This window comes from Photobacterium marinum (assembly GCF_000331515.1).
GTDB classification, from domain to species: Bacteria; Pseudomonadota; Gammaproteobacteria; order Enterobacterales; family Vibrionaceae; genus Photobacterium; species Photobacterium marinum.
On the sequence record NZ_AMZO01000020.1, the window covers coordinates 1 to 57,671 of the forward strand.

The 57,671-nt window shown below is 43.6% G+C and carries 59 protein-coding genes (1 of these 59 running past the window's edge); 4 read left to right on the top strand and 55 right to left on the bottom strand.

The features are described 5' to 3' along the window. Positions 1-78: 78 nt before the first annotated feature. From cysN to C942_RS13140, 9 genes are all read right to left on the bottom strand, one after another. The gene (cysN, locus tag C942_RS13100; RefSeq protein WP_007466434.1) at positions 79-1,488 is read right to left on the bottom strand and encodes a sulfate adenylyltransferase subunit CysN; all 1,410 of its coding nucleotides are present in this window, start codon (positions 1,486-1,488) and stop codon (positions 79-81) included. A 26-nt stretch (positions 1,489-1,514) separates the two neighbouring features. Then, a complete protein-coding gene (locus C942_RS13105) occupies positions 1,515-2,471 on the bottom strand; it encodes a DHH family phosphoesterase (RefSeq protein ID WP_007466435.1) in 957 nt (318 codons plus the stop codon). Next, positions 2,471-3,067: an adenylyl-sulfate kinase gene (gene cysC / locus C942_RS13110; RefSeq protein ID WP_007466436.1), complete on the bottom strand. Its 597-nt coding sequence runs from the start codon at positions 3,065-3,067 to the stop codon at positions 2,471-2,473. The genes C942_RS13105 and cysC overlap by 1 nt, the downstream gene beginning before the upstream one ends. 12 nt (positions 3,068-3,079) lie before the next feature. Then, the gene (locus tag C942_RS13115; RefSeq protein ID WP_036800121.1) at positions 3,080-4,795 is read right to left on the bottom strand and encodes an SLC13 family permease; all 1,716 of its coding nucleotides are present in this window, start codon (positions 4,793-4,795) and stop codon (positions 3,080-3,082) included. 4 nt (positions 4,796-4,799) lie between these two features. After that, positions 4,800-5,714 carry a sulfate adenylyltransferase subunit CysD gene (gene cysD, locus C942_RS13120; protein ID WP_007466438.1) on the bottom strand — a complete coding sequence of 305 codons (915 nt, stop codon included), beginning with the start codon at positions 5,712-5,714 and terminating at the stop codon, positions 4,800-4,802. An 813-nt stretch (positions 5,715-6,527) separates the two neighbouring features. After that, positions 6,528-6,797 (bottom strand): YfcL family protein, encoded by a 270-nt coding sequence (locus tag C942_RS13125; RefSeq protein WP_007466440.1) that lies wholly within the window; start codon positions 6,795-6,797, stop codon positions 6,528-6,530. 79 nt (positions 6,798-6,876) lie between these two features. Continuing rightward, the gene (locus tag C942_RS13130) at positions 6,877-7,401 is read right to left on the bottom strand and encodes an elongation factor P hydroxylase (protein ID WP_036800124.1); all 525 of its coding nucleotides are present in this window, start codon (positions 7,399-7,401) and stop codon (positions 6,877-6,879) included. Positions 7,402-7,426: 25 nt separating this feature from the next. Further along, entirely contained in the window at positions 7,427-7,990 is a 564-nt protein-coding gene (locus tag C942_RS13135; RefSeq protein ID WP_007466442.1) for a sugar transferase, read from the bottom strand. 5 nt (positions 7,991-7,995) lie between these two features. Further along, the gene (locus C942_RS13140; RefSeq protein ID WP_007466443.1) at positions 7,996-8,937 is read right to left on the bottom strand and encodes a UDP-glucose 4-epimerase family protein; all 942 of its coding nucleotides are present in this window, start codon (positions 8,935-8,937) and stop codon (positions 7,996-7,998) included. Between the two features lie 141 nt (positions 8,938-9,078). Here C942_RS13140 and C942_RS13145 point away from each other — a divergent pair, with 141 nt between their 5' ends. After that, positions 9,079-10,950, top strand: coding sequence for a nucleoside-diphosphate sugar epimerase/dehydratase (locus tag C942_RS13145; RefSeq protein WP_036800127.1), 1,872 nt, complete (start codon positions 9,079-9,081; stop codon positions 10,948-10,950). 32 nt (positions 10,951-10,982) lie between these two features. After that, the gene (locus C942_RS13150; protein ID WP_051035821.1) at positions 10,983-11,768 is read left to right on the top strand and encodes a glycosyltransferase family protein; all 786 of its coding nucleotides are present in this window, start codon (positions 10,983-10,985) and stop codon (positions 11,766-11,768) included. On the opposite strand, the gene C942_RS13155 is transcribed toward C942_RS13150, so the two are convergent. The 22 genes from C942_RS13155 to ccmA all read right to left on the bottom strand — a co-directional run bounded on the left by C942_RS13155 (position 11,711) and on the right by ccmA (position 33,410). Beyond that, a complete protein-coding gene (locus C942_RS13155) occupies positions 11,711-12,628 on the bottom strand; it encodes a glycosyltransferase family 2 protein (protein WP_007466445.1) in 918 nt (305 codons plus the stop codon). The two genes, C942_RS13150 and C942_RS13155, sit on opposite strands and share 58 nt — an antisense overlap. 112 nt (positions 12,629-12,740) lie before the next feature. Further along, a complete protein-coding gene (locus C942_RS13160) occupies positions 12,741-13,778 on the bottom strand; it encodes an acyltransferase family protein (protein WP_007466446.1) in 1,038 nt (345 codons plus the stop codon). A gap of 167 nt (positions 13,779-13,945) precedes the next feature. Then, on the bottom strand, positions 13,946-14,758 hold the full coding sequence (locus C942_RS13165; RefSeq protein ID WP_007466447.1) for an NAD-dependent epimerase/dehydratase family protein: 813 nt from the start codon (positions 14,756-14,758) through the stop codon (positions 13,946-13,948). 1 nt (position 14,759) lies between these two features. After that, on the bottom strand, positions 14,760-16,703 hold the full coding sequence (locus C942_RS13170) for a rhamnan synthesis F family protein (protein ID WP_198287493.1): 1,944 nt from the start codon (positions 16,701-16,703) through the stop codon (positions 14,760-14,762). Next, entirely contained in the window at positions 16,637-18,499 is a 1,863-nt protein-coding gene (locus C942_RS13175; protein ID WP_007466449.1) for a rhamnan synthesis F family protein, read from the bottom strand. The genes C942_RS13170 and C942_RS13175 overlap by 67 nt, the downstream gene beginning before the upstream one ends. After that, on the bottom strand, positions 18,496-19,746 hold the full coding sequence (locus C942_RS13180; RefSeq protein ID WP_007466450.1) for a sulfotransferase family protein: 1,251 nt from the start codon (positions 19,744-19,746) through the stop codon (positions 18,496-18,498). The genes C942_RS13175 and C942_RS13180 overlap by 4 nt, the downstream gene beginning before the upstream one ends. Further along, a complete protein-coding gene (locus tag C942_RS13185) occupies positions 19,725-21,125 on the bottom strand; it encodes an ABC transporter ATP-binding protein (RefSeq protein WP_007466451.1) in 1,401 nt (466 codons plus the stop codon). The genes C942_RS13180 and C942_RS13185 overlap by 22 nt, the downstream gene beginning before the upstream one ends. After that, positions 21,115-21,939: an ABC transporter permease gene (locus C942_RS13190; protein ID WP_007466452.1), complete on the bottom strand. Its 825-nt coding sequence runs from the start codon at positions 21,937-21,939 to the stop codon at positions 21,115-21,117. Before C942_RS13190 ends, C942_RS13185 begins: the two co-directional genes overlap by 11 nt. Then, positions 21,939-22,487, bottom strand: coding sequence for a dTDP-4-dehydrorhamnose 3,5-epimerase (rfbC, locus tag C942_RS13195; protein ID WP_007466453.1), 549 nt, complete (start codon positions 22,485-22,487; stop codon positions 21,939-21,941). Before rfbC ends, C942_RS13190 begins: the two co-directional genes overlap by 1 nt. Before the next feature lies 1 nt (position 22,488). Then, positions 22,489-23,373, bottom strand: a complete 885-nt coding sequence (gene rfbD / locus C942_RS13200) for a dTDP-4-dehydrorhamnose reductase (protein WP_007466454.1) — start codon at positions 23,371-23,373, stop codon at positions 22,489-22,491. A gap of 26 nt (positions 23,374-23,399) precedes the next feature. After that, positions 23,400-24,263: a glucose-1-phosphate thymidylyltransferase RfbA gene (gene rfbA / locus C942_RS13205; RefSeq protein WP_036800131.1), complete on the bottom strand. Its 864-nt coding sequence runs from the start codon at positions 24,261-24,263 to the stop codon at positions 23,400-23,402. Further along, on the bottom strand, positions 24,263-25,330 hold the full coding sequence (gene rfbB / locus C942_RS13210; RefSeq protein WP_007466455.1) for a dTDP-glucose 4,6-dehydratase: 1,068 nt from the start codon (positions 25,328-25,330) through the stop codon (positions 24,263-24,265). Before rfbB ends, rfbA begins: the two co-directional genes overlap by 1 nt. Before the next feature lie 153 nt (positions 25,331-25,483). Beyond that, a complete protein-coding gene (locus C942_RS13215; RefSeq protein ID WP_007466456.1) occupies positions 25,484-26,299 on the bottom strand; it encodes an MlaA family lipoprotein in 816 nt (271 codons plus the stop codon). Between the two features lie 74 nt (positions 26,300-26,373). Then, the gene (gene ccmI, locus C942_RS13220) at positions 26,374-27,585 is read right to left on the bottom strand and encodes a c-type cytochrome biogenesis protein CcmI (protein ID WP_007466457.1); all 1,212 of its coding nucleotides are present in this window, start codon (positions 27,583-27,585) and stop codon (positions 26,374-26,376) included. Continuing rightward, positions 27,585-28,088 (bottom strand): cytochrome c-type biogenesis protein, encoded by a 504-nt coding sequence (locus C942_RS13225; protein WP_007466458.1) that lies wholly within the window; start codon positions 28,086-28,088, stop codon positions 27,585-27,587. The genes ccmI and C942_RS13225 overlap by 1 nt, the downstream gene beginning before the upstream one ends. Further along, on the bottom strand, positions 28,085-28,639 hold the full coding sequence (locus C942_RS13230) for a DsbE family thiol:disulfide interchange protein (RefSeq protein WP_007466459.1): 555 nt from the start codon (positions 28,637-28,639) through the stop codon (positions 28,085-28,087). Before C942_RS13230 ends, C942_RS13225 begins: the two co-directional genes overlap by 4 nt. Next, entirely contained in the window at positions 28,639-30,618 is a 1,980-nt protein-coding gene (locus C942_RS13235; RefSeq protein WP_007466460.1) for a heme lyase CcmF/NrfE family subunit, read from the bottom strand. Before C942_RS13235 ends, C942_RS13230 begins: the two co-directional genes overlap by 1 nt. Further along, complete coding sequence (ccmE, locus tag C942_RS13240) at positions 30,615-31,100, bottom strand: cytochrome c maturation protein CcmE (protein ID WP_007466461.1); 486 nt, start codon at positions 31,098-31,100, stop codon at positions 30,615-30,617. The genes C942_RS13235 and ccmE overlap by 4 nt, the downstream gene beginning before the upstream one ends. Then, positions 31,097-31,303: a heme exporter protein CcmD gene (ccmD, locus tag C942_RS13245; RefSeq protein ID WP_007466462.1), complete on the bottom strand. Its 207-nt coding sequence runs from the start codon at positions 31,301-31,303 to the stop codon at positions 31,097-31,099. The genes ccmE and ccmD overlap by 4 nt, the downstream gene beginning before the upstream one ends. Before the next feature lie 7 nt (positions 31,304-31,310). Continuing rightward, entirely contained in the window at positions 31,311-32,042 is a 732-nt protein-coding gene (locus C942_RS13250) for a heme ABC transporter permease (RefSeq protein ID WP_007466463.1), read from the bottom strand. A gap of 42 nt (positions 32,043-32,084) precedes the next feature. Further along, positions 32,085-32,753, bottom strand: coding sequence for a heme exporter protein CcmB (gene ccmB, locus C942_RS13255; RefSeq protein ID WP_007466464.1), 669 nt, complete (start codon positions 32,751-32,753; stop codon positions 32,085-32,087). A 6-nt stretch (positions 32,754-32,759) separates the two neighbouring features. After that, positions 32,760-33,410, bottom strand: coding sequence for a cytochrome c biogenesis heme-transporting ATPase CcmA (ccmA, locus tag C942_RS13260; RefSeq protein ID WP_007466465.1), 651 nt, complete (start codon positions 33,408-33,410; stop codon positions 32,760-32,762). A 117-nt stretch (positions 33,411-33,527) separates the two neighbouring features. Here ccmA and C942_RS13265 point away from each other — a divergent pair, with 117 nt between their 5' ends. After that, positions 33,528-34,379: a hypothetical protein gene (locus C942_RS13265; protein WP_036800136.1), complete on the top strand. Its 852-nt coding sequence runs from the start codon at positions 33,528-33,530 to the stop codon at positions 34,377-34,379. Between the two features lie 12 nt (positions 34,380-34,391). Next, the gene (locus tag C942_RS13270; protein ID WP_007466467.1) at positions 34,392-34,685 is read left to right on the top strand and encodes an EscU/YscU/HrcU family type III secretion system export apparatus switch protein; all 294 of its coding nucleotides are present in this window, start codon (positions 34,392-34,394) and stop codon (positions 34,683-34,685) included. Positions 34,686-34,720: 35 nt separating this feature from the next. Here the strand turns inward: C942_RS13270 and C942_RS13275 are convergent, their stop codons facing one another. The 24 genes from C942_RS13275 to fliH form a co-directional block, all read right to left on the bottom strand. Beyond that, positions 34,721-35,155 carry a DUF2802 domain-containing protein gene (locus C942_RS13275; protein ID WP_007466468.1) on the bottom strand — a complete coding sequence of 145 codons (435 nt, stop codon included), beginning with the start codon at positions 35,153-35,155 and terminating at the stop codon, positions 34,721-34,723. After that, on the bottom strand, positions 35,155-35,649 hold the full coding sequence (locus C942_RS13280; protein ID WP_007466469.1) for a chemotaxis protein CheW: 495 nt from the start codon (positions 35,647-35,649) through the stop codon (positions 35,155-35,157). Before C942_RS13280 ends, C942_RS13275 begins: the two co-directional genes overlap by 1 nt. A 19-nt stretch (positions 35,650-35,668) precedes the next feature. Then, a complete protein-coding gene (locus C942_RS13285) occupies positions 35,669-36,988 on the bottom strand; it encodes a chemotaxis protein CheW (RefSeq protein WP_007466470.1) in 1,320 nt (439 codons plus the stop codon). Next, positions 36,978-37,757, bottom strand: a complete 780-nt coding sequence (locus C942_RS13290) for a ParA family protein (protein WP_007466471.1) — start codon at positions 37,755-37,757, stop codon at positions 36,978-36,980. The genes C942_RS13285 and C942_RS13290 overlap by 11 nt, the downstream gene beginning before the upstream one ends. 10 nt (positions 37,758-37,767) lie before the next feature. Next, positions 37,768-38,898 carry a protein-glutamate methylesterase/protein-glutamine glutaminase gene (locus C942_RS13295; protein ID WP_007466472.1) on the bottom strand — a complete coding sequence of 377 codons (1,131 nt, stop codon included), beginning with the start codon at positions 38,896-38,898 and terminating at the stop codon, positions 37,768-37,770. A 144-nt stretch (positions 38,899-39,042) separates the two neighbouring features. Next, the gene (locus C942_RS13300; protein WP_007466473.1) at positions 39,043-41,334 is read right to left on the bottom strand and encodes a chemotaxis protein CheA; all 2,292 of its coding nucleotides are present in this window, start codon (positions 41,332-41,334) and stop codon (positions 39,043-39,045) included. A 9-nt stretch (positions 41,335-41,343) separates the two neighbouring features. Next, the gene (locus tag C942_RS13305; RefSeq protein ID WP_007466474.1) at positions 41,344-42,057 is read right to left on the bottom strand and encodes a protein phosphatase CheZ; all 714 of its coding nucleotides are present in this window, start codon (positions 42,055-42,057) and stop codon (positions 41,344-41,346) included. 36 nt (positions 42,058-42,093) lie between these two features. Continuing rightward, positions 42,094-42,465 (bottom strand): chemotaxis response regulator CheY, encoded by a 372-nt coding sequence (gene cheY, locus C942_RS13310; RefSeq protein WP_036800231.1) that lies wholly within the window; start codon positions 42,463-42,465, stop codon positions 42,094-42,096. 60 nt (positions 42,466-42,525) lie between these two features. Next, positions 42,526-43,248 (bottom strand): RNA polymerase sigma factor FliA, encoded by a 723-nt coding sequence (locus tag C942_RS13315; RefSeq protein ID WP_007466476.1) that lies wholly within the window; start codon positions 43,246-43,248, stop codon positions 42,526-42,528. Then, positions 43,241-44,131 (bottom strand): MinD/ParA family protein, encoded by an 891-nt coding sequence (locus tag C942_RS13320; RefSeq protein ID WP_007466477.1) that lies wholly within the window; start codon positions 44,129-44,131, stop codon positions 43,241-43,243. The genes C942_RS13315 and C942_RS13320 overlap by 8 nt, the downstream gene beginning before the upstream one ends. Beyond that, a complete protein-coding gene (flhF, locus tag C942_RS13325) occupies positions 44,124-45,767 on the bottom strand; it encodes a flagellar biosynthesis protein FlhF (RefSeq protein ID WP_007466478.1) in 1,644 nt (547 codons plus the stop codon). The genes C942_RS13320 and flhF overlap by 8 nt, the downstream gene beginning before the upstream one ends. Positions 45,768-45,860: 93 nt before the next feature. Further along, a complete protein-coding gene (gene flhA / locus C942_RS13330) occupies positions 45,861-47,957 on the bottom strand; it encodes a flagellar biosynthesis protein FlhA (RefSeq protein WP_036800140.1) in 2,097 nt (698 codons plus the stop codon). 170 nt (positions 47,958-48,127) lie between these two features. After that, the gene (gene flhB / locus C942_RS13335; RefSeq protein WP_007466481.1) at positions 48,128-49,258 is read right to left on the bottom strand and encodes a flagellar biosynthesis protein FlhB; all 1,131 of its coding nucleotides are present in this window, start codon (positions 49,256-49,258) and stop codon (positions 48,128-48,130) included. Between the two features lies 1 nt (position 49,259). Continuing rightward, on the bottom strand, positions 49,260-50,042 hold the full coding sequence (gene fliR / locus C942_RS13340) for a flagellar biosynthetic protein FliR (RefSeq protein ID WP_007466482.1): 783 nt from the start codon (positions 50,040-50,042) through the stop codon (positions 49,260-49,262). A 30-nt stretch (positions 50,043-50,072) separates the two neighbouring features. After that, a complete protein-coding gene (gene fliQ, locus C942_RS13345) occupies positions 50,073-50,342 on the bottom strand; it encodes a flagellar biosynthesis protein FliQ (protein ID WP_007466483.1) in 270 nt (89 codons plus the stop codon). Positions 50,343-50,360: 18 nt separating this feature from the next. Further along, complete coding sequence (gene fliP, locus C942_RS13350; RefSeq protein ID WP_007466484.1) at positions 50,361-51,212, bottom strand: flagellar type III secretion system pore protein FliP; 852 nt, start codon at positions 51,210-51,212, stop codon at positions 50,361-50,363. Continuing rightward, complete coding sequence (fliO, locus tag C942_RS13355) at positions 51,199-51,609, bottom strand: flagellar biosynthetic protein FliO (RefSeq protein ID WP_007466485.1); 411 nt, start codon at positions 51,607-51,609, stop codon at positions 51,199-51,201. Before fliO ends, fliP begins: the two co-directional genes overlap by 14 nt. An 8-nt stretch (positions 51,610-51,617) precedes the next feature. Next, positions 51,618-52,010: a flagellar motor switch protein FliN gene (fliN, locus tag C942_RS13360; protein ID WP_007466486.1), complete on the bottom strand. Its 393-nt coding sequence runs from the start codon at positions 52,008-52,010 to the stop codon at positions 51,618-51,620. A 16-nt stretch (positions 52,011-52,026) separates the two neighbouring features. Next, positions 52,027-53,079: a flagellar motor switch protein FliM gene (gene fliM, locus C942_RS13365; RefSeq protein WP_007466487.1), complete on the bottom strand. Its 1,053-nt coding sequence runs from the start codon at positions 53,077-53,079 to the stop codon at positions 52,027-52,029. Between the two features lie 7 nt (positions 53,080-53,086). Further along, positions 53,087-53,581, bottom strand: a complete 495-nt coding sequence (gene fliL, locus C942_RS13370) for a flagellar basal body-associated protein FliL (protein ID WP_007466488.1) — start codon at positions 53,579-53,581, stop codon at positions 53,087-53,089. Between the two features lie 54 nt (positions 53,582-53,635). Then, positions 53,636-55,531, bottom strand: coding sequence for a flagellar hook-length control protein FliK (locus C942_RS13375; RefSeq protein WP_007466489.1), 1,896 nt, complete (start codon positions 55,529-55,531; stop codon positions 53,636-53,638). Positions 55,532-55,605: 74 nt separating this feature from the next. After that, entirely contained in the window at positions 55,606-56,049 is a 444-nt protein-coding gene (fliJ, locus tag C942_RS13380) for a flagellar export protein FliJ (protein WP_007466490.1), read from the bottom strand. 2 nt (positions 56,050-56,051) lie between these two features. Beyond that, a complete protein-coding gene (gene fliI / locus C942_RS13385) occupies positions 56,052-57,377 on the bottom strand; it encodes a flagellar protein export ATPase FliI (protein ID WP_007466491.1) in 1,326 nt (441 codons plus the stop codon). Beyond that, positions 57,377-57,671 carry the final stretch of a flagellar assembly protein FliH gene (gene fliH, locus C942_RS13390; RefSeq protein ID WP_007466492.1) on the bottom strand. 509 nt of this gene lie beyond the right edge of the window, so only the last 295 of its 804 coding nucleotides appear in the window; its start codon lies beyond the right edge, outside the window — the gene reads right to left on this strand; the stop codon is at positions 57,377-57,379. The genes fliI and fliH overlap by 1 nt, the downstream gene beginning before the upstream one ends.

The following is a 57,671-nucleotide window of genomic DNA, read 5'->3' on the forward strand; positions in this document are numbered from 1 at the left end:
TTATCTCAGGACGGGACATACTGACAATAAAAAGCGAGGGACATCTGCCCCTCGCTTTTTATAAGGTATAAACGTCAATTAGATCTCTATACATCCCCACTCAGGGTAATTCTTACGAATAAATGCATTTAACTCTATTTCAGCGTCTGTATAAACCCTGGCCGTTTTTGAACTATTGCTTGCTAACTCGGTGATCATACCTGCACCAACTGTCACGTTAGTCATCCTGTCGATAATCACAAACGCTCCAGTTTGAGGAAGATCACCGTACTCATCAACAATAACTTTCTCTGAAAGAGATATATCAGCAGCTGCAATTTCATTCAGTCGCAATAAACTACTATCACGATCGTGATGCTCCAAAGTATTAACATCTACTTTGTAGTTAATATGCGATACTTTTCCACTACAGCTTTTTGTCGCAAACTTTAACCCATACTCACGGTTAATCTTTAAAGCATCCTCATCCATCCAGACAATGTTTGCTCTAAATCCGTTTACGCAATCAGGTTGGCTTTCCGGATGAACAATCATATCACCACGAGAGATATCAATTTCATCCTCAAGAGTTAAAGTAACCGCCATTCCCGGGAATGCTTGCTTCAATTCACCATCAAAAGTGTAAATACTCTTTACAACAGACGATTTACCGGAGGGCAGTACAATGATTTCATCACCAACGTTTATAACTCCCGATGCAATTGTTCCGCAATAACCTCTGAAATTTAAATTTGGTCGATTAACATACTGCACAGGGAAACGCATATGCTCAGTATCCTGATCTCTGTCAACCTTTACAGTCTCTAACAGCTTCATCAATGTTGAGCCCGGATACCAATCCATATTTTCACTTGGCGAAACAACGTTATCACCTTTTAATGCGGAAATAGGAACAAAGCGAATGTCATCAATATCAAGGTGCTTTGCCATTTCACGATAATCTGACTTTATGGCCTGATAAACATCCTGCCTATAGTTAACCAAATCCATTTTATTGACAGCCACAATGACGTGCTTGATGCCAAGCAAACTACAAATATAACTGTGTCGACGGGTTTGAGTCTGGATTCCATGACGTGCGTCCACCATCACAATAGCAAGGTCACAAGTAGACGCTCCGGTTACCATGTTACGCGTGTATTGTTCATGTCCAGGCGTATCTGCGATGATAAACTTACGCTTATCGGTCGAGAAATATCTATAAGCTACATCAATCGTAATCCCCTGCTCTCGCTCTGATTGAAGCCCGTCGACTAACAACGCTAAATCAAACGCTTCATTTGTTGTATTGAATTTTTGCGAATCTTTTTCAATGGCCGCCATCTGATCTTCATAAATCAACTTACTATCAAACAATAAACGACCAATCAAAGTTGATTTACCATCATCAACGCTTCCACAAGTCAAAAAACGAAGTAGATCTTTGTTTTCATGCACTTTTAAGTACGCTTCAATATCAGTTGCAATAAGTTTAGAGGAGTGAGACATGGAGATTCCTTTTATTATCAATAAGATTATTGATAAAATTCATTCAATTTTTCAACAAACCTGTCAAGCTGGTTCAACGGCAGCTGGTTGATACCGGCCGCAGCTTTGCGTCCACCACCGGTTGGAAATTGACAGCAAATTTCGTCAGCCCCCGAGCGAGTCAAAAGCGGCGCACGAACACTCACGGTATAACTTTTTCCTGACGGATTACATGTGACGATCGCATGAGCTTTATGATGATACTGATTTGCTAATTCATTGCCAAACACACCACTCATTCGCCTTGCCCAAATTTTGTCTGGAAGAACATAAACAGTACAGATTTCTGAATCAAAAAACGGTTCTAGCTGACCTACATATTTTTTGTCGGCCTTATAGCCTTCCTTGAGGCGATAATATGGTGACGATAAATCATCTAGTAAACTGAAAGGATTCGGATATGACTGAAGCTCTTTAAAAAGCTCTACTGGGGAGATGTGTAAATCATCAATGGACGCACCATAGCTATTGTAGTTAATCAATGTGCCCAACTCACACAAAAAGGCAACTTGTTCATCCTTGAGATTTAGTGATTTGGCCATCTCAGCTGCAACTGCTCGTACATTATCACCGAATGCAGCAGCAATAGCCCACAATTCATATTTACCGGACAAGTGGTGGTTAACTAACAAGCTGGTACATGTATCAGGAGATAAATCCACTATAACTTCGAAATTCTCATCCTCAGGGATTTCTCCGGTACGATGGTGATCACAGTACATGACCGGAATTTTCCCCGATAACAGCTCGATAAGAGCATCTGCATTTTTCTCCATAGAAATATCCAGAACTGTTACCGAAGATGCGCCCATAGGCACTCGACTAAGGAGGCTAATATCACGCTTGACGCCTGTAATTAATTTATTTTGTAACGGCTGTACCCAACGTAATTGAAGCAAAGCAATAATGCCGTCGGCATCACCATTAAAAACATCATAATGCATTACAGTATGTACCCTTTTTCATTAAGGTGGCTAACAATCAACTCAGCACATTGCATTACAGTTTTATTCGCTGTTTTTACATGGATATCAGGCGCCATTGGAGCCTCATATAGAGAGTCTATACCGGTAAAATTCTTAATTTGTCCAGCTCTTGCCTTTTTATACAACCCTTTAGGATCTCTTTCTTCGCACAACTCTAAAGGCGTATCAATGAAGACCTCTATAAATTGCCCCTCTTCAAGTAGCTCTCGGACCTGTTTTCGGTCCTCATTAAACGGAGAAATAAAAGCTGTTAATACAAAATTTCCGGCATCCACAAATAGCTTTGCAACTTCACCGATTCGACGAATGTTTTCGACACGATCTTCATCACTAAAGCCTAAGTCCTTATTTAAGCCATGACGAATATTGTCACCATCTAACAAATAGCTATGTTTGCCCTCCTCAAACAATAAGCGCTCAACAGCGTTTGCAATTGTTGACTTCCCCGAACCACTCAAACCAGTGAACCACAAAACGGCTGGGCGCTGTTGTTTCAGTGTCAGGCGCTCTTGATGGCCAACAGCATGCTCATGCCATACAACATTGTCATTCATCACTCTACTTCCTCAAAATGGAAAAAAAACAGGGATAGAAAGCAAACCAACAAAACAGTACATAACTGTTACTGGCCATCCTGTTTTAACATAATCTGAAAATTTATAATTACCGGCATTCATGACCATCAAGTTGGTCTGATAACCAAATGGGCTAATAAACGAAGCGCTTGCCGCGTAGGCAACGGCCATAACGAAAGGCAAATAATGCACACCATATGTTTTTGCAAAGGATAAACCTATTGGCAACATTATTGCGGCTGCCGCACTATTAGTCATTGTTTCTGTCAATAATACAGTTACGAGAAAAACACCAGCAAATGCAATAAAAACAGAACTCCCACCTAAAATAGAAAACAACTGACTAGAAATAGCATCGGCTAAGCCACTATGAGTAAATGCATAAGCTATCGTCAATGCACTAACCAAAATCCCCCAAAGCTCAAAAGGGAAACGACGCCTTAACGTTGTAGCATCAAAAACTTTCACGCCTAAACACATAATCAAATAGGCAGACAACGTTTCAATAAGATCAAATGACGTACAGGCCGCTATAAAAACCGCCGAAAAAAAGCCGACTATAGCCACAATATTCTGAGCAAATGTGAGAGGTTCTCGAAGTTTTAGTCCCGTCAGAATAAAAAAGTTTCGGGTAATATTCTGGCGTTTACTGAAATCCTCTCCGATAGCTAAAACTAATTTATCCCCGGCTTCAATAACCTGCTCCCCAAGCTTACCAGACAGACTTTGCCCATGACGGTTAATAGCAACAACAGCGGCATCAAATCGAGAGCGGAAATCCGTTTGTTTGAGGGTCTTATTTATCAAAATAGATTCAGGACTGACAATAACTTCAGTAAGATTCCGATTGAGTAGCTCGTTACTATCAGCAAAAATTTCTATGCCATCAAGAGTATTTAGTTGCTTTACTTCACTAACATTACCAGTAAAAATAAGCTTATCGTTTGCCTCTATCACCATTTCTGGTGTAACGGGGGAAAGTAAACGACCATCACGGACTATTTCTGCTAAAAACAGACTGTCTAATGCTCTCAACCTATTTTGACGAACCGTTTTCCCAACTAGCTTACTTCCTGCTTTTACTTCTGCGTCAAGAAAGTACTTCTCAACTATGGCTTCCTTACCTTTGCTATCAGGTAAGTAGTAAGCCAATAAAAAAATAACAACACTACAGAAGATGAAAAGCACTGCACCAACCGGTACAAAGCTGAAAAAATGCAATTCTGGAAGGCCCTGCTCTTGAATCAAGCCATTGACCACTAAATTTGTAGACGTTCCAATAAGGGTTAATGTCCCCCCTAAGATTGAAAAGTAAGACAATGGTATCAGTAGCTTAGAAGGTGAGTGATCTTGGTTTTTCAAAACACTGCTCATTAATGTCGCCACAACAGCTGTATTATTTATAACAGCAGAACTTAGAGCAGATATTATAGCTAATCTCACTAACGTCCAACGATAGCTATAACGAAGCAACTTACTTGATATCCAGGAAAGAAGAAATGTTCTTTCCAGCGCCAAAGAAGAAAGCATAAGTAACAACAATGTAATTACAGATGGGTTAATGATATTTCCCAATATCACACTTTGATCCACGACCCCATATGTATACAAAATAGTTACAGCCAACAAAAAATGAAGACTTGCTTTCTGGGAGCTGAAAACCAATAACAGTATCAGCCCCATAATGACAATGGCAGTGACCAGCATGGAATCAGAAATACCCTTCGCGTTTTTTCTTTTCCATAGAGCCCGAGCTATCATGGTCTATCGCACGACCTTGCCGTTCGGATGTTGTCGTAAGTAGCATCTCTTGAATAATCTCAGGTAATGTTGTTGCCTGAGATTCAATTGCACCAGTCAATGGATAACAACCCAGAGTACGGAAACGAACCATTTTCTCTTCAACTTTTTCGCCTTCAGCAATTTTCATCCTGTCATCATCAACCATGATCAACATTCCGTCTCTTTCAACGACAGGGCGAGGCTTAGCAAAATACAATGATGGTATTTCTATATTTTCCAGGTAAATATATTGCCAAATATCTAGCTCAGTCCAATTTGATAATGGAAAAACTCGAATACTCTCGCCTTTGTTTATCTTTCCATTATAAATATTCCACAGCTCCGGGCGCTGATTCTTAGGATCCCAACGATGATGCTCATCACGAAAGGAATATACACGCTCTTTTGCGCGGGATTTTTCCTCGTCACGACGCGCGCCACCAAAAGCCGCATCAAAGCCATACTTATCTAAGGCCTGCTTCAGACCTTGAGTCTTCATAATATCTGTATGTGCTGAGCTGCCATGAACAAATGGATTTATTCCCATTTTCAGGCCTTCTGGGTTTTGGTGTACAATAAGTTTCATTCCAACTATATTGGCCATCTTATCACGAAACTTAATCATTTCTTTGAACTTCCATGTTGTATCAACATGCATCAAAGGAAATGGCGGAACACCTGGCGCGAAGGCTTTTTGCGCTAAATGAAGCATTACTGATGAATCTTTCCCCACCGAATACAACATTACAGGGTTATCAAACTCAGCAGCAACTTCCCGGATAATATGTATAGATTCAGCTTCTAACTGCTGCAAATGGGTCATTTTCTCTAATGTTAGTTTCATTGCTCTCTCTAATATCATTGATGGCGTTCACTTCATTGACTACGCTGAGCAAAAAGCCATCATCATCAGCACTCAATTATGAATACGAGCCACCTCATTAAGATGAGTGATAATCCGCTATCATAATTCAGCACTCCAATAGCAAACAGCGACCTAGCCAAAGCCATTGTACCATACCCTAAACACGCCATTCAGCTCTATTTATACGCACTTAGTACCCACAATAAAACAGTAAGTTACCTATGGACTCGTGCTTACAATAATGATCTCTAATAGAGCTAATTCACCAAATTGTTTAGGAACAAAATACATATCAAATCTAGCTTAAACTTGAAATTATGCATCCAGTTTGTACAACAAATAAGAATGAGCGTGAGCACAAAAAACCAAAAAAAGCAGAAGACATACCCTAGAAAAATACTAAAATACCTAATAACAACTTTGTCACTCCAGTGACCCATAACAACAATTAAATAACACCGCAAATTATTCTGCAGAAGAGGTTATGAATCGTGTTCAAGTCGTATGCTCACTTCTCGGTGAACCACCCCTTAGCTCACAAAACCAACCTATTGTTATTAATGATTTTTTTTCTAACTTGCAGCTACCAATTACTTGCTAATGAAAAAATTGAATATGCACTAGGTTTTATTATTGTTATTTTTTCAATTGTTATTTTCGCTAAGGCTTCAGATTACAAAAGAAAATATTTAAGTGCAGGAAAATAATATATATTACAAATAAAAAGCGCCTTTATTATGGCGCTTCTTATTAAACCAATTTAATAAGCATCATTACTTAAAATCAATTCACTTAATCCTGTGCATCTTGCTGTAACTTGTCCCACATTGCTTTCACGATCAACTGATCGGCAGGGTTTAGCTCTGACTGAGCTTCTTTCAAACTTTCTTCAACGGCTTGCTTCATCGCTTCTACTGATGTTACGCCATTCACCTCACAGTTAGCAGCAGATAGCGAAATATGTCCCCGTAAATAACCTCCGGCAAATAACTCATCATCAGATGCAGTTTCAACCGTCAGGTCAATAAGGGATAATAGCTTCTCTTCGTATTGCTGAATCATTAACTTTCTCTTTAATTAGTATTCGGGTTAAGAAGGAAAAGCCGACTCACTCAACGCCTCCTCTTTTACACTTGTTCACTTATTGGAAATTTTCTGGCTGTAGCAATGGTACATCGTAGTATTTACGCAACACATCAGAAAAAACCTGTGCACGTGGAGGCATTCCCAGCTCAAGATAAGCGATTACCTGATTCCTTACTTTGTTAGTAAAACCTGGCCAGTCTGAGTCACTGTCACCGCTGAGATTATCACAGCTGACCTGAAACCGAAAACCGCAACTTGCGGACAAAATCCACTCGACAGCCTGCGGTTTTATCTCAACCACTTCAAACTCTGCCTGCCTTTTTGCATTACGGCCATCCGGTTCATACCAATAACCATAATCTTCCATTAATCGCCGCTCTTCTCCAGCTATGCACCAATGTGATATTTCATGAAGCGCTGAAGCAAAATAGCCCCGGGCGAAAACAATACGATGTTGCCTGTGCCCATCATCAGCAGGCAGGTACACAGGCTCATCTCCTCCCAAAATTAGCTCGGTGTTATAGCTATCAAGAAAGGTACAATTAAACAATTCTATAAGATTTGTATAATCGTGTTGCATCTATCTAATGCTCCAGGAACCAAAATTAACGTCGGACCCTGTCACCGGCACCTTTTCCGGTTGCAGTTTGAATAATCAATTGAAAGTAGAGTGCCAAAGAAAATGATGAAATCATCTCTGCATCAAGCTTCGCCAGCTTTTCCGGCTCAGACATATCGACACCATTAACTTGGGCTAATCCAGTAATGCCCGGTAAAACATCCAACACACCACGCTTTTGGCGTGCTTCAATTAGCTCTTCCTGATTAAACAGGCATGGCCGTGGGCCTACAAAGCTCATTTCACCACGTAACACGTTGATAAGCTGAGGAAGCTCATCCAATTTTGTTTTACGGAGAAATGCCCCCAGCTTAGTGACTGAACTTGAATCAACCATATGCGTTGCAACAGATTCTGTTGCTTTCGCCATGGTGCGAAACTTAATCAGTGTAAATGGGCGACATTGCTTACCAACTCGCTGTTGGCAAAAAACAGGTGAACCGGTATCAAATAAACCAATTAGATAAATCAATAAGAAAATGGGGGCCGACAAAATCAAGCCAAACAGAGCCAGGCTAAAATCTAGAACGCGGATCAGGGGTGAGGTCATAGTTACTACTTCTTATTCGTTACAGTCAATTTAAGTGCATCATCCAAACAGTAAGGTGGTTTCCAGTTTAGACATGATTTTGTCTCGGATATGTCAACCTGTAGAGAGCTGCAAAGGCGCTCACCAACAAAGGCCTTACCAAGTGCCTTAGTCAGCCACAAAATCAACGTTCCGGGTATCGGGAGCAAATAGCTATTTTTACCCATTGCTGTTGCAATTTTACGTAATAACTGGCTCGTCGATACGTCTTCATCATCTGAGACTAAAAAAACCCGATTTGATGCCCCCGGGTGTTCTAAGCAAACCGTAACTAAATCAACCAAATTTCCGACATAAACTAAACTGCGCTTATTATCGATAGCTCCCAGCGGTAAAGGAAGTCTCTTTTTGACAATATTCACCATTGTATTGAAGTTGGCCTTTACTCCTTTGCCGTAAACCAACGGTGGGCGAATGATGACCACTTCCATACCGGTTTCATGAGCCAAGGCCAACAACCCTTTCTCGGCCTCATACTTACTAAGTCCATAAGGATCATGAGGTGCTTTTTTCACATGAGGAACAAATGGTTGGTTTGTAGCCGAGGACTCACCATTTACCTTAATGGTACTAATAAAAATAAAGCGCTTTACACCGGCTTCAGCCGCCTGCCGAGCCAATCTTAATGTACCTTCTGTATTGATTTGACGATATTCCGTCAACGGATCTTTTGCGCTATCAGACATAAGGTGAACACGGGCGGCACAATGAACAATTACATCCACCCCTCTTATCGAGTTTAGTAAATCAAAATCATTACTGAAATCAACCTTCAGACATTCGTCTTTACCACCATCACATAAACCTTTTCTCGTTCCCTGAACAATCGTGTACGGAAAATTGGCATGTAAATAGTCAACCAAATGACGTCCAACAAAACCATTGCTTCCGGTTATTAAAACTTTCAAGCAAAGCGCTCACAAATCAATCAAATAATGGCGTAAATAATAACACAACGAGGATAAATGCACATGATCGACACAGATGTAATTACAAGTGGTAATTATTAGATTAAAATACGACTGTTTTTTTTATTTAGCTCATTTCCTATGCTCAAACCAATCAAAGCTCTGTTAAGCACAAAAAGAACGAATAAAAGAATAATCACAATAACTTATGATATTATTGCGGTTATTTTTTCACTATATCTAGCTATGAGTCTCCGCTTAAGTGATTGGATGTTTGAGATCACTGTTAAGGAAATAGCCAGTTTTGCATTAACAGTAATTGTAACGATCTTCTCATTTGTCAGATTAGGCATGTACAGAGCAGTGTTACGGTATCTAATGCTTCCGGCTCTGGGCTACATATTCCTTGCTGTGATTCTGTCAGCAGTCACACTCGCTGTGAGCGAGTTCTTCTTTCAATCATTTATCCCAAGAAGTGTTCCTTTAATCTACACAGGAATCGCAATTCTCACATTGGGTGGACCACGAATTCTTATTCGTACTTTTTACTACCATTACTACAAACGAAAAAAACCCAATGTGTTTATCTATGGTGCAGGTTCCACCGGGCGCGAACTTGCTTATGCGTTGATCAGCGGTGAAGAGTACCACCCTGTCGTCATACTAGATGATGACTATAGTAAAGTTGGGCAAATTATTTTTGGTTTACGTGTTCATCACAGCAGTGAATTTGAATCGCTGCAATCTTTGTATGACCCTAAGAAGTTACTTTTAGCAATTAACAACATTAACAAAGGAGCTCGTTTACGCCTTCTAGATAAAATATCGCAGTGGCCAATCGCAGTACAATCAGTACCATCAGTAGAAGACATCGCAGCAGGTAAGGCACAGTCAACCGAAATCAGAGATCTGGAAATCAGTGATCTTCTTGGACGAGAACCAGTTGAGCCTAATCAAAACCTACTGGAAAAAAATATTAAAGACAAAGTCGTGATGGTCACAGGTGCCGGAGGCTCTATTGGTTCTGAATTATGTCGACAAATTTTGAAGCAGGCTCCTAAACGCCTTGTTCTGTTTGAGCTAAATGAATACAACCTTTATGCAATAGATAGAGAACTAAGAAAGGTTATCGAAAAGACAAAGAGTCAGGCTGAACTTATATCTGCTCTAGGTAGTGTACAACGACAAAACCGTGTCGAAAAACTGATGTTCAATCACCAGGTAGAAACCGTATTTCACGCTGCCGCCTATAAGCATGTTCCTATAGTTGAAGACAATATCGTTGAAGGCATACGGAATAATGTTTTTGGTACACTAGCTGCTGCAGAAGCAGCTATCAATGCGAATGTAAAAAACTTCACTTTGATTTCAACAGATAAAGCAGTACGCCCAACTAATATTATGGGTGCAAGTAAACGAATGGCAGAACTTGTCTTACAAGCATTAGCTGACAGAGAATCAAACACAACCTTTACCATGGTTAGATTCGGTAATGTTCTTGGTTCTTCTGGATCTGTGGTGCCCTTATTTAAAGAACAAATTCGCAAAGGTGGACCGGTAACAGTAACGCACCCTGATATCATCCGCTATTTCATGCTTATACCAGAAGCAGCTCAACTTGTAATACAGGCAGGAGCTATGAAGCACAATGGCCAAGTATTTGTCTTGGATATGGGGGAGCCAGTAAAAATTCTTGATTTGGCTAAACGAATGATCCAATTGATGGGTATGAGCGAGAAAATAGCTGATTTATCAGAAGAAAGTGAAGGTGATATTGAGATTCAATTTACAGGACTAAGACCAGGAGAAAAGCTATACGAAGAATTGTTGATAGGTAATAACGTTGAAGGAACAAGACACCCTAAAATAATGACAGCAAGTGAAGAAAAATTAGACTGGAGCGAAATGTCAAAACTAATTGAGCAACTCGATAAGCATTGCCATGATTTTGATATCGAATGTATTAAACAAGTTCTCCTTAATGCACCAACTGGATATTTAACAAAAAAATAAAATAATTGCAAGAGATTTAGTGAGGTAAACCTATGATACACATATGCATCATCAACCATAATCATGATGAGCTAATAACAAAAAAATCGATGCTTTCGGATTTATCAGAACGTTACAACATAGTAATTAAGTCAAATACACCTGCGACTGAAAGCCTGAAAAGATATTGCTGTGATAGTAACATCGTTCTATTAGATAAAAGTTATGGCTATGGCTTTTCAAAAAACAATAATTATGTATTTAATTACCTTAATAGTAAAAATTTAATTAGTACTAACGACCATTTCATAGTCATGAATCCTGATGTCGAAATTGAATCGGATTCTATCGAAAAATTAGTAACACTATTCAATAAAAACAATACAGATATTGGTACTATTAATTTATTTAGAGATAAAGAGTACAGCCTTTATGATAATTCAATTAAGCAATTCCCTAGTGTGTTGACACCTTGGTTGGCTCTAGTCAAAACTTCACGCAATGATACTTACGACAAAAAAGCGATAAATAAACCTTGTGAAATAGACTGGGCAGCTGGTTCCTTTCTTATTTTTAAAGCAGCAATATTTGAGAAGCTAGGAGGTTTTGATGAGGACTTTTTTATGTACTTTGAAGATGTCGATATCTGCAAAAGAGCTGCAGAGGAAGGCTACAAAATAACATATTTCCCTTCAATAAGAGCGATCCATTATGCAGCCTTTGCTAATAGAAATATTTTTTCAAAAGCATTTAAGTGGTATTTAACAAGCTATTCAAGATATCACATTAAATGTTTTAATCGCCAATTAGAAAAACGAATCAAAAAAATCTTCAGATAACCACAATATTTAAAACTTAACTCATTTTTGTTTTTACCATTTAACGAGCAAGAAAAACCTTCAATCAATGGGGTGTGTTCAAAGTTAGAGCAAAACTCAACAAAAGTCATATGCTGAACTTGTACTTTCTTATAGCGCTCCCAATATAACAACGGGTTGGTAAATAATTTTAATATATTTATGAGTTTACTCGAAGCTCCAACCTCATTTGTAGAGTGCTGTCTATATTTAACTAAAGGCTTATCGATAAAAACACTTTCGCCAAAATATTTAGCAAGCAAAGCAATCCACCAGTCATGCATCAGAATGTTATCCAAAGGTACAGTTTCTAAAGTTTTAGATATTAACTTACACATACTTAGGTTAATACAACAAGTAGCACCTTGAACACAGTTTTTGTAAATAATTGAGTCATCAAGAAAAACATTTGAATTTAGCCCCTGATACTTGAAAAAACTATCAGAAAACTGTCTACCATACTCATCAATCAAATACGAATCTGAATACCAAACAATTGGTTTATCTGACGACTTTAAACATTTGATAAACTCATCAATTTTGTTACAACACCATAGGTCATCCTGGTCAGCCAAAAATAAAAACTGGGATTTATTATCAATAATTGATGTCAAGAAATTTTGAGAGGGCCCACGTTTAGGTCCGTTTAATATCACATAATTAGAGACATGATACCTCTTAAATAATTCAATAACCTTATTAATAGTTAAATCACTCGAACCATCATCAGATATATAGTAAAAATCAGGCTTGATTTTTTGATTAATAATGCTTTCAATCTGCTGCTCGATATATTTCTCACCATTATACGTACAAATCAAAACACTATATGAAAAATTCATTTAAAAAATACCATGAAAACTTGAATAACTTGAATAAAAACACTGACAGTGAACATTTTCAGGCGTTCTTTCATAAAATCGTCTCAAAATTCTAAGGTAAAAATCGAAGCTATTATGAACTGAACAATTTATGCGAAAAGCGTATCAATGGTTTTTCAATGAAAATATAACTCAACTTACCAACAGCTAATGCAATAATTAACCAAAAACAGAGCATTAATACTAACAATGGTCTTGTATCTGGAATTAAAGATAGTTTTTCAAAAATGTAAAATAGTGAAGCGAAAACTAACTGATGCCAAATATATAAAGAGTAAGAATAATCACCTATTGATTGAATCATATTGGGGAATTTTTTATTTTCAACAACCTCTAAACTGACAAGCGCATAAATAATTAAAGAGGCTGAAAACCCAAATAGCAAACGCCACTCAACTGCCCATGCCTGTTGTGCAAATTTAGCATGGGCATAAATCGATAGTGCTAAGAGCCCGCCCCCTAAAGTCAACATCATTTGGGGTTTATACAAACGTTCTGTTTTATATAAGAACGCTATTACCCCACCAAACGTAAACTCAACTAAAATTCCATTTGACAAGATTAATTCTTGATAGCCAGTAAAGAGTGAAAACTTTGTACCTAAAAAAACTACAATCTGAATAAGAGATATAAAAAGAGCTGAATGCCAAAAATTCTTAGTTGAAAGAAAAAGAATAAAAGCAAGTACTAGATAGAAATATAATTCATAATGTAAAGTCCATGCTGACATTACAAGATAATTAGTACCTTTAAGCAAAAGAAATAAATCTAAAACAGGCTCCTTAGGTAACCACTCTGGAGATAGGTATAAATTAGCTCCAAAACAATATGCAAGGATAAAAACCACCCAATACAGAGGATAGATCCTCATAACCCTTTTAGCCATGAAGTTAAAAGTGCTCTTAAAGCCATTGGAACTGGATGCTTTGTAAGCACACAATGTAACAACAAACCCAGAAATAACAAAAAAAATATCTACCCCAATAGGTCCAATCCACCCAAATAAATGATGGACTTTTCCTATACTTAAAGATGGATGTGTTGACATTAAATGAATAAAAAGAACCAAAAAGGCCGCTATTCCACGCAGTGCTTGGATATTATAAATCATTACAAAACCTGAAAAGCTAGACCATAACTACCATGGAAAGGATAATTATGGTTTAGCTAATAAACCTATATTACAGAGTCAAAATTAAACTGAAAGTAAAAATTACAACTATAACAGGACACAAAACAATCTCACAAAATTTTAAAAAGAATAATCAAATAATAAATTTAATAATCCTTTCCCCATATAGCCATCGAATCATACTCTCTTGCGGGAAAAACATTATACTCTGGTTTTATAGTTAACTTATGTTTTTCAATAAACTGTTCGACTGCTGTTCGTAAACTCTTAGGCTTACCACTTGAGCAATTAAAAATACCACTAACTCCTGACTCAATTCGTATTTTTATTTTTTCAGACAGTTCATTTATATCAATAAAATCATATAGCATTTCACCACTATTTAAAGGGAATGTTGATTTTCCGTCTTCTGCAGCTCTAAGTATTTTTCCAAATATAGAGTTACTATGCTTATCATCTCCAGTAATATAATAGAAGCGTAACCACTGTAAGTTAAAATGTTTTTTCTCAGAGTGAGTGATAAGAGCCTGACGCAAGAAATTTTTTGCTATACCATAAGGGTTAGATGGATTACATGGAGTATTTGCATCTATTTCCCCAACATAGTAACCAATCTCATGCATTGTCCCTGCAACAGAAATATTTTTAACACCTGAATTCGTAACATGATCAATAAAATTAAAGTGCTTAACGACATTTTGAATATGAGATGGATCATGGTGATTAAAACCAGCTTGCCAGGCCAAATGTAATAAACAATCAACATCTGAAAAAATATCTATGCAATCCTGAGCTGCAAGTGAAAAAATATCAGTTTTAATCACTCTTGAACCATCAAGGAAACGATGAATCTCATCATTGGGATGAACAAGAGATATCACATTGTGGCCGGACTCAACAAGGTTCCTGACAACATTTCGACCAATATAGCCATTGGCTCCCGTTATTGCTATGTTCATTTCAAACTGTCCTCATTTTTTTATAGATTTTTAGTAACCATCTATACGGTCTTTTCAAATAGCCAGATAGCCACGGTGCATGATTTAGTATTAAACTCTTAGCCAAATTGACAGTAACACGCAACCATGAGTTAAAAGATATGCCTTTTGAATTAAAAGCTTGAAGGTTATGAATCTGTTCTTGAACATCTCCATTAAAACAGTTTTTCAATAACCTCTGTGATTTATATTCCAGTTTGCAATAATTTTTTTCTGCCATCTCAGATGACATTACATTATATGCCAAGAATCCTGATTCATGAACAGCGTAGATCATCAACCTTTCGACTATATGAGATAATGAGCTGTCTTTATGATTAGGCTCAGCATTAAAATCTGCCCAATGCCAACTATTTGTGAATAAACGAATTAAGGACTTTGGTCGAAACCAAAACATTGTTCCATATGCGGCAAATGGTGATATTTCATCAAAAGGAACATGAATATCTAATTCATCAGCTAATTTCTTTGAACCTTCATAATTCGTAAACCATGCATGACCTAGGGTAGGATACCCAATATGTACCATCGAAGGAGCTAGAAAACCAACTCTTGGGTTACAATCTAAGAAATTAATTAACTTAGATGTATATGCTCTATTCAAAACCAGATTATCGAACATTTGCTTTTTGAAATGCTCTGACTGATTAATATTATTTTGAGGGGATTTCTTTGAATGTAAGCGACAGATATAATCATAATCATTATTTAGAACAACGTCGTTGCATGTAATAAATAACGAACTTATATCACGCCCTCTGTTCTCTTCGACTACACGCACATCAAGATTTAAAAAGTGCGATGTTATTGAGTTCAGCTGATTTTCTATTTTAGCCTTTGCTTCATAAGTTGCCGTAGTTATAAACAAGTCATAGTTACATGGTATATTCTCAATATAAGCCATCATCTCCATAATCATGTCTGGATAATACACATGTGCAATTACAGCAACTTTCAAATCAGCTCTAAGGTCAACTTCACCGTTGGAGTCAAATATTTTTAACAGATCAAGGTTCGTAGCAAGATCTTTTGGCTTTGCTGTCCTTAGTAAGTTACTTAAAATCAGATCAACATTATAATCTGTATTTGAACTTATATATTCAAGAGTATATCTTAAGTCAATTGCATTTTTATCAATCCAAATTGGATCATGGAAGAAAGGTCTTCTTTTAACAATCGGACACCTTCTTTTTATTGTCTCATTAATTTCAATAAACAACGGATAATCGGATGTGTAGGTTTCTGAGTTACAGTACACATCAAATGTATAACCTTTATTTGAGAAATAACTAGTAAATCTCGATTCATGATTCAAAATTGAATCTATGTACGAACTTATCATTGGCATCTCTTGCCAATAATTCAAAAAGTCCGCACTAGTAAACATTTTTCGTCTAATAGCAATAAAATGAGATTGAATGTGACGCTCAAGAGTACCAGCCCCTGTAAAAGGGTTGGGGGTCATTTCTTTATGATCACTAACCCCCCAAAAATCCACATCATTTTTTTCTGACCAATTAAACATTTCAGAAAAAGGATAAATCGGCCCAAAAAAAGTATAGTTAAGTAAGATAACCTCATCGAATTCATCTAACTGTTTTTGTCCAATTTGATCTAATGCATCTTTATAAGCCCATACATCGAAGCCTACATTTTTCCGCTCGAAATAAAAGTCAGAAAAAGCTTTGAGCTTATTTTTCTCTTCTGAATTCAAAGTGGAATTAGAAACAACAAAGATTGTATCTACATGTTCCTTGAGAGCTTTCAGCTTAACTGGAATATAATCATCAACAATACACTTTGAATCATAAAAGAGATAAATTGCTAATCGTTTCATGTTTAAAAATGACTCTTTATAGACTGTAATACTTGTTTCAGCTTTCTGACCGGTAATGTTAACTTCCACGAAGTTGAGTCTCTTATTTCATTAATTTGACTCTCTAAATCTTGGGTCCTAGCTTTAAGCAATTTTAGGTGATTTAATTGCCCATAAGCATCACAATCAGACAGTTCCGACATAACGAGTTGGTATTTATATAACAATCGAACATAAGCTCGCTCGATAGACCGCTCTGTTGATACGGCATAGGCTATATAACCATCGTTATGAGAACAATAGTGTACTAACACTTCAATAGCCTTACTTAGAGTACAATCTTTTTCAAAATCATCAGATTCAAAGTCTTCCCACTTCCAGTCATACTCGAAAATTCTCTTCAGAGCTTGAGGTTTAAACCAAAACATTGCTCCATTAGCAGCATAAGGCGTTTTTTCGTCAAAAGGTACTTTGATTCCCAAAGCTTTAGCGTAATGCTTTATCGCCTCAATGTCTTTTTTCCAAGTATGACCGATATTCAAATCACCACTATGAAGCATTATCGGTGCAGCAACACCAACACATGGATCCATTGTAATAAAGTTTATAATATTAGTTACATAACCTTTTGTAGCCAATAAGTTATCAAGCATGTGTTCTTTAAATTGTCGATTGACATTAAAGTCTTTTGTTTCAATAGAATCAGTATGAATTCGACATATGAGATCATAACCTCCATCTAAGACAACATCCTTGCAAGCCACAACTAATGAAGACATCGAACTGTCTTGAATATATGGAACAACTCTTATTTCAAGATTTGCGGCCAAACCACTTATTTTATCTAAAATTAGTTCTTTATTTTTATTGTCAAATGTTGTGATAAATAAATCAAAAGCAGTCGGTATATTATTCAAATATCTATTTAAAGTTTCAATCTCTTCCAAATCAGACAAATGAGCAATTACAGCCAATTTTGATTTGATTTGTAATTCTTTATCGCTTTCATCTGGAAAAACTTTTATTAATTCAGCGTTTGTTAAAAGATTTCTAGGTTGAGTTGTTCTTGAGATATTATTCCATATTAAATTAACATCATAGTTACTTTGTTGTTTGACAATTTCTACAGCTTTATGTAAATCAACACAAAATCTATCCAAACACAAAGGATCGTGGAAAAACAGTCGCCTCTTTAAAATAGGAGATTTATGTTCTAGTGTTTTATCGATATTAAAAAAAGTTGGATACTGAGAATCGTAATCATCTGAATTACAATAAACTCCATATGTATAACCTCTAGAACTGAAGTATTCAGTAAATCGAGACTCATGATTTAATACAGAATCATTATAGGATTTGATCATCGGCATACTTGACCAATATTCGTCAAAATCTAGTGATGAAAACAATTCCTTTCTTATCGCAATAAAATGTGACTGTATATGCCGAGGTAGCACACCTTTACCAGTAAAAGGATTAGGATTAACTTCCTTATGATCACTTATTCCCCAAAAATCAAAATCATTTGATTCAGACCAACTAAACATTTCCTCAAAAGGAAAAATTGGACCAAAAAAAGTGTAATTTAAGAGTATTATTTCATCGTAATCTAAAAGCTTTTCTTTACCAAATTTGCTTAATGCTTCTTTATAACCCCATACATCAAAGCCAACATTTTCCCGACAATATATAGTATCAACTACACTTTTTAACTTTTCTCTTCCTAAGGTCGACAATTCTGAGTTGGAAATAAAGAAGATAGTCTCGACAGATTTTTTTAATTCAGTCAGTTTATATATAATATAATCATCAACGACTCCATCTTTATCGTAAAACAAGTAAAATGCAGCTCGTTTTATATCACTGTGATTATAATTATTTTTCATCCAAACATTCTCTTTATAAACTGTTTTGCAACTCGAAACGGCAATGTTATTTTCATTGAAACCGAGTTGTTAATAGTGCTGATATAACTTTCAGCTTCATGTAATTTCCTTGAAAGTTCTCCGTTCAATTTAACGTCTTCTAATAATTTCCCATTCTCTTCTTCTAATGACGTTATTTTTTCATTCATTTCTTCTAGTGAAGTTAATTTTTTATTTAACTCATTTAACGAAGCTATATTTTCTTCCTGAGCTGCAATCTTTGAGTCTTTTTCTATATTTATTTTAGCTAAGGCGTTAAGTTTATATATATTTTCATTAAGAATATCCCGATAAACATCAACAAGTTCAACAGCAGGGCTTAATAAATTAAATCGCTCTCTAATATCGCGAAGTTTACTAATATAATCGGAAAACTCCTTATCGTTATTTGATTCTGATAAAGTTAATAATTTGTCATATAAGTCTTGAGTTATTTTAACTGTTTCAACGTCACCATCTAATTTTTTAATACAATTCTCTGAGTGGTTTAATGTTTTGGAGAGAAAAGTATCTACATATTCATTCAATTCAGAGTTATCAACCTCTAAATTAAGTAAATCAGCTATTCTCAACACGTTGTCTCTTGGATTCTGCAATAGAGAATCATAATTAACAACAACTGTTCTATCATTGCTATCAAAAAGTTGAATTGCCGATGATAAATATGATATCCATAATAAATAAATATTCTGCGGAATAAGATCGCAAGAGCGTACCATCACATTTTCTTGACGCTGAAAAGAGTTTAAAACATCTGACGGATGCCTTAACGTTAAAATATAGCTTACTCTCAAATCTAGCTCATCAAAAACTAGTTTCCAAAAACAAAGTAGTTTGGTTATACGAGGTTCCTTTAACGCAAATAAAGAAAAAGACTCCATCTTACTAGCGATAAGTGATTTCGCTTCATTTTTAAAGCTATCAAGTTCATCACTGTTAAAATCAGATAAATTAACAGGTTTTATATCACTCCATGATATTCTTAAGCTCTTTAAAATTCGTTCATTTAAGTCTAATACAGACTTATCTTCCCAGAACCCTTTTGCATTAACATCTTTATGAGCTTCAAGTAAGTTATTGCCAAATTCGGCACCTAATGCTTTCAAGGAGCGAGATATGGCACTTGTACCACTTCTTGGCACACCAACAACTACAACAATTCTTTTATTAGTCACACTGATACCTACTAATTCACTTCCGATGTACATTGAAAGTCAATAATACCCGTTGACAAAATTTCGACTTCAGGTATTACTCTGAACATTGCAATGTCAATTAAACGATGTAAATAAGTCTCTGCACGATCGACATGACCCATTACGCCAGCATTAAGAAAATACACGCCAGGATTCAATTGGCAATCAAATGAAAATTTGATTTCTTTTGTTTCGCATATATCAATATGTTCAATACAATTGTTTGGTGTTGAAGAAGCCGCTCCACCTAACTCGACACCCGATAAGGTTTTAATCAGCATACCAAACCTAACATTTTCAATACTTGAATCAAAGGTTACATTATACTGAAAATTATAACGTCTACCCCTTACCAAGTTATTAACTTCTTTACCTTCGATAGTGGTTATTCTTGGGTTTGTTATCTTTGCTCCATTACTTTCATATGCAATAGTACTTGTAGGTTTAAGATTTGGATCAAAATACTCTTTGCAATAATCTTCTTTTAACTTCTCATTTTTTCCTTTAACTTTCCCACCGGTCTCTTGTTCCTGATGTTCAACGTCAGTCGAAAGTTTCAGGTCAGAGTCATTTTTTTCAGACTTTATACTTTCAACAATACTACTTCTAACATATTGCTTCTTCTCATCTGCAGCATAAAGTAACTTCTGATAACAACTAATTATTCTTTTAGGAGTAGCGGCCCCAAGACATTCACCGGAATCCATCAGAATAGCTCTATCACAGAGCTCAATTATTGTTGACGCTGAGTGAGTAACAAATAGTATTGTCGCACCATTTTTTTTAATTTCTTCGATTCTTGAATAACATTTTCGTTGAAATAGCTCATCGCCAACAGCCAGAGCTTCATCAACAATTAATATCTCAGGTTCAACATTAATGGAAACGGCAAACGCCAACCTTACCATCATACCACTTGAATAGGTTTTTACTGGTTGATCAATGAAATCACCGATATCTGCAAAAGCTTCTATATCTGAAAATCGACCATCTATTTCTTGTCGAGATAACCCAAGAATCGCTGCATTCATATAGACATTTTCACGGCCTGTAAACTCGGGATTAAATCCTGATCCCAACTCAAGAAGTGCGGCTATACGACCATTTGTTGTCACTGTTCCTGAAGTTTGGGATAGCGTTCCACAAATTATTTGCAATATAGTTGATTTACCGGAACCATTTCGCCCAACAATTCCAACAGTTTCCCCCTTCTTAATAGTAAAGCTAACATTGTTAAGAGCAGGAAAGTCTTGATAATATGCTCGAGACTCCAGTCCTAATAATGTACAAAATCTTGGGTAAATTGCCTGTTTTAACCTATTTTGAGGACGGTCGTAAACCTGAAACTTTTTGATTACATTCTTAACTTCAATGGCAATTTTAGAGGACATCAGCAAAAGCCTTACGTGTTTTCTGGAAGAAATAAAAACCAACAATAGATACAAGTATTGATATGCTTAAATAATTTGCTAGAAGTTCCCACTCAGGTAGTTCACCAAAATAGATTACATTTCGAATCTGTTCAATTGGTATTGTTAACGGGTTTAAATGTACTACCTGCTGGTATGCATCAGGTAATGAACTTATTGGAAAGAATATCGGAGATAAAAACATCAGTGCCGTACATACCAAACCAACAACTTGGCTTATATCTCTTACAAACACACCAAATGCAGCCAGAAAATATACTAAACCAAGCATTAATAATATAAATGGAGTTATAACAACAGGTAATAGTAGTAAGGTACTCTGAGGAACGCCAAATAGAATCACATATACAGCAAGCCATACAATAAAGCTAATCATTGTATGAAATAGTGTAGATAAAATTAAAACTATTGGCATTATTTCCAATGGAAATACAATTTTTTTCACATAACTAACATTTGATAAAATTAAAGTAGGAGCTCTATTAACGCAATCGGCAAAAAGATTGAATACTATTAAGCCAGCAAATAACAGCATAGCAAATTGGCCAGGTACATCTCCGCTACTTCCATCAGTCCACCTAACTTTTAATATTTCACCGAATACAAAAGTATAAACAGAAAGCATGAATAACGGCGTTAAAAAAGACCATAAAAGGCCCATAAATGAGCCTTTATATCTACCTAAAATATCTCTTTTCGTTAATGTTTTAATTAGCTGAAAATTTTTTTTTAGACTTCTCACTAAATACATTGGTGATAAACTAAAATTTAACATTATTCGAAGACCTCAGCATCTTCAAAAGCTTTTCCACTTCTATCTTTATCTGATAAAATTGGTTGTTCATCTGCTGGAATAGGCCAATCAATATTAACTGTTTCATCATTCCAAATTAGAGAGTGTTCTGCATTTGGATTGTAATAATCCGTACACTTGTATACAAACTCTGCAGAATCAGACATAACATAAAAACCATGGGCAAAACCTTCTGGGATCCATAGTTGTCTTTTATTCTCCGAAGAAAGAACTACACCTACCCATTGCCCAAATGTTTTTGATTTTTTCCGCATATCAACAGCGACATCAAAAACTTCACCTGATATAACTCTAACAAGTTTCCCTTGCGCATTTTCAGTTTGATAATGCAGCCCTCTTAGGATCCCTTTAGATGACTTAGAATGATTATCTTGAACAAAAAAACGCTCTGCAACTAAATCTTCAAACGTTTTCTGCTGCCATGTTTCCATAAAATAACCTCGCTCATCGCCAAATACACGAGGTTCAATAATTTTCACTTCTGGAATATTAGTTTCAATTACGTTCATATCATTCCTCAATATGGATGAAGTCCTTAATATTTTTTAATGCTTTTTTCCAATCACTCGGTTTAATTCCAAAATTTTTCTCAGCCTTAGAACAATCTAGTTTTGAATTTAGAGGCCTTTTAGCTAAGCATTGATATTTGGAGCTAGTGACTGGAATTAATTTAGGCTTAACTGTTATGATTTTATTTGAAAATGCTTCTTCAAAAATATATTCAGCGAACTCATGCCAATTTGTATATGGTGAACCTGAATAATTATAAATTCCCCAATCAATTTTTCTATTCTGAACAATTAATTCCAATATTCTTTCAATTAGAACGGCAAGATCTTTACAATAAGTTGGAGCCCCAAACTGATCATTAACAATTTCTAAAGTCTTTCTTTCTCTTGCAATTCTCATCATGGTTTTTACAAAATTATTACCATATTCGTCAAATAGCCATGATGTACGAATAATTAGGTGTTTTTTACAGTTGATTTGAGCCTGCTCTTCTCCTGCTAATTTACTTTTACCGTAAATAGAGCTCGGTTTTGTAATACTGCTTTCACTATGTATACCCTTCTTGTTCCCATCATATACATAGTCGGTCGATAGTTGAATTAATGCAGCATCAATATTTTCAGCAGCAATTGCAAGATTTTTAACACCAGATTCGTTGATTTCGTAGACGATTTTTTTTTCAACTTCAGCCTTATCCACAGCAGTATAAGCTGCACAATTGATTATAATCTGAGGTTTGAATGTACTAACTAAATTTTCTACAGCCTTCTTATCTATAATATTTAAATTATCACGATCGACAGCTAATAACTCAAACTTACTATTTAGTTTTTTAACAAGACAATGGCCTAGCTGGCCATTGCTTCCTGTTATTAATACCCTCATATAATATCCTTATATGGACGATATAATTAATTTATCAACGTCATTAAATACTGACCATAATCATTCTTCATCATTGGCTGCGCTAATTTTTTAAGTTGCTCATCACTTAACCAACCATTACGCCATGCAATCTCTTCGAGACACGCAACTTTTAAACCTTGAACATTCTCGATTGTTTGTACGAATGATGACGCTTCATGAAGGCTTTCATGTGTACCAGTATCAAGCCAAGCAAAGCCACGTCCAAGTAACTCTACATTCAGAGAGCCGTCTTCCAAGTACATTTGGTTAATACTGGTAATTTCCAATTCACCACGAGCTGACGGTTCAACACGTTTAGCAAAATCAACAACTCGGTTATCATAAAAATACAAACCAGTTACAGCATAATTCGATTTCGGATATTGCGGCTTTTCTTCGATAGAAACAGCCTTCATATTTTCATCAAATTCAACAACGCCAAAACGCTCAGGATCTTTTACCTGATAACCAAAGACGGTTGCACCTGATTCTCTGTTAGCAGCACTACGGAGTGTTTTGCTAAATGACTGACCATAAAAAATGTTATCACCCAATACTAGACAACAATCATCTTCACCAATGAAGTCTTCACCAATCAAAAAAGCCTGAGCCAATCCATCCGGACTTTCCTGGATTGCATACTCAAGATTAATACCAAAATCGGAACCATCACCAAGTAGACGTGTGAAGCTTTCGTTATCTTCTGGCGTTGTAATAATCAGAATGTCGCGAATTCCAGCTAACATTAGTGTTGAGATCGGATAATAAACCATTGGTTTATCATAAATCGGTAGTAACTGTTTAGATACGCCACGCGTAATTGGGTAAAGACGAGTGCCTGATCCACCAGCTAAGATAATCCCTTTCATTACTTTTCCTCACTACCAAGACGCTCGCGACTATAAGAGCCATCAAGAACACGACTCCACCACTTCTTATTATTCAAGTACCACTCCACAGTTTTACGAATACCAGACTCGAACGTTTCTGCAGGCTTCCAACCCAATTCACGATCAATCTTACTTGCATCAATAGCATAACGAACATCGTGGCCAGGGCGATCTTTTACATAAGTGATCAAATCTTGGTATTGCTCAACACCAGAAGGCTTATTAGGTACCAATTCTTCAAGTAGTGAACAAATAGTTTTCACTACATCAATATTGGCTTTTTCATTGTGACCACCAATGTTGTAAGTCTCACCAACTACACCTTCAGTTACAACTTTGTACAAAGCAGAAGCATGATCTTCAACAAATAACCAATCGCGAATCTGCATACCATCACCGTAAACTGGCAATGCTTTTCCTTCCAGAGCATTAAGAATCATTAACGGGATCAGCTTTTCAGGGAAATGATATGGACCATAGTTATTCGAACAGTTAGTCACAATTGTTGGTAAACCAAACGTACGTAGCCAAGCTCTAACCAAATGATCACTTGATGCTTTAGAAGCAGAATAAGGACTAGATGGCGCATAAGATGTTTGCTCAGTAAACAGGTCATCGGTACCTTCCAAATCACCATAAACTTCATCTGTTGAAATATGGTGGAATCGAAAGACCCGCTTCTTGTCTTCACTTAGTTGACTCCAGTAGCTACGAGCAACTTCCAACATTGTATAAGTACCAACAATGTTAGTGTGAATGAACTCAGCAGGACCATCAATAGAACGGTCAACATGGCTCTCCGCAGCCAAGTGCATCACAAGATCTGGTTGGTGTTGCTCAAAAACGCGCTCAAGTTCATTACGTTCGCAGATATCGACTTGTTCGAATGCATAACGCGGATTGTCCTGAACAAACTCCAGGGATTCAAGATTTCCGGCATAAGTCAGCTTATCAACATTGATAACGGAGTCTTGTGTATTGTTGATGATATGACGAACAACTGCAGAGCCGATAAAACCAGCACCACCAGTAACCAATATTTTCATTTCAGTCCTTTAAGCACGCTACCGCCCTAGGGTTTACCGCTTCCCTAACGCGTAGATTAGTAAATTTATTCAAAGACAAAGCTAAATCATGTGTCAGCTTTGGTACGAATATTACCAAAACTACGATTCTCATGCTATATGGAAAGGTGTTCATCAATAATCATCCACCTCATCCAGGAACTCATCCAGATACTCTTCGTCGGCCGGTTCTTCCTCAATGGATTTGCCCCCGGTAGCACGGAAGTTCTTGTTTTGAATGTAAGCATCACGAGTAAATACGTATGGGTCAGGAGAGTCTTTCAGCAGTGGTTCCTGAGATACCAGTGCAGCGCGATCTTCCATACCTTCAAAAGCCCATTTACCCAGGCTTTGCCAAAAAGTCAGCAGGTTAAGCGGGAAGTACAAACCATCGACTGTATCACCAACACCTTCACGCAGTGTTACCGGGCCATACATTGGAACCATAAAGTACGGGCCGTTGCCGACGCCGTGATAACCCATAGAATCACCAAATGCACGATCACCAGGTTTACGGATGTCAGCTGCTGTTGCGATATCAATCAAACCGAACAAACCAAAAGTACTGTTAATCCAGAAACGGTTAAAATGGGTTACGGCCTGCTCGCCATCAAGCATGATAAGGCTGTTAATGATGCTGGCTGGTTCATCTAGATTGGAAAGGAAATTGCGGATACCGCTTCGTACAGGGGACGGTACATAATCTACGTATGCCAGTGAAACCGGACGGGCAATATAGGGGTCAAGATAATCGTAGTTTACGGTCCACATTGCGCGGTTAAAGCCCTCAAATGGGTCATAAACACCCTCCGCGTTATAATCATCTTCCGTATTCTGATAGTCGGTATTAGTCTCAACTGTTGTTTGATTCAGGTTTTCATCATTCGGCGTCTCGGCACAGCCAGTCAGCCCTAAAATTAACAGCAGAGAAAAAATGGTTATTCTTTTCAACGGGTTATTCCATACATAGAAAAAGCAGACCGGACAATGATATCCGGCCTGCTTTGTTTGTACCAGCCTTGAGATTAGTATTGGGCGTTGATCACAATTTTCGTTGAACCGCCTAACGTAACGACGTCGCTTTGACCATACCAATCGCCTTTCTTAGTCATAACGTTACCGTCAGTATCAATACGAGCCTTAACGACCATCTCCGGCAAGGATGACATTAGACGTTCCGGGATCATGCTGTCATTGTCCGTCATCGTCAGGCTGATTGGAAACTGTGACAGCGGAATACGTCTTGCAGCAACAGGCATAGGCGCACCGTCCGCAGAATGTACAGACACTATCACCAACCCTTCTGAAGGCAACTTCACTGTCGGGTCCAGTGCCACTTCAACAGAAACTGTGGTTGCGATATTGGACTCTTGAGCTACCTGAGAGCGAGCGCGTTCAATACTACGCTCCAACATTTCAGCGCGAGGATCGTCTTCGCCAACCATCTGCTTCATCATGGTCCAGTAAGACACGGCCTTTGAGTATTCACCATTTTCAAAAGCATCAAACGCCAGCAGTGACATTGCGCGAAGATTGGTGTGATCCTGACGGATAACACTACGCAGAAGCTGACGAGCAAAATCGATTTGTTGCGGATTACCCATCATCATCAGCGACTGAGCATAGCTCAATTGTACTTCCGGATTCTCCGGGTCTAGCGCATAAGCGCGTCGCATTGCACCGTCAGCCGTGCTTGCATCACGATTAGCCATACCGATACGGCCCAGCAACAACCAACCTGTCGCATCATCCGGTGTCTCATGAAGACGGGTACGAAGCGCCAAAGTCAGATCGGTCATCTCTGCATCACTAAGCGGCTCAGCCCCCTGCTCGTCCATCAAACGCTGGGTCAGCTCAGGCAGCTGCGCGACGGTCTGATGCCATGACTCAACTTTACCGATATTACCAACGCTGAAGTACATGCCGTAACAAACCGCCACCAGCAGAACCACACCCGGCAACAACATCAGTGGGCTGACCTCGGATTTATGCTCCTCACTGTTAGCCGGTACGTCATCAAGCAAAGATTGCTGAAGCTCAGTAACCAACTCATCACGATTATTCACCAAACCTTCACTGGACTCATTTTCCAGCTCAGTGATGCGATCTTTAAAGAACGCCTTATTCAGCTCATCACGACTGGCAATATCATCTTGTGGTTTACCAAAGATTGGCACCACAAAAATAGCCGCTGCAATTAAAATCAGAACAACGGTTACAATCCAAAACAACGTCATTATTTCACCTTCCCGTCATTCGGTTTTTGTTGTTCCATTTCTTCCATCAGCGCTTTCAGACGTTGCTCTTCACCTGCGTCAAGCTTTGGCTCTGACTGCTTTTCCCCACTCTTACGCGAACGGGCAACTAACACAGTAAAGCCCACCAGAATAAACAGCACCGGGGCAATCCACAGAATCATGGTCGATAGCATCAGTGGCGGATCATAGGTTACAAAGTTACCGTAACGGGCAATCATGTAATCAATAACATCATCCTTGCTCTTACCTTCGCTCAGCATGTCATACGCTTTCTGACGCATGTCCTTAGCAAGTTCGGCATTAGAATCTGCAATGTTATTGTTCTGACATTTCGGGCAGCGCAAAGTCGCAGTCAGTTCATGGAAAACCTGCTCCTGCTCTGCTGTTTCAAATTCATAAACATCAATTGCGGCTGTCGCAGGCAATGCTGCAGCTAAAGCCAGCCCGATGCCCAGAAGCATGGCTGTGATTCGTTTGATCATCCCTTCGCTTCCTCCTGCAGAGCCTTGTACATAGGCTCCAGTGTATCAGCCCAATTACGTGGATTTACATCACCGACATGGCGGTAACGAATAATGCCTTTAGCATCAATCAGGAAAGTCTCCGGTGCGCCATAAACGCCCAGGTCCATACCTAGCATGCCATTACCATCAAACAGGCTGTGAATATATGGATTACCCAACTTATTTAACCAGTTGACCGCTTTCAGACGCTCATCTTTGTAGTTAAGGCCAATGATTTTTACGCCCTTTCCTGCCAACTCATTTAGGTATTGGTGTTCGGCATAACAAGTCGGACACCAAGTTGCCCAGACATTCAGCAGCAATGGTTCGCCTTTGAAAATGTCCTGTTCATACAATTTGCCGGCTTCAACCAAATCTTCCAGCTTGAATTCAGGAACAGGCTTACCGACCAGTACGGATTCCAATTTAGTTGGGTCATCACCACCCGCATTACGGGTCAGCTGAACCATAAAAATCAGTACCAGGGTAAGAAACAGTCCCAGTGGTACAAACAATAATTTCTTATTCATCAGTTAGCCTCAACCTGTTTGGCCACTTTTACATTTGCCTGCGCTTTTTTACGGAAACGGTAGCGCTTATCACTAATCGCAAAGGCTCCACCCAGCGCCATCAAAACAGCGCCGAACCAAATCCAGTTCACAAATGGCTTGTAGTAAATACGGACAGCCCATGCGCCGTCACCCAGTTTCTCACCCATGGCAACATAAAGGTCGCGGGTAACACCGCTGTCGATCGCCGCTTCAGTCATCATCGAACCGGCTACACTGTAAAAGCGCTTCTCAGCGTGAAGCATTGTGACAAACTTACCGTTACTGGTAATGTGGAAGTCTGCTATATAACCGTCGTAGTTCGGACCGTCAGCATCACGCAGGCCTACAAAGTTAAAGTCATAACCTTCAACCTGTACTGTCTCACCCGGAGCCAGACGCACATCGCGCTCCAGATCGTAGTTAGACACCAGGGTAATACCGATCAGCGACACGGCAAGACCGATGTGGCCCAGCACCATCGCCCAGTGACTGCGACCAAGCTTGCGAAGACCTGTCATCAGGCTGTGACGGTGCGTCGCACGCCCGTACAGCTCAAAGCCGTGCATGATAACAATCCACACCGCCATCAGCAGGCCAAGAATTGCCAGCGGCTCTATAGTGTCAGCAAACAGGACAATAGACAGCACCGACACAGGAATGGTAACCGCAGCAGAGACAATCAGCTGCTTACGAATATTTGAAACTTTGTCACGCTTCCAGCGAACCAGCGGACCGATACCCAGAATGAAAGCAAACGGGATCATCAGCCAAGTGAACAGGGTGTTGAAGAAAGGTACACCGATAGACACTGAACCAAGACCAATCTGCTTGTGGATCAACGGCAGCAAGGTACCAATAAGGACAACGACCAGTCCAGCGATCAACAGCAGGTTGTTTGCAAGCAGCAGGTTCTCACGCGAGAACAAACTGTAGTTGCCGCGTGCGCGGATCTGACTGCCACGCAGCGCATACAGCAGCAGCGAGCCACCGATGACGACAACCAGGAAGCCAAGAATGAACATACCACGAGCCGGATCAGACGCAAACGCGTGAACCGATACCAGCACACCGGAACGGACCAGGAAGGTACCTAGCAGGCTCAGAGAGAACGCAGAGATCGCCAGCAGTACAGTCCATGCTTTGAAGGTGCCGCGTTTTTCCGTCACTGCCAGTGAGTGCATCAGTGCAGTACCGGCAAGCCATGGCATGAAGGATGCGTTTTCTACCGGATCCCAGAACCACCAGCCACCCCAGCCAAGCTCGTAGTAAGCCCACCATGAGCCCAGCGCGATACCCAGAGTCAGGAATGACCATGCAGCAATAGTCCATGGACGAGACCAGCGCGCCCATGCGGTATCAAGGCGTCCGGTCATCAGTGATGCAATTGCAAAGGCAAAAGCCACCGAGAAACCTACATACCCCATATACAGCATTGGCGGGTGAATGATCAGCCCCGGATCCTGAAGAAGCGGGTTCAGGTCGCGACCATCGACAGGGAAGAAAGGCAGAGTGCGAAGGAACGGGTTAGATGTCATGATGATAAATAGCAGGAAGCCAACTGAAATCATCCCCATAACTGCCAGTACGCGAGACACCGACTCCAGCGGCATACCACGGCTGAACATAGCAACCGCAGCTGCCCACGTCGCCTGGATCAACACCCATAGCAACAAAGAGCCTTCGTGTGCGCCCCATACTGCAGTAATACGGTAATACCACGGCAGCATACTGTTAGAGTTGCTGGCTACATACGCAACAGTAAAATCATTGCTATAGAAAGCCCAGCACAATACGGCAAACGAGAGCGACAACATACCAAATACACCGTATGTTAGCGGTCGTGCCATTCTCATCATTGCCTGGTTACCGACTGTGGCACCATACAATGGATAGATACTTGCGAGGATCGACAGACCCAACGCAACAATCAGGCTGAAATGCCCTAATTCTGCAATCATTGAACACTACCCTGCAGCTGAGCCTCAGAATACTGAAGCGGTTCATGGGTTTTCTTCATAGCTTCTGCCACCTCAGGTGGCATATATTCTTCATCGTGCTTCGCCAGCACTTCATGGGCTTCAATCGTGGTTGCATTAACCAATACGCCCTGTGCCACAATACCCTGACCTTCACGGAACAAGTCAGGCAGGATACCGTCATACTTGATCGTTACAGCCGGACCTACATCCGCAACATCAAACTGTACCTCCAGTGACTGAGGATCACGCTGTACCGAACCTTTCACAACCATACCGCCGATGCGCAAACGCTGGCCGACTTCCGGTTTGGTGCCGTCAGGCTTACCCTGCACCAGTTCTGTCGGGGTATAGAACAGGTCCATATTCTGGTTTAACGCATACAGAATCAAACCGACGGTTGCGCCGAGGCCCACCACCAGCGCCAGCAACAGCGTCAGGCGTTTTTTACGTCTCGGGTTCATAGTGTGTTCTCCAGTTTTTTCGCTTCTTTAATACGATGCTCACGAGCGATTTTATTTTTGATTTCCGCCGCTAAACGGCGTTTTTTATTAAGGCTAGAAACTAAAATCCAAAGCAGGGCCGCAAAGGAGATGCCGTAAGCGCTCCAAACGTATGACGCGTAGCCACCCATAGCCAGAAATTCACTAAATGATTCAAAATGCATGATGGCCTCACTTCATTAATTCACGTACCCAAGGGCGATGGCTTTCACGGGCAATAATCTCGTTACGAAGACGAACCAAGGTTACTGCACCAAAGAAACAGGCAAAACCGACGATGTTAAGAAGCAACGGCCACAACATGGTGCTGTCCATCGACGGTTTATCAAATTTAGTGATGGTTGCTCCCTGGTGCAGGGTATTCCACCACTCCACAGAAAAATGAATGATCGGCAGGTTAATCACACCGACAATCGCCAGAATACCGGCAGCCTTAGCGGCTGTTTTCTGGTCATCAAATGCACTGTATAGGGCAATTACACCAAGGTATAGGAAAAGAAGGATAAGTTCAGAGGTCAAACGGGCATCCCATACCCACCATGCGCCCCACATAGGTTTACCCCAAATCGCACCTGTCAGCAGGGCAATCACGGTAAATACCGCACCAATCGGTGCCATAGCCGCAGCCGCCATATCAGAAAGACGGATCTGCCATACCAAGCCGATCAAAGCGGCAATCGCCATCGACATATAGGCCCCCATCGACCAGATAGCCGCAGGAACATGGAGGTAAATAATTCGGAAACTGTCACCTTGCTGGTAATCAGTTGGCGCAAACATCAGGCCCCAGACAGTGCCGGTAATGATTCCCAGCAATGCCAGGACAGAGAACCAGGGCAGCAGGGTACCGCACAGACGGTAACAGTTTTCAGCCTTTGCGTAGGGATGTAACCACTTCCACATAAATAATTTTCTCTACTCAATAGAAATATAGTTATAAAAATATTAGTTCACACTTATGCGCAGCGATGCAGCCACTGCAAACGGAGCCAGTGTTACTGAACCTGCCAGCATCGCGCCCATCAGCGCTAATTGACCGTTAAAAGGCATACCCAGACTCGCTGCATCAATCGCGGAAGTCGCGAATATAAGCACAGGAATATAAAGTGGTAATATGAGCAAACTCAATAAAACCCCACCTTTTCTTAAACCGACGGTCAGAGCTACCCCAATAGCCCCCAGAAAGCTCAATGTCGGTGTGCCTATTAGTAGGGTCAGCACTACCGCTTTCCAGGTTTCCCAATCCAGTGACAACAAAATAGCCAGCAACGGACTGATTAATAATAAAGGCACACCAGTAAGCACCCAATGCGCGACCATCTTAGCAAAAGCCAGCACCGGCAAAGGTGTCGGCATCAGCAGCATCTGTTCCAACGAGCCATCAACGAAGTCATCACGAAACAGACGCTCAAGCGATAGCAAAGCCGCCAGCAAAGCCGCAACCCAAACAATGCCCGGAGCAATACGCGCCAGCAAGTTTGGCTCTGGCCCCACCCCTAATGGAAACAGGGTGATAACAATAATAAAAAACCACAACGGGTTGAACACTTCGGCCTGACGACGGAACGCTATCAGCAGTTCTCTTCGTATGACCTGAAAAATAGCGCCAAACATCTAAAATTACAGCCCCAACTTAATCTTACGTAAATGGTTACTGTCGGTGAACATATCCTGGTGCGTGGTCAGGATTACAATCCCGCCACGTTCAACATGGGAAAGGAACAACCGTTCCAGCACCTTCACACCTTGTTTGTCTATTGCAGTCAGAGGCTCATCCAAAATCCACAGCTTATGGTTGCTGATCCATAAACGCGCCAAAGCAACACGGCGCTGCTGCCCGGCAGACAACTGTCCAGCAGGCACATCTTCGCGACCAGCAAGCCCCACAAGGGCCAGAGCCTGCCACAGGCAATCCTCACCGCTGACCTGCGGCAAACCAGTCAAATCACTTTCCTGTGAATCCCTGTGCATTGCCTGAAAAAAGGCCAGGTTTTCAAAAGCAGTTAACTCACGCTTGACCCCGGTCTGGTGGCCAAGAAACAGTAAATCCTGATGATAATCTTCCCGTGCCGATTCAATGTCTTCTTTTTTCCAGCACACAGTCCCGCTGTCTGCCCGCCCGAGACCTGCAATGATCCGAAGCAGCGTCGTTTTCCCTGCGCCGTTATGCCCTTCGATCTGAACCAGGTCTCCGGAGGAAACCTGAAATGACAGATTATCGAACAGCACCCGCTCATCGCGGACACAGCTTAATTCTTCTACAGACAACATATAAAATGATGTATCCTAGGTGACACAATTAAGATCGCATATTACCACACAGGTTTATAATTTTGTTAGACAACCGGTTGTATAGTTCGATCACTTAGGTAAGTAAATGTGACCTCCATGCGTATCGATCACCAGCAAGCTACTGCTTTAATTAAGAATGGACAAACTAGCCCTAAAATAGTGCCAGTAAATGAGACAAATCATAAGTTTGCTCAAACAGTAAGTACCAATACGCAGGCAGCAGTACAAAATTCCCAGCTAACTCAGCTACTAACACAACTGAATGTGCTGCAACGGTTTTTTACAACTTTCATAGCCCATTCATTTCCTTCTTCACCGTCACAGACACCAGCACAATCCACTATCACAAATTTATTGTCTCAGCTTTTGGTGCCGGAAAATCAATCAGCTATTGTCCAGTGGCTACAACAGGGTGCCGGAAAGAAAACCCTGGCTTTGCTATTAAAACAGGCCAGCCAACCAGACAGTCCGCTTAAGCAATGGCTTCAACAGTTCCCTGCAGATAAGCAGGAAGAGTTCACTGCTTTACTCAAACTGGCGGCAGAACAGCGAATGGCACCGACAGTTAAAGAAAATGAAGCAACAGTCATTCATCTGCACTTACTTCAGGCCAACGGCCGGGAAGTGAAGCTATCAATAGAAAAAGACAATCAATCCGGCAGCAAACGTAAGAATGATCAAAAGCCACGCTGGCAAGTACAGATAAACTTACCGGTCGGCGCCAGTGACGCTGTTCAGGCTGTCGCGATCTGGGATCAGCAGAAGCTGAACCTGGCTTTCGAATCAGACAACAACCTGTTACTCGAACGCACTGAACTGCTGGCTCCGCTCCTGTCAGAGCGACTGGCAATGCTTGGGATCCAAACCGAACCGGCCACTTTTAAGCTGGCTCAGCCATTATGCCTTGATAATAGTACTGACATCGATGGCTTTTCGATTCTGGTATAAGGACATGACGATATGAAAGATAAACGCGCGATTGCCCTGCACTATGACGGTTACCAGACTCCGACAGTCACTGCCAAAGGATATAACCACCTTGCCGAGCATATTATTGAACAAGTGAAAAAGCAGGGAGGCTTAATCCATGAAGACGAGGCATTGAGCGAATACCTTAATCAGCTAGAAATCGGCGATGAAATCCCAGAAAGCCTCTACCGAATTATTGCAGAGCTGATTGCGTTTTCATGGGTCCTGAACGGAAAAACCCCTCCCGGATGGGAAGGGCTTTCAGGTATTGACGAGCTGGTCTAATGCAAATAGCAACGACGGCTAAAATGAAAACATCATTATCGGCGTCTGGGCTGTGCCATCTTCTGCTGCAAGCGCAACAAGAGTTCAGCTTCAGCTTTTGGTAGATCACATTCTTCCATTAACTCATTGACATCGGCACCCAGCTCAACCATTTTGCTGGCACGGGTATACAGCTTACCCTCAGGATCCAACATAGAGATTTCACCCTGTCGATCCTCCAGTAGCTCAAGCTGATTCGCCATATCCGCCAGCTTCTGGCTCATACCCATCGTACCGGCACGCAGTTCATTAAACTGTTTGATCAAACTTTCATGCTGGTGCCGTGCATTTTTCAGAACCAGCTCAGTTGCAGCAAACTTTGACTCCAGTGCCTGACGGGCTTTTTTTTCACGGCTGACGAGCAGCCATGAAACCACAACAGCGAGTATTGCGATGACAATTGGCAACCATTGCAAAAGCAGGTCTAGCATTACAAGTACGCCATATCTTCCCATTCTTCGTCAGAAAGCAGCTTATTCAAGTCAACCAGAATTAGCAGCTCGCCATCACGGTTGCTCACGCCCTGGATAAACTTGGCACTTTCTTCAGTACCCACGCTTGGAGTGGTGTCGATTTCAGAGCTGCGCAGGTAAACTACTTCCGCAACACTGTCTACCAGAATACCAACTACCTGCTTTTCAGCTTCGATAATAACAATACGGGTATTGTCTGTGATTTCACCTGGCATCAGGCCAAAGCGAGAACGGGTATCGATAACCGTTACCACATTACCACGCAGGTTGATGATACCCAGAACATAATCTGGCGCACCCGGAACTGGCGCGATTTCAGAATAACGCAGTACTTCACGTACCTGCATTACGTTAATACCGTAGGTTTCATCTTCCAGCTGGAATGTCACCCACTGCAGTACTTGATCGTTACCGTCTTCTTTTTGAATTTCGGCTACACTAACCTGAGACATGATGTTTCCTCTTCGGCTCTTATATTACACTTTTAACATCTAAGCCGGCTCTCAGCATAGATATTAGCTCGTTAACATGAATTAGAGCACACATTTTATCTTTAACCATTCCGGCAAGCCAAGGGCGTTTCCCCGCCTTCTCCCGCCAGCGAACACTTTGCTCCGTCAGGGTTTCGGTACCGTGGAGCTTGTCACAAGCCAGTCCCCACTTACTTTCCCCCAACATCACGATATAACGATAATTTTCCTGATGTTCATCGGAACTCAGTTTTTCCGGCATCACCCAACGGGCAGTATCTACCACATCCAGCTGATGCTCACGGTTGGTCATCAGGCCCAGGTACCAAGGTGGACGACCTAACAGGTGGTTCACCTCTCCCAGCTGATGGATCCCGCCAAGTTCTGTCAATGGTACGGCGAATGTCACCTCATTGACTTCAAAGAACAAGGCCTGGAATTCCGAACCCGCTTCTTGTTTTTCCTGCCACAGCTCCGGCGGTTCATCACCTCCTGCCTGGGTTTCCGGTTCAACAAGCACTTCCGGCTCTGCATGTTCAATTTCATGATTGACATCATAAACAGGCTCGGCTTGCTCGGGTTCAACCAAGACAGGTTCGGCTTCTGGCTCCGACTCTGCCCTGGTAATTTGTTCCTGCGGAATTACCGCGGGTTCCGCGTCCGCTTCTTCCGGCAACGCTTCCGAAATATCTGTCATTACAGACGATTCCAGCGTCGCCGCTGGTTCCTGTTCAGACTCAGGTTCAGCTTTTGGTTCGGGCTGCATCCGATTCAGCTGACTGAGCAGACGTTGCACCCCTTCCATATCAGACTCAGGTTGTTCGGCAAATGGTACTGCCGACACAATTTCTACTTTTTCCTGAACCTGCGGTACCCAACCAGGTATCTTGCCAATTGGTGTCGACAAATTCAGTTCGACATCAATATCACCGTCATAGCCTGCATCAGAATCTTCTGTTGATTCCGATAAACGTTCAAAATCAAAAGGCGCAGACATTGTCTCCTGATCGTCTTGTGCAGGAGACTCCGGTTCGGCATCTGTTACTGTATTCTGAGGAGGCGCTAACGCACTTTTAGTATCAGAGCTCTCATCTTCAGGTGCCTCACTGTCTGAGCCTTCAGTGCTGTTATCAGCAGCCTGCTCTGACTCCTGACTTTCAGCTTTATCGGCATCAGCTACAGAATCTTCAGCTAAATCTGCTGCTGTTTTTGGCTCATCAGCTTCCTGTGGCTCAACCTCTTCCGGTTCAGGCTCAACCAGCAAATCTAAGAAATAATCATCCAGTACTTGTTCACTGGTAAGACGCTGTTTATCGCTCATCTTGGTCAAGGCGCTCCAGATAATTTAACAGGGTCTTATAGGCAAAAACGCCACGACAACTGCGAGCAAACAGTGATGGCGGCATGTGCTTGATACTGGCATCACGGAACTTGGTGTCAATCGGTACTGCCGAGGCCCATACCTGCTCAGGAAACCTGACTTTCAGCTCCTGCAGAGTCTGCAACGATGCCCGGGTACGCTTATCGTACATCGTCGGCACAACAGTAACATTAAATTCTGAGGCTCGGGATTTCTGCATAATCTGCAGGGTGCGCATCATACGCTCCAGCCCCTTCATCGCCAAAAATTCGGTCTGTACCGGGATAAGGATCCGATGGCTTGCCGCCAAGGCATTAACCATCATCACTCCAAGAATCGGCGGGCAGTCGATCAGCACATAGTCATAATCGTCTTCCAGGCTTTTGAGTGCTTTTTTCAGCACCAGCCCCATTCCGCCTCGATTGCCCATAACCCGATCCAATGTCGCCAGCGACATATGGGCCGGAATAATGTCAATGTTCTTGAACTGTGTATTCATGATCAGCGGGCGAACCGTATCTCGGTTAACCTCGTTGAGCTGAAATAAATCAAACAGACTCGACGGTACAGTATCCGCATCAAAATTGAGATAGGTCGTCAACGAGGAGTGAGGGTCGGTGTCTACCAACAATACTCGCTTGTTACGCTCGCTCAACAGCCCAGCCAAGGTTATGGTCGTCGTTGTTTTCCCGACGCCCCCTTTTTGGTTGGCTATACTCCAAACGATCAATGCGAACTCCCTACGCCATTCCTACCTCAACCAGAATGCGTTCCGCAATCCGGTCTAGCGGTAAATCTTCACTGGAAATCCCCGCTTTTGCTACCGCTTGTGGCATACCATATACCACGCAACTATCTTCATCCTGTGCCCAAATGGTAGACCCGCTGCTCTTCAGCATGCGTGCACCTTCTCGGCCATCAGCACCCATACCGGTCAAAACCATAGACAGAACTTTGTCGTGGTAAATTTTTGCAGCAGAGCCAAATGTAACATCAACACACGGCTTGTAGTTCATACGGTCACCGCCATCAACAATGCGGAGCCTCGCCGCACCAGGACGGCCTTCCAGCATCATCTGCAAACCGCCCGGAGCCAAATAAGCCATTCCCGGTTTCAGGCTATCACCATCCTCAGCTTCTTTGACCCCGATTTTGCAGAGGTTGTTCAAACGTGCAGCAAAAGCAGCCGTAAAAGTCGCAGGCATGTGCTGGATCAATACAATCGGATAAGGAAAGTTTGCCGGAAGTTTGGTCAGAATTTTCTGCAGAGCCACAGGGCCACCGGTTGAAGTACCAATCGCCATTAGCTGGTATTTCTTACCTGAAGCTTTGAAGCGAGCTGGAGCCGCTTTTGCTGTTGCCGGACGAGCCGCAGTACGAGTAGGTGCCGTGGTACGGCCTGCGACCGGTTTACTCACTTCACGTGTTGCGGCAGCGGTGGCAGCCGGACGCGTAGCACGGCGCATGAAGACTCGTTTACGAGCCAATTCACCGACACGTTTTTGCAGCAGGCCTACCGCTTCATCGCGGTTACGGGCGATATCTTCAAATTTCTTAGGCAGAAAATCCAGCGCACCGGCATCCAGCGCATCCAGTGTTGCTTTCGCCCCTTCATGAGTCAGGGATGAGAACATCAGGATTGGCGTTGGCGCACTTTTCATGATTTCACGCACGGCAGTAATACCATCCATAACAGGCATTTCGATATCCATGGTGATCACATCCGGCTGAAGCTTCTTAGTCAGCTCGACGGCTTCCTTACCGTTAACGGCGTTACCAATTACCTCAAGGCGAGGATCGGAGTTAATAATTTCACTGACCCGGCGGCGGAAAAAGCTTGAATCATCCACCACCAATACTTTCACTGCCATATTATTCTTATCCCGTATATATGAGTTTCCCAGCCTATAACAAACTGAACAATTATCTGGCGACAATCTCTCAAGGTATACCTCAAGCCAAATAATGGTTAAGTTCGCTACTAATTAGGGGCGTTTGCACGCCCCCAAGGATAATTAGCGTGTTGCGTAGTGTTTCAGAAGGTTTGGTACATCCAGAATCAGAGCAATGTGGCCATCACTGGTGATGGTTGCACCCGCCATACCCGGCGTACCCTGCAACAGTTCATCCAATGGCTTAATCACAACCTCTTCCTGACCAATCAGAGCATCAACAACAAAGCCGATGCGCTGGTGACCAATCTGAACAATAACAACGTGGCCATGTTCACGTTCGCGTTCAGGCAGACCAACAGCTGTCAGCCAGTCCTGCAGATAGAACAGCGGAATAGCTTTATCACGAACGATAATCGTCAGCTGGCCATCAACTACATTGGTCTTACGCAGATCAAGATGGAAAATTTCGTTTACGCTGGCCAAAGGCAGAGCAAACGGCTGCTCAGCAACACCAACCATCAGGGTTGGCAAAATAGCCAGAGTCAGCGGTACCTTGATATCGATACGAGTACCTTTACCCAGCGCCGAATCAATGCTGATTGAACCGTTAAGCTGGCTGATACCTGTCTTCACCACGTCCATACCTACACCACGACCAGAAATATCTGAGATCTCTTTCTTGGTCGAGAAACCCGGTGCGAAGATCAAGTTGTAACATTCAGTATCTGTCAAACGGGATGCTGCATCTGCATCCATGACACCGCGCTCAACTGCAATGCCGCGCAGCTTATCCGGATCCATACCGCCCCCATCATCTTCGATGGTTAGCAAGATATGATCACCTTCCTGAGATGCCGACAGCAGTACGGTACCAACACGTGGTTTACCTGCTTTCTCACGAACGTCAGGCATTTCGATACCATGGTCAACCGAGTTACGCACCAAGTGGACCAGTGGATCCGCAAGTGCCTCAACCAGGTTTTTATCCAGGTCCGTATCTTCACCACGCATTTCCAGCACGATGTCTTTCTTCAGGCTACGAGCCAGGTCACGAACAACGCGAGGGAAACGGCCAAATACTTTCTTGATTGGCTGCATGCGGGTCTTCATCACCGCGCCTTGCAAGTCAGCTGTAACCACATCAAGGTTAGCAACCGCTTTGGACATATCTTCATCGTTGGTGTTCAGACCAAGGCTAACCAGACGGTTACGAACCAAAACCAACTCTCCCACCATATTCATGATGGTATCCAATGTTGAAGTATCAACACGAACGGTTGCTTCTGCCGTTGGTTTTACTTTGTCCTTCGCAGCTGCTGCAGCTTTTGGTGCAGGTGCAGGCTTATTCGCCGCCGGAGCTGGTGCCGTTTTCGGGACAGGAGCTGCCGCTGGTTTAGCAACTGGCGCAGCTGGCTTAGACTCAGGCTTAGTTTCGGCGATCATATCGGCAACAGGCTTAGTTGCAAATTCCAGCTCTTCTACTGAAGGGCCTTTGCCTGAACCGTGCAATTCATCAAGCAGTTTCTCGAACTCATCATCTGTCATCAGATCATCGTCGCCATTACTGGCACCGGTGTCATCAGGTACAGTTGACGCAGAAACCACAGGGGCAGGCGCTGAAACCGCAGGGGCAACAGGAGCATCACCATTGCCCGGAGCTTTACCTGCACCATGTAGTTCATCAAGCAAACGCTCGAATTCATCATCTGTAATATCGCCGCTTTCAGACTTGATCTGATCAATAACTTCCGCAGCATTATTTTGCGGAGCGGCCTGAGGGGCGGCGGCTGGTATGGTATCAACAGAAGGGCCATTACCAACACCATGAAGCTCATCAAGTAGACGATCAAACTCATCTTGAGTCATGTCATCAACGGAATCACCAGCAATGACAGTTTCAGAAGACGGAGCAGCTGCAACTGGCTCTGGCACTTCAGGTTGTTGAACAACAGGTTCTTCAACAACAGGCTCAACGACCGGTTCTGCTTCAGAAGCTTCCGGCTGTGCTAGTTCTTCAGCTGTTGGCGGCTGACTGAAGCGATGAAGCGCATCAAGCAGGCTCTGCTCAGCAGGCTCAGTCGGTTCACGTTCCTGGACCTTACTGAACATCTCATTAATGGTATCCAGTGCTTCCAGGATCACATCCATCAGCTCTGGTGTGACGCTTCGCTTGCCGGTTCTCAGCAAGTCAAAAATGTTCTCTGCCCCGTGACATGCGTCAACAAGGTGAGTCAAAGAAAGGAAACCAGCGCCACCTTTCACCGTATGGAAGCCACGGAAAATCGCATTGAGGAGCTCTGAATCATCAGGGCTACGCTCAAGCTCTACCAGCTGCTCAGACAGCAACTCAAGAATTTCTCCTGCTTCAATTAAAAAATCCTGCAGGATGTCTTCGTCTAAATCAAAGCTCATATATTTCCCCTAAAATCCTAGACTAGACAGCAAGTCGTCAACATCGTCCTGAGAAGACATGACATCAGCACGCTCTTCACCGTTGACGATTGGTCCTTCCGGACTAAGCACGCACTTATCGGCTGCTGCTCTGTCTTCTTGTTCCAAGCCAAAGGCTTTAAGGATTTCAACTAACTGATCTTCCACTTCATGTACAAGTTCGATAACACGACGGATAATCTGTCCGGTCAGATCCTGAAAGTCCTGAGCCATTAAGATTTCGGTCAACTGGCAACGAAGTACATTGCTGTCTTTTTCTGCCTCAACCAATAGACGGTCAATTTCATGACATAGCGTCTTAAATTCATTAAGCCCAATCTGCCCGGTCATCAGTCGCTTCCACTGCGGCTGGATTTGCAACAGTGTGTCATTCATTCTGTCTGCGATAGGCTGGATACTATCCACTGCGTCCATAGTCTTATTGGCAGCGGATTCCGTTTTATCGATAACAAAAGACAAACGGTCACGGGCATCTGGAATTTCGTTTTTCGCTATTTCATTGATACGGGGATCAAGACGAAAATTTGCCAGCGAGTCATGCAACTGGCGGGTTAACTTACCTACCTCTGCATAAACAGGATCGCGGCTGTCAGACACCAAGGTCTGAACAAGCATATTGGCTTCATCCTGCTTCCCGCTTTCAAGCAAGCTTACAAGCTGTTTAGCCTGATCGAGTGAAATCATTATAGTTATTACCCTTTTCGCGCCTGACGGTCGAAATTACTGCATACGTTCGAAGATCTTGTCTAATTTCTCTTTCAGCGTTGCAGCAGTAAATGGCTTAACGATATAACCGTTAACACCCGCCTGCGCAGCTTCAATAATCTGCTCACGTTTTGCTTCAGCGGTAATCATCAGAACCGGCAGGTGCTTCAACTCGTCATCAGCACGAATGTGCTTCAGCAAATCAATGCCCTGCATACCTGGCATGTTCCAGTCGGTTACAACAAAATCAAAACCGCCTTTTTTCAGCATAGGTAGCGCAGTCAATCCATCATCCGCCTCCTGGGTGTTGTTAAAGCCCAGGTCACGTAGCAAGTTTTTAACGATACGGCGCATTGTTGAGAAATCATCAACAATGAGGATTTTCATGTTTTTGTTCAAAGTTGCCTCCACTGAGGTCACAGTGTTTTTATCTAATCTAATGTGTATTTATGCAGTCCAAGCGTTGAGCTTAGAGCGCAAACGTTGCATTGCCTGACTATGAATCTGGCATACCCGGGATTCACTTACTCCGATAACAGCACCGATCTCTTTGAGATTGAGCTCTTCATCGTAGTAAAGAGACAGAACCAACGCCTCTCTTTCAGGCAGAGTTTTAATGGCTTCAGCCAATGAATGGCGGAAATTATCATCCACTACACCCTGAAATGGAAGATTTTCGTCAAGAGATTGCTCACTTGCTACCGCATCTTCCGATACACCCAGATCATCCATACCTATTAAGCGACCACAATTAACATCATTTAAGGCCTGGTGGTACTGTTCGAGTGTCATTTCGAGATGTTCGGCAATTTCCTGATCATTTGGGTCTCGCCCCAACTCATTTTCTAAAAGAGAAATCGCTTCGGTGATCCGACGGCTATTCTTATAAACCGAACGAGGAACCCAATCCCCTCGACGGATATCGTCCAGCATCGCACCTCGGATCCGGATCCCGGCAAAGGTTTCAAAACTGGCTCCTTTACTGGGATCATAATTTTTCTGTGCTTCCAGGAGGCCAATCATACCAGCCTGGATCAAATCTTCTAACAGGACATTAGGCGGAAGTCTTCCCATCAGGTGATGGGCTATGCGCTTTACCAATGACGAATAACGCTCAATAAAGGCATGCGGACTTTCCTGGTAACGCCCGTATGTCAGTGCTTTATTCACCAATAGAAACCTCTTCTGGTGGTGCTCGCTTGACTAATAACTTCTCAACGAAGAATTCAAGATGACCACCAGCACTTGTCGGTACCGGCCAGGTCAGAGCCTTAGTCGCAAGGGACGTGAAGGCCAATGCTGCCGGACTACGCGGGAAGGCATCAACCACAATTTTCTGACGCCTTACTGACTGGCGAACCCTGTCATCCAACGGCACACAGGCCACTAGCTCCAGATTTGCATGCAAGAAGCGTTCAGTCACTCGGGTCAGTTTGGCAAACAGTTCACGCCCTTCTCTGTAGCTTCGAACCATGTTGGCCACAATCTTGAATCGCTGAACATCGTATTCACGGCTCAGCACCTTAATCAGCGCATAGGCATCAGTAATTGAAGTCGGCTCGTCACAAACCACCACCAGCACATCCTGAGCTGCACGGGAGAAACTGAGTACCATATCAGAAATACCCGCAGCTGTATCGACCAACAGCACATCAATATCGTCTTCAAGGCTGCTGAAGGCGCGAATCAACCCCATATGCTGGCTTGGTGACAGCTCCGCCATCCCCTGGGTACCCGATGATGCCGGAATAATCTTCACACCATACGGGCCTTCTACAATGATATCCTGCAGATCACAGACACCGGCCAGTACATGGGACAAGTTTCGCCCGGCACGCAACCCCAACATAACATCGACATTGGCAAGACCGAGGTCGGCATCAAGCACCATCACACGCTTACCTTGCTTAGCCATGGATATCGCCATGTTCAGGGTTACGTTGGTTTTACCCACCCCGCCTTTACCGCCAGTGACAGTAATGACCTTAGTTGATGATAATTTTGTCATACGGCGTAAACCGCTCGCTTGATCGTACATTGGGTTCTCAATCATAAAAGTCTGCCGCCTGATGTTCTGAACTATCGCTACTCCAGAAATGAGATTGCTGGCTTAATTCTTGTTCTAGTAATTCATTCGCACGTGCAACGAGGTAGTCACCAGTTGCTACTTTAATGTCTTCAGGCACTCGCTGCCCATCGGCCAGATAGGCAATAGGCAGAGCACTCTGAATTGAGACACAAATCACTTCTCCCAAACTCAGCGATTCATCGAGTTTGGTCAGAACACATCCTGACAGCGGGATGCGACGGAAGTGTTCGATGGTCTCGTGAAGAACACGGCGCTGTGACGTTGCAGGCAGTACCAGGTAACTGCGAATTTGCGAACCACTATTTTGCATCAGGGTGTCAAGTTGCTCCGACAGACGAATATCGCGCTGTCCCATACCGGCTGTGTCGAGCAAAACCAGACGTCTGTGTCTTAACTGATGAAGTATATCGGCAAGTTCTTCAGCATCTTTAGCTACTCTTACCGGACACCCCATAATTCGACCGTATGTCGAAAGCTGCTCGTGAGCACCGATACGGTAAGTATCCGTTGTAACCAGAGCGATTTCATCCGGCCCGAATTCCATTGCAGCACGGGCTGCCAGCTTAGCAATCGTGGTGGTTTTGCCCACCCCTGTCGGACCCAGCAAAGCAACCACACCACCTATTTCAAGGATACAGTCATTGGTTGTCATAACTTGATCAGACAGCAAATCCAGCAAGGCCGGCCAAGCTTCATGGGCTGGTACATCTTCTGGAATATAGCATGCCAATTGATCAGATAACTCTGGCGACAGTCCCATTTTTTCCAGGCGTTTGATCATCATCGCCCGCATCGGTTCACGACGCTCCACCTCTTGCCACATCAGACCGGAAAGCTGATGCTCCAGCAAGCGGCGGATTGATGCCATTTCATTGCGCATCATATCCATTTCATCGTTGGAGTGGCTGCTGGCTTTCGGATCATAACGGGACGGATCCAAACGGTTGCCGCCACGGGTATTTCCTTGACCGTTTCCGCGAGAGAAGTCAGAACGCATTTCTTGGCTCTTAGTCTGTGGCCGACGATAGTCACCGATATCCAAATCATGACGAGGCTGACGCATACCAGAGCGAGATGGCTCATTATTCCCGCCACCTACCGGGCGACGTTCCTTGCGCAACGCACTGCCACTGCCATAACCTCGACCAGGCTGGGAGTGATCATTGGGCGCACTACGACGATCTGGACCGTCATAGCCGCGGGAGGCAGAATCTTGCCCCTGCTGTTTGGCCTGACGTTGGAGTAATGCCGACAGAGAATCAATTTCCGTCTCACCGGTATCATCCTGCTGACGACCACCACCAGTATAATTTTGCAGCACATTAGCAAAGCGGCTTGAAGCTGACTGCTTGAGCTGAACCTGATCATCAGCAAGCTTACGCTTAGCCTGACCCAGTCTTGCCGCAAGCGCGTCACGGGTCGGCTGAGAGCCTTTTGCCGGCTGTTCGCTAGCACCGCCATCGGAATCGACCGCAGCAACGATTTCGACACCGCCGGTCACTTTTTTATTCGACATGATAACCGCATCAGCACCGAGTTCTTCTTTGACTTCATTCAGTGCGGTTCGCATGTCCTTGGCAAAAAATCGCTTAATTTTCAATCTTGTCTTCCCGTTTAATTACGCTCATGCTTACGGCATCACCTTGCCAGGCCGGTCATATCGATTTGTGTTGCTGATGTGCTTAAAGCACTATTAATTACCCACGGCGCTAACAATACGAATTTGTTTTTCATCAGGCACTTCCTGGTAAGAAAGTACGCGCAGTGTCGGAATCGTGTTTTTGACAAACTTAGCAAGCGTTGACCGTAATACACCGGAAGTCAGTAGTACGGCAGGCTCCCCTTTCAGCTCTTGCTGCTGAGTGGCCTCGGTCAATGAACGCTGCAGGCGCTCTGCCAATCCAGGTTCAATACCGGAAGATTCACCTCCGGCCGCCTGCATAGTTTTATGCAATAACTGTTCCAATTCAGGCACCAATGTTATTACTGGTAACTCCGGCTCTATGCCATTGATTTCCTGACAAATCAGGCGCTTCAATCCAATTCGGGCAGCGGCAGTCAGGATGTCAGGATCTTGACTCTTCGAGGAGTATTCAGACAACGTCTGTACAATTGTCCTAATATCACGGATTGGAATACCTTCATGCAGCAGGTTCTGTAGCACTTTCACCACCACACCCAGTGACAGCTGATCAGGAACAAACGCCTCAACCAGTTTCGGTGTCGTCTGGCCAAGCATCTCAAGCAGGTTCTGCACTTCTTCATGCCCAAGCAGCTGCGATGCGTTATTGGTCAGCAGCTGACTCAAGTGCGTTGCCAGTACTGTCGCAGAATCAACTACGGTATAACCCAGCGCCTGAGCATGTTCACGCTGCGATTCCATAATCCACACAGCATCAAGACCAAAGGCTGGATCTGTTGTCGCTTCACCATCAATTGAGCCAAACACCTGCCCCGGGTTAATCGCCAGCTCCATATTTGGATGGATATTCGCTTCACCGCAGGCAACTCCCATCAGGCTTATACGATAAGTATTCGGCGGTAACTCCAGATTGTCACGAATATGGACCGGCGGAATAAGGAAACCAAAGTCCTGGGAAAGCTTCTTACGCACACCCTTAACTCGCTCAAGCAACTCACCGCCTTGCTCTTTATCTACCATCGGTATTAGACGATAACCGACCTCAAGTCCAATAATATCAACAGGCTGGACATCATCCCAGGACAACTCTTTCTGACTAGGCTGAACAGCAAGTTCTGTTGACGGCTCTTCGGCTTCGGCCTCCGCAGCGGCTTTTTCTCGCTTCATACGCCAGTATGCAATCCCGCCGATTGAAGCGGCCAGCAGCAGAAACGGAATATGCGGCATGCCCGGCACAATTCCCATCACAAACAGGATCACACCAGTGATAATCAAGGCCTGAGGATTATTGAACATCTGGAAGATCATCTGCTGGCCCATATCCTCGTCAGTATTTTGACGAGTCACCATCATGGCAGCGGCAATAGACAGTAATAATGACGGGATCTGAGCAACCAGACCATCACCGATAGTCAGCAGACTGTAGATTTCGATGGCTTCACCAAATCCCAGGTTATGCTGGCCCATACCAATGACCAGACCACCGATGATGTTAATACAGAGGATCATGATACCGGCGATCGCATCACCTTTTACGAACTTAGAGGCACCATCCATTGAACCGTAGAAGTCGGCTTCCTTGGTTACTTCAAAACGACGGGTTCGCGCCTGTTCCTGGTCAATCAGGCCGGCATTGAGGTCGGCATCAATCGCCATCTGCTTACCCGGCAAGGCATCCAAGGTGAAGCGCGCACTTACTTCCGAGATACGGCCTGCACCTTTGGTAACAACCATGAAGTTAATAATCATCAGGATCAGGAACACTACCAGACCAACGGCATAGTTACCGCCAATCACCACCGAACCGAACGCGTCAATAACCTGACCGGCAGCATCAGAACCTTCATGACCATAAAGTAATACCACACGGGTAGAAGCAACGTTCAGCGCAAGGCGTAAAAGGGTCGCTATTAACAGGACGGTCGGGAATGCAGCAAAATCGAGCGGGCGGCGGGTATAAACGGTAACCAACAGTACCACCAGCGCCAGCGCGATATTGAAAGAGAACGCCATATCCAGCAATAACGGCGGCATCGGCAACACCACCATAGCCAGGGTTGCCAGAACCATGACAGGAGCGCCGAGAGATGGCATAGACTGTAAGCGAGAAAGCGGCAGCTTATCCGCAAATGGTATCGAAAGCTTCATTCAATTAATTATTGTCGAGGTAGTTGTTCAGTTTGGTTATACCAATGGAAGTACCGGGCATTTTAGCCCTTTCGCCTCCAAACAGGAACCTTCGTAGCAATAATCGTTCCTCTTGTGACGCCATGTTTTTGACACCACAAGCTAATTACTCAAAAGCAGATGTAGAGAAGTTAGTAACGTAACTCTTGCGGAATATTGCCAGCTTCTTTCGACAATGTCGGCTTCTGCCCACGACCTTTGCGGTATTGCTTTAATTGGAAGATATATGCCAGCACCTGTGCCACTGCGGTAAACAGACCGTCAGGGATCTGCTGTTCCAGCTCAGTGGTATGGTACAGAGCACGAGCCAATGGCGGAGCCGGAACAATATCAATCTCATGCTTATTGGCAATTTCACGAATCTTAAGTGCGATATGATCAACCCCTTTAGCGATAACAATCGGTGCAGAGTCAATTTTCGGATCATAACGCAAGGCTACTGAGAAATGCTCCGGGTTGGTAATCACAACATCGGCCTGGGGAACATCAGCCATCATTCGACGCTGAGCCATTTCACGCTGCAACATACGGATCCGCCCTTTTACCTCAGGCTTACCTTCCGTATCTTTGAATTCGTCCTTCACTTCCTGCTTGGTCATCTTCAACTGTTCGTTGTGTTGCCAGATCTGATAAGGCACATCAATCGCCACAACAATAAGCAAAGAACAACAGATCAACAGGATAAAACCAGACAGAATATCCAAGGCATGAAACAGGTTCTGCGGGTAAATTTCGACACTGAGCTGGAAAAAATCTTCCAGGCTGGCCCGCATCAGGTAAAACGCAACACCAGCCACCAGTGAAACTTTCAGGATCGATTTAATTAGTTCGACAATACTCTGCTTGCCGAACATACGCTTAATTCCACTGGCCGGATTTATTTTAGAAAATTTAGGACTGGCAGCCTCAACCGAAAAACTGATCCCCCCGAGTCCGACGGCCCCGATAATCGCTGCCAGATACAAAAACGCCAGCACGATTAACAGCGGCAACATGATATGCCAGACTGAGGACGTAATAACTGAAAACAGTTTGTTAAGATCAAATATCTCTTCGCGGGTCAGCGAAAACATATTCATCATAACTTCAGCCAACCCTTTACCCAGGGTTTCACCAAACCACATCAAGCTGACAGCACCTGCCACCAGCACAACAACGGAAGCTAATTCTCTTGAGCGCGGTACTTGCCCCTTTTCCCGCGCCTGCTGAAGCCTTCGGGGCGTGGCGTCTTCAGTACGTTCCTGACCGTCAGCTTCTGACATATCAGCAATCCACCCTAATCAAACTACAAATCTGGCTAAATCCGATATCCCAGTTGTATTCGTACTGGGGAACCATAGCCGCAACCAAGAACCAGCTAATCACCAGTCCCAGCAACAAAGCAAAAGAAAAGCCCAGAGAGAAAATATTCAGCTGCGGTGCCGCACGGGTCATCACGCCGAATGACAGGTTCACTGTCAACAAGGCAATAATTCCGGCCAGAGCCATATTCAGGCCTGCTTTAAACATGTGACCAAACCAGCCTGCCAGCTGATGATAATCCACCTGCTGAAACATCGCCTCACCGATAGGCAAGGTTTTAAAGCTCATCACCACCATATTAAGCATGGTCAAATGACCGTCAGTGGCAAGAAACAGCATGATGGCCAAAAACAGGTAAAACTGACCCAGTACCGGAGTATTCTGACCGTTAGCCGGATCGACCATAGAGGCAAAACCCAAACTCGACTGCATACCCAAAATCTGGCCTAACAAAACAAAGGTCTGAGTGACGAATTGAGTCACCAGTCCCATCGAAATACCGATAATGACCTGCTGGGCAGTGATCAGGAAACCACCGACAGATAAAATTTCATACTGCTGCGGTACCTGAGGCAGCACCGGCATAACCGCAAACGTAATAGTCAGAGAAAGGTAGAAGCGGATCCGAGCCGACACAAAACGAGCACCGAAAAAGGTCATCACCATCAGCATCGATGAGATACGGGTCAGCGGCCAAAAGTAATTGGCAATCCACTCCAGTAATAGGGCTGACGGGTATGACATGAGCTTACTCTCTGATTTCAATAAACAGCGCTAATAGAGCAACTGCGGGATCTGCTCAATAATGCGATAGAAATAATCCATCAGCATCTGAGTCATCATGTGGCCGAAAAACATCAGAGCCAACAAGGTGACAATCAAACGAGGCAGGAAACTCAACGTCTGCTCATTGATAGAGGTTGCTGCCTGGAAAATCGCAACAACCAGACCAATCAATAAGCCCGGCACAACAATGGCACACACCATTAGCAGTACCATGTAGAGGGCATCCTGGAAAATTTCGACAAACGCTTCAGGTGTCATAGCAATTCCCCTTCAGCACTACGAGCCGAAACTGCCGGCCAACGTCGACAGGATCAGGTTCCATCCATCAACCAATACGAACAGCATCAGCTTAAACGGCAAAGAAACAATCATTGGCGAAAGCATCATCATACCCATCGCCATCAAAACCGAAGCCACAACGAGGTCAATAACCAGGAATGGCAGGAACAACATGAAACCAATCTGGAATGCGGTTTTCAGCTCAGAGGTAATGAAAGCAGGGATCAGTACTGTCATCGGTACTTCCTGCGGATCAGTCGCATCGGAACCGGACATATTAACGAAGCTTTCCAAGTCCTTAACCCTGGTCTGCTTTAGCATGAACTGTCGTAACGGTAGCTGGGCTGCTTCCAATGCCTTCGGGGCTGTCATCTGCTCATTCAGGTAGGGCTGAACCGCTTCATTATTAATCCGGTCAATGACCGGGGACATAATGAAAAAGGTTAAGAACATCGCAATACCGATGATGACCTGATTCGATGGCGTCTGTTGCAAACCCATTGCCTGACGCAGAATCGACATCACCACCACAATTCGGGTAAAGGATGTCATCAGGATCACAATCGCAGGCAGGAAACCGAGCGCTGTCATTAACGCCAGGATCTGCAATGTCACCGAGTAGTCTTCACTACCATCCGGGTTCACTGTCACCGAAAAAGCAGGGATCCCCCCCTTTCCTCCGGTGGTCATCAAGCGTGTCGCTCCTGATTCATTCTGCATTTCACTGACAGTAACACTACTGCCTGCAGCCGAAGATAAGCCAGGATCTGCCGTTTCAGCCATCGCCGGGAAAGTCAGTAAGATGCTAAAAACCGCCAGGACGGCGGCAAAGAAACTATTTCTTATCATTCTTTTTCAGTAATTTGTTCAAGTGTGCGGCAAACTCACCGCCACTTTGAGTCTCTTCCATGGACAACGGCTGCTCAAGCTTACTCAGCAAGGAAATATTTTGCTGAGTCACCCCTACTAAAAGCTGTTCATCTCCGACCTGTAGCAACACAATCCTCTCACGCTGACCAACTGGTAGCTGGCGGATGATTTTCATCGAACCGTCTGCGCCCTGAATACCCGGCAGCTTCATTCGCTTTAGCAACCAGGCAAGAAACAAGATCAGCAGGACTACCAAAATAAGTGCCGCCAACGTGGTAGCAATATTCATTTCATCAGCAGGAGCGGCCCATGCAGGCATACCAACCGTAGCCAGAACAAGTAAGGCTGAAAGGTTGTGCAAAAAACGAGTTTTCATGACCAACCTTAACGTAGCTTTTTAATTCGCTCAGTCTGGCTGATCACATCAGTCAGGCGAATACCAAACTTATCATTGACCACAACCACTTCACCGTGGGCAATCAGCGTACCGTTAACCATGACATCCAGCGACTCACCGGCCACCCGATCCAACTCAACAACCGAACCCTGGTTCAATTGCAGCAAATTACGAATGCTAATTTGAGAGCGGCCGACTTCCATTGAAATCGTCACCGGAATATCCAGAATCGTATCCAGCTTACGACGTTCGTCATCCGTAATAGGTGCACTGTCATCGGTAAGTTCTTCCAACGGCGCAGGCTGGACGCTTTCATCAATGGCTTGCTCTGCGAGTGCTGCTGCCCAATCGTCAGCAATTTGTTGATCATTTTGAGACATAAATTACACCTGTTAGTTAATCGTCATTATCGTCATGCAAGCCTAGCAATGCCGTTCCCAGTTCATCACGATCGAGGAAAGCCAGGTCAGTTTTCACCATATCCGGCCGCTTCAGTTTTTCAGTTATCTTCAGCGCCACATTATCGCCAGATTGACCCATCTTGGCCCGATAGGTCGGCAAGTCTTCAACAAAGACAGTAGCCGCTTCCGGCATATCAATCGGAATTACGTCTCCCGGACGCAGCTCCATCAAGTCACGTAGAGACAGCTCCGTATCCAGCAACTTAGCACGGATATTGACTGGCACATCCATGATCTCATCACGAAGCGCCTTACTCCAGCGCACGTCCGTATCCATCTTGTCACTCTGGACACCGGCATCCAACAGTTCGCGAATCGGTTCAACCATGGAATATGGCATCACCACATGGAAGTCACCACCACCACCGTCCACTTCAATATGGAAAGAGCTGACGACAATCACTTCTGTCGGGCTGACAATGTTTGCCATTGTCGGGTTTACTTCCGAGTCCAGATATTCAAACTCGACACCCATAACCGGCGACCAGGCTTCACGGTAATCTTCAAACACCAATTTCAACAACATCTGAACAATACGACGCTCAGTCGGGGTAAATTCACGACCCTCGATCTTGGCGTGGAACCGGCCGTCACCGCCGAAGAAGTTTTCTACCAGAATGAAGACCAATCGAGCTTCCATTGTGATCAGCGCCGTACCTTTGAGCGGGCGGAAACGTACCATGTTCAAACTGGTCGGAACATAAAGCGTATTCTGGTACTCCCCGAACTTAATCATCTGCACGCCGTTAATCGACACTTCCGCCGTTTTACGAAGCATGTTAAACAAGCTCACCCGCATATGGCGGGCAAAGCGTTCGTTAATTAGCTCAAGGGTGGGCATCCGCCCACGAACAATCCGGTCTTGCGATGAAAAGTCAAATTGGACGACCCCGGCACCACTCTCCTGGCCGGAATCCTCATCATCTTCGACATCATCGACACCATGTAACAGGGCATCGATTTCGTCTTGGGTCAGTAAGTCACTCACATTAAGCCTATTGCATTACAAAACCAGTAAAGAGCACGCGCTCAACGACTTTCTGGCCGGACACTTTATTCAAAGCATCCTGTACCGCAGACAATGCCTGCTTGCTTAGTTCGGTTCGGCCATTCATCGTTCTCAGCTGCTCAACCGTCGCAGCACCAAATGTTTGCAGCAAAGTACTTTCAATCAGAGGAATGTGCTGTTTAGCTGTCGACTCATTGCTATCACCACGCACCATCAGCTGCACTTTTACCTGAACAAGGCGATCACGTTTATCACCTGTCACATTAAAGATAAATGGCTGTGGCAGAATCACATAGTATGCTGGCTCAAGTTTTGCCGGTTCTGCGGTCTCCACCGCCTCTGCGACCTCCTCATCTGACGAGGAGCTGTCTCCCATCATAAACCATGCGCCAGCACCACCACCTATCAACAGCACTAGGACTACAGCGATGATAATAAAAAGTTTTTTCTTTCCGCCTGAATTTTCTGCGCCCTCAGCCATAAACGTATGTTCCTTTCTTTATTGTTGTAGACAATCGAGGTTGAGCCATTGTCTTTATGCGTAATAATCGACGCGGTCAGATGACTGACTTACGTACATATCTAAAGGTTCAGCATTGCCGGTTCCTGAGTCACCATGACGGGATGAACCTCCACCTTGCTGACCACCGTTACCACTCTGCTGCCCCTGGGCATCCTGATTTGACTGCCCGGCAAACTGCTGCCTTGAATTATCCTGTTGTACTGAACTCTGGGCAAGCTGCAATCCCTGCTGGCTTAACAATTCCCGCAGTCTAGGCATCGCATGTTCGACTAAATCACGAGTCTGCTGGTTCCCAACGGTAAACTGCACCGAAGCCTGATCCTGATTCAATGACAACTTAATCTGTAACTTACCAAGCTCCGGTGGATCAAGGCGAATATCAACGTGCTTCAAATTTTTTGACATCATCATCTGCAACCGCTCAGCCAACTGATCCCCGGCCTGCTCCTTACTCAGTTGCAACGGACTCTGTGCCTGAGCAGCCTGAGCGGCTTCAGCTTTGGCGGCTTGTGCGTGAGATGTCGTCAGTCCAGAGACGGAATGCTGCAATTCTGCTTTTGCGTCAGTAGCACCGTTATCAGGCGCTGCCGTATCAACAGCGGCAGCAAGTGCCGCCGTACCTGCTGCCATACCGTTCGCAGCGGCTTCACCATCAACAGCTGCGCCTTCTGCTGCCATCATTCCCGCCGTCAACGCATTCATTGCCTGAGATTGAACCGCCTGGTTCTGTGCAGCAGCTTGAGCCTGAGTTAAAGGTGCTCCCAATGGAGTAGCAGCCGCCTCACCCAATACAGAACCGGAAACTGGATTTGCAGCCTGCTGAGTTCCTGTAGCAAAAACACTATCGAGTTTGGCTTTCAAGTCTACTGGGATATCCGCGGATGCCTGAGTTCCGGCGCTCAACTCAGCGGACTTTACTTCAGCCAGTTTTGAGCCGGCTTGCATCGCATCACCAGGCTGCTGCATATTTTTAACTTCAGCTGCAACCGCCGCAGCCGTTGAGCCCAAGGCAAAGGCCGGTTCGGCATCACTTCCTTCACCGCTGTCAGCTGCGCTTTGTTCAGCAAGCCCAGCCTGAACATCAGTATTCTCAGCACTGCCATCCTGGTTTACCGCAGCCTGTCCAGCTAAAGGAGCTGCAAACACTTGAGCCAGTTGTTCCTGACTTAAACCTTCAACCTGCTCGTCAGTATACTCACCGTCCATTTCAACACTGGTCAATTTACCAGTTTTTAATTCAGGCTCGGCTTTTACTGCCTGTTTTGTTTGTCCTTGCAAAGTCAAATTTTGCACCAGCCCGGACTCTGAAACTGCCTGCGGCAATTCTTTGCCTTCCTGAGATGCGGCAGCCTGTTGCGTCAATTGTTTGTTCGATGCTGAAAGGCGGTTAAGCAGCTCTTCACCATCATTCATTATCTTTTGCTTTTTTCCTGAATCAAGCTCAGATATCTCTTCATCTGTCTGGCTGGCGGAGTTCTGTCCATTCTGCTCATCAAGAAGCTGGGCTGATACTTTTTCACCCTTTTCATTCAAACGCTTACCAGTTTCAGCATCTTCAACATGCGCTTCAGATTCCGGAGGTGCAGACTTATCGACAACCTTAGAATCCGATGTCGGACCCTTTTCCTTCACATCATCGGCTTGAGCTTGTGATTTATGCTTAACCTTTTGTTCTTCATCGACTTTATTAGCATCCTGCTTATTGTCTACCGATTTTCTGTCGACTTTTTTATCACTGTTTGATGCCGACTGAAGCTCTTTGTCAAAGCGGTCTTCACTTCTGCTGTTATTTCGGTCGATAGATGAATCGATACTTTCAGAAGAAGAGGCAGGAGTGGCTTTAGCACTTCCGGTTTGAGCGGGAGCCGGAGATGCTGGCTTTGCTGACAATAAACTGGATGAAAACATAAAGGCTCTTCACATGTTGAATACGATTAGAACAACGAATGCAAAAAACGTACCATACAATATATTATCTTAGGCTACCGGCGAGCCTGGCGGGCAAACTGCAGAGTAGCAAACTCATCCATCATTTTTTGCTCCTGCTTATCAAGCCGGGCCTGGCGCTCAGCCTGTTTCTTCTCCAGAAGCCATTCTATCGACTGGCGCTTCTTACGCATTTCATTCCAATATTCGCTGCACTTCTCGACCTGCTCTTCAAACTGCGCACCGGCGGCTTTCTGCTTAGCCAGCGTTTCATCAAGGGAGCCGAGGAATTGCTGAAGGTGACTATAAGAACTGGCCGTCAGACCATCCAGTCCGCGAGCTGTCAACTGCTTACAGTAATCCAGGCGATATTGCTCAATTTGTTGTAACTGCTGATAATAGTTATCCAGTTCGATCCTGGCATTATTCAAGGCAAGGGATGCTTTATGTTCGTCATCTTTGGCCCGCTCTAAAATCAGCTCCAATGCACTGTCTGACATTCTTAATTACCACTCAACACTGAACGCAGCATGTTGACACACATGTCATACGGTACAGATTCTTTCATCGACTGTTGCAGGAAAGCATCCAGCTTAGGTTTAAGGTTAAAGGCCTGATCAATATTCGGATCTGTTCCCGGTTTATATGCACCGATCGATACCAGATCTTGGTTCTTACGGCAGATCGACAACAACTGACGAACCGCCTTAGACATCAGCATATGTTCTTCACTGACAATCGCCGGCATTACACGACTGACAGAACGCTCAACATCAATCGCCGGATAGTGACCGGCATCCGCCATTTCACGGGAGAGTACAATGTGTCCGTCAAGAATTGCCCGCGATGCATCAGCAATCGGATCCTGAAGATCATCACCTTCGGTCAGAACGGTGAAAAAAGCGGTAATCGAACCCTGGTGCTCTCCCCCGTTACCGGCACGTTCCACCAGAGCCGGTAGTTTAGCGAATACAGACGGCGGGTAGCCTTTAGTTGCCGGCGGCTCACCCACCGACAGAGCAATTTCACGCTGGGCCTGAGCAAATCGGGTAAGTGAATCCATTAACAGCAGCACATCCAGCCCCTGATCACGGAAATATTCAGCAATAGTCAGAGATGTCTGACAGCCTTTCAGGCGCATCAACGGCGAGGCATCAGCCGGTGCTGCCACAACCACCGCGCGTTTACGGCCTTCTTCACCAAGGATCTCATCAATGAATTCTTTAACTTCTCGGCCACGCTCACCAATCAGGCCAACCACAACCACCTGTGCTGTAGTACCACGGGTCATCATGCCCAGTGTCACCGATTTACCGACACCTGAACCGGCAAACAAACCGATACGCTGACCTTTACCGACAGTCAGGCAGCCGTTAATGGCTTTAAGGCCAACATCGAGGGGTTCTTTGATAGGCTTTCGCGCCAGAGGGTTGATAGCATCAGCATTGAAAGAGGCACGGTTAGCAGTATAAATCTCACCAAGTCCGTCAAGCGGGTTACCACAACCATCAATCACCCGGCCTAACAATTCCATTCCGACCGGCAAGCCACTGTCCTGCAACATTGGCGTCACTTTCGCACCGGGCATGATCCCTGTGACCGACTCACTCGGCATCAAAAACAGAGTATCTCCGGAAAAACCAATGACCTCTGCTTCAATATCACCGTTTATGGTTTCAACTTTACACTGACTGCCTACAGGCGCACGGCAACCAACCGCTTCAATGGTCAGGCCGACAACCCGAACCAGGCGTCCAGAAGCGACCGGGCGGGTCGCCAGATTTTGGGTTTGGTAACGAGAAAGGCGCTCAGCCAGAGAGGATGACATTACTGCCCTCCATTCATCTGCTGACTGTTCACCCCGTTGAATTGATTAAGCAAATGACGAATACGATCTTCCACCATGTAATCGATACTGGAATCGCCGGATTGAACCTGCAAGTCACCACGATTCAGTGACGGCTCAGCTTGAAGGCTCCACTTACGCTCACTCAGGTTTTCTTCACCGTATGCCTGTTTAACGAGCTCTAAATCTTCCGGATGAAGATGGACTTGTACCTGACGGTCTACAATTGGCAGCGCACCGATGACTTCACGAATCGTGTTCAAAATCACCTGTGGA

Coding starts and splice junctions, on each gene's coding strand:
- cysN (WP_007466434.1), bottom strand. CDS start 1,488: ATGTCTCACTCCTCTAAACTTATTGCAACTGATATTGAAGCGTACTTA.
- C942_RS13105 (WP_007466435.1), bottom strand. CDS start 2,471: ATGCATTATGATGTTTTTAATGGTGATGCCGACGGCATTATTGCTTTG.
- cysC (WP_007466436.1), bottom strand. CDS start 3,067: ATGAATGACAATGTTGTATGGCATGAGCATGCTGTTGGCCATCAAGAG.
- C942_RS13115 (WP_036800121.1), bottom strand. CDS start 4,795: ATGCTGGTCACTGCCATTGTCATTATGGGGCTGATACTGTTATTGGTT.
- cysD (WP_007466438.1), bottom strand. CDS start 5,714: ATGAAACTAACATTAGAGAAAATGACCCATTTGCAGCAGTTAGAAGCT.
- C942_RS13125 (WP_007466440.1), bottom strand. CDS start 6,797: ATGATTCAGCAATACGAAGAGAAGCTATTATCCCTTATTGACCTGACG.
- C942_RS13130 (WP_036800124.1), bottom strand. CDS start 7,401: ATGCAACACGATTATACAAATCTTATAGAATTGTTTAATTGTACCTTT.
- C942_RS13135 (WP_007466442.1), bottom strand. CDS start 7,990: ATGACCTCACCCCTGATCCGCGTTCTAGATTTTAGCCTGGCTCTGTTT.
- C942_RS13145 (WP_036800127.1), top strand. CDS start 9,079: ATGCTCAAACCAATCAAAGCTCTGTTAAGCACAAAAAGAACGAATAAA.
- C942_RS13150 (WP_051035821.1), top strand. CDS start 10,983: ATGATACACATATGCATCATCAACCATAATCATGATGAGCTAATAACA.
- C942_RS13155 (WP_007466445.1), bottom strand. CDS start 12,628: ATGAATTTTTCATATAGTGTTTTGATTTGTACGTATAATGGTGAGAAA.
- C942_RS13160 (WP_007466446.1), bottom strand. CDS start 13,778: ATGATTTATAATATCCAAGCACTGCGTGGAATAGCGGCCTTTTTGGTT.
- C942_RS13165 (WP_007466447.1), bottom strand. CDS start 14,758: ATGAACATAGCAATAACGGGAGCCAATGGCTATATTGGTCGAAATGTT.
- C942_RS13175 (WP_007466449.1), bottom strand. CDS start 18,499: ATGAAAAATAATTATAATCACAGTGATATAAAACGAGCTGCATTTTAC.
- C942_RS13180 (WP_007466450.1), bottom strand. CDS start 19,746: ATGTACATCGGAAGTGAATTAGTAGGTATCAGTGTGACTAATAAAAGA.
- C942_RS13185 (WP_007466451.1), bottom strand. CDS start 21,125: ATGTCCTCTAAAATTGCCATTGAAGTTAAGAATGTAATCAAAAAGTTT.
- C942_RS13190 (WP_007466452.1), bottom strand. CDS start 21,939: ATGTTAAATTTTAGTTTATCACCAATGTATTTAGTGAGAAGTCTAAAA.
- rfbC (WP_007466453.1), bottom strand. CDS start 22,487: ATGAACGTAATTGAAACTAATATTCCAGAAGTGAAAATTATTGAACCT.
- rfbD (WP_007466454.1), bottom strand. CDS start 23,373: ATGAGGGTATTAATAACAGGAAGCAATGGCCAGCTAGGCCATTGTCTT.
- rfbA (WP_036800131.1), bottom strand. CDS start 24,263: ATGAAAGGGATTATCTTAGCTGGTGGATCAGGCACTCGTCTTTACCCA.
- rfbB (WP_007466455.1), bottom strand. CDS start 25,330: ATGAAAATATTGGTTACTGGTGGTGCTGGTTTTATCGGCTCTGCAGTT.
- ccmI (WP_007466457.1), bottom strand. CDS start 27,585: ATGACGTTGTTTTGGATTGTAACCGTTGTTCTGATTTTAATTGCAGCG.
- C942_RS13225 (WP_007466458.1), bottom strand. CDS start 28,088: ATGATCAAACGAATCACAGCCATGCTTCTGGGCATCGGGCTGGCTTTA.
- C942_RS13230 (WP_007466459.1), bottom strand. CDS start 28,639: ATGAATAAGAAATTATTGTTTGTACCACTGGGACTGTTTCTTACCCTG.
- C942_RS13235 (WP_007466460.1), bottom strand. CDS start 30,618: ATGATTGCAGAATTAGGGCATTTCAGCCTGATTGTTGCGTTGGGTCTG.
- ccmE (WP_007466461.1), bottom strand. CDS start 31,100: ATGAACCCGAGACGTAAAAAACGCCTGACGCTGTTGCTGGCGCTGGTG.
- ccmD (WP_007466462.1), bottom strand. CDS start 31,303: ATGCATTTTGAATCATTTAGTGAATTTCTGGCTATGGGTGGCTACGCG.
- C942_RS13250 (WP_007466463.1), bottom strand. CDS start 32,042: ATGTGGAAGTGGTTACATCCCTACGCAAAGGCTGAAAACTGTTACCGT.
- ccmB (WP_007466464.1), bottom strand. CDS start 32,753: ATGTTTGGCGCTATTTTTCAGGTCATACGAAGAGAACTGCTGATAGCG.
- ccmA (WP_007466465.1), bottom strand. CDS start 33,410: ATGTTGTCTGTAGAAGAATTAAGCTGTGTCCGCGATGAGCGGGTGCTG.
- C942_RS13265 (WP_036800136.1), top strand. CDS start 33,528: ATGCGTATCGATCACCAGCAAGCTACTGCTTTAATTAAGAATGGACAA.
- C942_RS13270 (WP_007466467.1), top strand. CDS start 34,392: ATGAAAGATAAACGCGCGATTGCCCTGCACTATGACGGTTACCAGACT.
- C942_RS13275 (WP_007466468.1), bottom strand. CDS start 35,155: ATGCTAGACCTGCTTTTGCAATGGTTGCCAATTGTCATCGCAATACTC.
- C942_RS13280 (WP_007466469.1), bottom strand. CDS start 35,649: ATGTCTCAGGTTAGTGTAGCCGAAATTCAAAAAGAAGACGGTAACGAT.
- C942_RS13285 (WP_007466470.1), bottom strand. CDS start 36,988: ATGAGCGATAAACAGCGTCTTACCAGTGAACAAGTACTGGATGATTAT.
- C942_RS13295 (WP_007466472.1), bottom strand. CDS start 38,898: ATGGCAGTGAAAGTATTGGTGGTGGATGATTCAAGCTTTTTCCGCCGC.
- C942_RS13300 (WP_007466473.1), bottom strand. CDS start 41,334: ATGAGCTTTGATTTAGACGAAGACATCCTGCAGGATTTTTTAATTGAA.
- C942_RS13305 (WP_007466474.1), bottom strand. CDS start 42,057: ATGATTTCACTCGATCAGGCTAAACAGCTTGTAAGCTTGCTTGAAAGC.
- cheY (WP_036800231.1), bottom strand. CDS start 42,465: ATGAAAATCCTCATTGTTGATGATTTCTCAACAATGCGCCGTATCGTT.
- C942_RS13320 (WP_007466477.1), bottom strand. CDS start 44,131: ATGATTGAGAACCCAATGTACGATCAAGCGAGCGGTTTACGCCGTATG.
- flhA (WP_036800140.1), bottom strand. CDS start 47,957: ATGAAGCTTTCGATACCATTTGCGGATAAGCTGCCGCTTTCTCGCTTA.
- flhB (WP_007466481.1), bottom strand. CDS start 49,258: ATGTCAGAAGCTGACGGTCAGGAACGTACTGAAGACGCCACGCCCCGA.
- fliR (WP_007466482.1), bottom strand. CDS start 50,042: ATGTCATACCCGTCAGCCCTATTACTGGAGTGGATTGCCAATTACTTT.
- fliQ (WP_007466483.1), bottom strand. CDS start 50,342: ATGACACCTGAAGCGTTTGTCGAAATTTTCCAGGATGCCCTCTACATG.
- fliP (WP_007466484.1), bottom strand. CDS start 51,212: ATGATAAGAAATAGTTTCTTTGCCGCCGTCCTGGCGGTTTTTAGCATC.
- fliO (WP_007466485.1), bottom strand. CDS start 51,609: ATGAAAACTCGTTTTTTGCACAACCTTTCAGCCTTACTTGTTCTGGCT.
- fliN (WP_007466486.1), bottom strand. CDS start 52,010: ATGTCTCAAAATGATCAACAAATTGCTGACGATTGGGCAGCAGCACTC.
- fliL (WP_007466488.1), bottom strand. CDS start 53,581: ATGGCTGAGGGCGCAGAAAATTCAGGCGGAAAGAAAAAACTTTTTATT.
- C942_RS13375 (WP_007466489.1), bottom strand. CDS start 55,531: ATGTTTTCATCCAGTTTATTGTCAGCAAAGCCAGCATCTCCGGCTCCC.
- fliJ (WP_007466490.1), bottom strand. CDS start 56,049: ATGTCAGACAGTGCATTGGAGCTGATTTTAGAGCGGGCCAAAGATGAC.
- fliI (WP_007466491.1), bottom strand. CDS start 57,377: ATGTCATCCTCTCTGGCTGAGCGCCTTTCTCGTTACCAAACCCAAAAT.